The organism is Alteromonas sp. McT4-15 (genome assembly GCF_020515205.1).
Taxonomy (GTDB): domain Bacteria; phylum Pseudomonadota; class Gammaproteobacteria; order Enterobacterales; family Alteromonadaceae; genus Alteromonas.
In genome coordinates, this window is record NZ_JAJALG010000019.1 from 1 (window position 1) to 57,671 (window position 57,671).

General features: G+C 43.5%; 54 protein-coding genes (1 of these 54 running past the window's edge). 12 read left to right on the forward strand and 42 right to left on the reverse strand.

Annotation, left to right across the window (positions count from 1 at the left end; genetic code table 11):
* The 8 genes from LHL20_RS13435 to LHL20_RS13470 all read right to left on the reverse strand — a co-directional run.
* The coding region (locus LHL20_RS13435) for a HipA N-terminal domain-containing protein (protein ID WP_226433663.1) at positions 1–429 on the reverse strand (429 nt) is incomplete at its 3' end.
* Positions 419–709, reverse strand: coding sequence for a helix-turn-helix domain-containing protein (locus LHL20_RS13440; protein WP_226433664.1), 291 nt, complete (start codon positions 707–709; stop codon positions 419–421). The genes LHL20_RS13440 and LHL20_RS13435, both read right to left, overlap by 11 nt.
* Before the next feature lie 291 nt (positions 710–1,000).
* Complete coding sequence (locus LHL20_RS13445; RefSeq protein WP_226433665.1) at positions 1,001–4,129, reverse strand: DUF3427 domain-containing protein; 3,129 nt, start codon at positions 4,127–4,129, stop codon at positions 1,001–1,003.
* A gap of 279 nt (positions 4,130–4,408) precedes the next feature.
* On the reverse strand, positions 4,409–5,587 hold the full coding sequence (locus LHL20_RS13450; RefSeq protein WP_226433666.1) for a topoisomerase IV: 1,179 nt from the start codon (positions 5,585–5,587) through the stop codon (positions 4,409–4,411).
* Between the two features lie 10 nt (positions 5,588–5,597).
* The gene (locus tag LHL20_RS13455) at positions 5,598–6,011 is read right to left on the reverse strand and encodes a phosphate ABC transporter substrate-binding protein (RefSeq protein ID WP_226433667.1); all 414 of its coding nucleotides are present in this window, start codon (positions 6,009–6,011) and stop codon (positions 5,598–5,600) included.
* Positions 6,012–6,195: 184 nt separating this feature from the next.
* A complete protein-coding gene (locus LHL20_RS13460) occupies positions 6,196–7,743 on the reverse strand; it encodes a tryptophan halogenase family protein (RefSeq protein ID WP_226433668.1) in 1,548 nt (515 codons plus the stop codon).
* Positions 7,727–9,304: a tryptophan halogenase family protein gene (locus LHL20_RS13465; protein WP_226433669.1), complete on the reverse strand. Its 1,578-nt coding sequence runs from the start codon at positions 9,302–9,304 to the stop codon at positions 7,727–7,729. Before LHL20_RS13465 ends, LHL20_RS13460 begins: the two co-directional genes overlap by 17 nt.
* A 111-nt stretch (positions 9,305–9,415) precedes the next feature.
* Entirely contained in the window at positions 9,416–12,340 is a 2,925-nt protein-coding gene (locus tag LHL20_RS13470; RefSeq protein ID WP_226433706.1) for a TonB-dependent receptor, read from the reverse strand.
* A 501-nt stretch (positions 12,341–12,841) separates the two neighbouring features.
* Between LHL20_RS13470 and LHL20_RS13475 the strand changes: the two genes are divergently transcribed.
* The 4 genes from LHL20_RS13475 to LHL20_RS13490 all read left to right on the forward strand — a co-directional run bounded on the left by LHL20_RS13475 (position 12,842) and on the right by LHL20_RS13490 (position 17,384).
* Positions 12,842–14,182: a GH1 family beta-glucosidase gene (locus LHL20_RS13475; protein ID WP_226433670.1), complete on the forward strand. Its 1,341-nt coding sequence runs from the start codon at positions 12,842–12,844 to the stop codon at positions 14,180–14,182.
* Between the two features lie 20 nt (positions 14,183–14,202).
* Positions 14,203–15,777, forward strand: a complete 1,575-nt coding sequence (locus tag LHL20_RS13480) for an MFS transporter (RefSeq protein ID WP_226433671.1) — start codon at positions 14,203–14,205, stop codon at positions 15,775–15,777.
* 48 nt (positions 15,778–15,825) lie between these two features.
* Positions 15,826–16,824 (forward strand): LacI family DNA-binding transcriptional regulator, encoded by a 999-nt coding sequence (locus LHL20_RS13485; protein ID WP_226433672.1) that lies wholly within the window; start codon positions 15,826–15,828, stop codon positions 16,822–16,824.
* Between the two features lie 89 nt (positions 16,825–16,913).
* On the forward strand, positions 16,914–17,384 hold the full coding sequence (locus LHL20_RS13490) for a nuclear transport factor 2 family protein (RefSeq protein WP_226433673.1): 471 nt from the start codon (positions 16,914–16,916) through the stop codon (positions 17,382–17,384).
* Between the two features lie 44 nt (positions 17,385–17,428).
* Here LHL20_RS13490 and LHL20_RS13495 read toward each other — a convergent pair whose 3' ends face one another.
* The 3 genes from LHL20_RS13495 to LHL20_RS13505 all read right to left on the reverse strand — a co-directional run bounded on the left by LHL20_RS13495 (position 17,429) and on the right by LHL20_RS13505 (position 20,083).
* Positions 17,429–18,070, reverse strand: a complete 642-nt coding sequence (locus tag LHL20_RS13495; RefSeq protein WP_159625390.1) for an OmpA family protein — start codon at positions 18,068–18,070, stop codon at positions 17,429–17,431.
* A 399-nt stretch (positions 18,071–18,469) separates the two neighbouring features.
* Complete coding sequence (locus tag LHL20_RS13500) at positions 18,470–19,663, reverse strand: HD-GYP domain-containing protein (RefSeq protein WP_226433674.1); 1,194 nt, start codon at positions 19,661–19,663, stop codon at positions 18,470–18,472.
* 63 nt (positions 19,664–19,726) lie between these two features.
* Positions 19,727–20,083: an MGMT family protein gene (locus LHL20_RS13505; protein WP_226433675.1), complete on the reverse strand. Its 357-nt coding sequence runs from the start codon at positions 20,081–20,083 to the stop codon at positions 19,727–19,729.
* 23 nt (positions 20,084–20,106) lie between these two features.
* Between LHL20_RS13505 and LHL20_RS13510 the strand changes: the two genes are divergently transcribed.
* On the forward strand, positions 20,107–20,694 hold the full coding sequence (locus tag LHL20_RS13510; protein ID WP_226433676.1) for a tRNA-uridine aminocarboxypropyltransferase: 588 nt from the start codon (positions 20,107–20,109) through the stop codon (positions 20,692–20,694).
* Positions 20,695–20,730: 36 nt separating this feature from the next.
* Here LHL20_RS13510 and LHL20_RS13515 read toward each other — a convergent pair whose 3' ends face one another.
* The 25 genes from LHL20_RS13515 to rpmH form a co-directional block, all read right to left on the reverse strand.
* Positions 20,731–21,327 (reverse strand): glutathione S-transferase family protein, encoded by a 597-nt coding sequence (locus tag LHL20_RS13515; RefSeq protein WP_159625382.1) that lies wholly within the window; start codon positions 21,325–21,327, stop codon positions 20,731–20,733.
* Between the two features lie 82 nt (positions 21,328–21,409).
* Complete coding sequence (locus LHL20_RS13520; RefSeq protein ID WP_226433677.1) at positions 21,410–22,393, reverse strand: hypothetical protein; 984 nt, start codon at positions 22,391–22,393, stop codon at positions 21,410–21,412.
* 193 nt (positions 22,394–22,586) lie between these two features.
* Positions 22,587–23,000 (reverse strand): F0F1 ATP synthase subunit epsilon, encoded by a 414-nt coding sequence (locus tag LHL20_RS13525; RefSeq protein ID WP_202263008.1) that lies wholly within the window; start codon positions 22,998–23,000, stop codon positions 22,587–22,589.
* A gap of 60 nt (positions 23,001–23,060) precedes the next feature.
* On the reverse strand, positions 23,061–24,446 hold the full coding sequence (atpD, locus tag LHL20_RS13530) for a F0F1 ATP synthase subunit beta (RefSeq protein WP_159625374.1): 1,386 nt from the start codon (positions 24,444–24,446) through the stop codon (positions 23,061–23,063).
* A gap of 33 nt (positions 24,447–24,479) precedes the next feature.
* Positions 24,480–25,340 (reverse strand): F0F1 ATP synthase subunit gamma, encoded by an 861-nt coding sequence (gene atpG, locus LHL20_RS13535; RefSeq protein ID WP_159625373.1) that lies wholly within the window; start codon positions 25,338–25,340, stop codon positions 24,480–24,482.
* A gap of 58 nt (positions 25,341–25,398) precedes the next feature.
* Positions 25,399–26,940: a F0F1 ATP synthase subunit alpha gene (gene atpA / locus LHL20_RS13540; protein WP_159625371.1), complete on the reverse strand. Its 1,542-nt coding sequence runs from the start codon at positions 26,938–26,940 to the stop codon at positions 25,399–25,401.
* 13 nt (positions 26,941–26,953) lie between these two features.
* Positions 26,954–27,487: a F0F1 ATP synthase subunit delta gene (atpH, locus tag LHL20_RS13545; protein ID WP_159625369.1), complete on the reverse strand. Its 534-nt coding sequence runs from the start codon at positions 27,485–27,487 to the stop codon at positions 26,954–26,956.
* Between the two features lie 14 nt (positions 27,488–27,501).
* The gene (gene atpF / locus LHL20_RS13550; RefSeq protein WP_159625367.1) at positions 27,502–27,972 is read right to left on the reverse strand and encodes a F0F1 ATP synthase subunit B; all 471 of its coding nucleotides are present in this window, start codon (positions 27,970–27,972) and stop codon (positions 27,502–27,504) included.
* Positions 27,973–28,009: 37 nt separating this feature from the next.
* On the reverse strand, positions 28,010–28,240 hold the full coding sequence (gene atpE, locus LHL20_RS13555; RefSeq protein WP_075177146.1) for a F0F1 ATP synthase subunit C: 231 nt from the start codon (positions 28,238–28,240) through the stop codon (positions 28,010–28,012).
* Positions 28,241–28,339: 99 nt separating this feature from the next.
* Complete coding sequence (atpB, locus tag LHL20_RS13560; protein WP_159625365.1) at positions 28,340–29,173, reverse strand: F0F1 ATP synthase subunit A; 834 nt, start codon at positions 29,171–29,173, stop codon at positions 28,340–28,342.
* 89 nt (positions 29,174–29,262) lie between these two features.
* Positions 29,263–29,649, reverse strand: coding sequence for an ATP synthase subunit I (locus tag LHL20_RS13565; protein WP_226433678.1), 387 nt, complete (start codon positions 29,647–29,649; stop codon positions 29,263–29,265).
* A 206-nt stretch (positions 29,650–29,855) separates the two neighbouring features.
* A complete protein-coding gene (locus LHL20_RS13570) occupies positions 29,856–30,734 on the reverse strand; it encodes a ParB/RepB/Spo0J family partition protein (protein WP_159625361.1) in 879 nt (292 codons plus the stop codon).
* A gap of 45 nt (positions 30,735–30,779) precedes the next feature.
* Positions 30,780–31,574 carry a ParA family protein gene (locus tag LHL20_RS13575; protein WP_202263009.1) on the reverse strand — a complete coding sequence of 265 codons (795 nt, stop codon included), beginning with the start codon at positions 31,572–31,574 and terminating at the stop codon, positions 30,780–30,782.
* A gap of 11 nt (positions 31,575–31,585) precedes the next feature.
* A complete protein-coding gene (rsmG, locus tag LHL20_RS13580) occupies positions 31,586–32,230 on the reverse strand; it encodes a 16S rRNA (guanine(527)-N(7))-methyltransferase RsmG (protein ID WP_202263010.1) in 645 nt (214 codons plus the stop codon).
* Between the two features lie 211 nt (positions 32,231–32,441).
* Positions 32,442–34,343 (reverse strand): tRNA uridine-5-carboxymethylaminomethyl(34) synthesis enzyme MnmG, encoded by a 1,902-nt coding sequence (mnmG, locus tag LHL20_RS13585; RefSeq protein WP_226433679.1) that lies wholly within the window; start codon positions 34,341–34,343, stop codon positions 32,442–32,444.
* A gap of 643 nt (positions 34,344–34,986) precedes the next feature.
* Positions 34,987–36,558: an ATP-binding cassette domain-containing protein gene (locus LHL20_RS13590; RefSeq protein WP_226433680.1), complete on the reverse strand. Its 1,572-nt coding sequence runs from the start codon at positions 36,556–36,558 to the stop codon at positions 34,987–34,989.
* Positions 36,559–36,798: 240 nt separating this feature from the next.
* Positions 36,799–37,626, reverse strand: coding sequence for an ATP-binding protein (locus LHL20_RS13595; protein WP_202263013.1), 828 nt, complete (start codon positions 37,624–37,626; stop codon positions 36,799–36,801).
* A 6-nt stretch (positions 37,627–37,632) separates the two neighbouring features.
* Positions 37,633–38,301, reverse strand: coding sequence for a DnaT-like ssDNA-binding domain-containing protein (locus LHL20_RS13600; protein ID WP_226433681.1), 669 nt, complete (start codon positions 38,299–38,301; stop codon positions 37,633–37,635).
* Positions 38,298–38,735, reverse strand: a complete 438-nt coding sequence (locus LHL20_RS13605; RefSeq protein WP_226433682.1) for a flavodoxin domain-containing protein — start codon at positions 38,733–38,735, stop codon at positions 38,298–38,300. Before LHL20_RS13605 ends, LHL20_RS13600 begins: the two co-directional genes overlap by 4 nt.
* A gap of 26 nt (positions 38,736–38,761) precedes the next feature.
* Positions 38,762–40,150, reverse strand: coding sequence for a tRNA uridine-5-carboxymethylaminomethyl(34) synthesis GTPase MnmE (gene mnmE / locus LHL20_RS13610; RefSeq protein WP_226433683.1), 1,389 nt, complete (start codon positions 40,148–40,150; stop codon positions 38,762–38,764).
* A 2-nt stretch (positions 40,151–40,152) separates the two neighbouring features.
* Positions 40,153–40,635 carry a YajQ family cyclic di-GMP-binding protein gene (locus tag LHL20_RS13615; RefSeq protein WP_226433684.1) on the reverse strand — a complete coding sequence of 161 codons (483 nt, stop codon included), beginning with the start codon at positions 40,633–40,635 and terminating at the stop codon, positions 40,153–40,155.
* Positions 40,636–40,707: 72 nt separating this feature from the next.
* Positions 40,708–42,372, reverse strand: coding sequence for a membrane protein insertase YidC (gene yidC / locus LHL20_RS13620; RefSeq protein ID WP_226433685.1), 1,665 nt, complete (start codon positions 42,370–42,372; stop codon positions 40,708–40,710).
* 10 nt (positions 42,373–42,382) lie between these two features.
* Complete coding sequence (gene yidD / locus LHL20_RS13625; RefSeq protein WP_207308071.1) at positions 42,383–42,631, reverse strand: membrane protein insertion efficiency factor YidD; 249 nt, start codon at positions 42,629–42,631, stop codon at positions 42,383–42,385.
* The gene (rnpA, locus tag LHL20_RS13630; RefSeq protein ID WP_202263024.1) at positions 42,616–42,975 is read right to left on the reverse strand and encodes a ribonuclease P protein component; all 360 of its coding nucleotides are present in this window, start codon (positions 42,973–42,975) and stop codon (positions 42,616–42,618) included. Before rnpA ends, yidD begins: the two co-directional genes overlap by 16 nt.
* Before the next feature lie 15 nt (positions 42,976–42,990).
* Positions 42,991–43,125: a 50S ribosomal protein L34 gene (gene rpmH, locus LHL20_RS13635; RefSeq protein WP_014290886.1), complete on the reverse strand. Its 135-nt coding sequence runs from the start codon at positions 43,123–43,125 to the stop codon at positions 42,991–42,993.
* A 627-nt stretch (positions 43,126–43,752) separates the two neighbouring features.
* On the opposite strand from rpmH, the gene dnaA reads away from it, so the two are divergent.
* From dnaA to LHL20_RS13665, 6 genes are all read left to right on the forward strand, one after another.
* Positions 43,753–45,363: a chromosomal replication initiator protein DnaA gene (dnaA, locus tag LHL20_RS13640; protein ID WP_226433686.1), complete on the forward strand. Its 1,611-nt coding sequence runs from the start codon at positions 43,753–43,755 to the stop codon at positions 45,361–45,363.
* Between the two features lie 32 nt (positions 45,364–45,395).
* Positions 45,396–46,496 (forward strand): DNA polymerase III subunit beta, encoded by a 1,101-nt coding sequence (gene dnaN, locus LHL20_RS13645; protein WP_202263026.1) that lies wholly within the window; start codon positions 45,396–45,398, stop codon positions 46,494–46,496.
* A 127-nt stretch (positions 46,497–46,623) separates the two neighbouring features.
* Positions 46,624–47,712: a DNA replication/repair protein RecF gene (gene recF, locus LHL20_RS13650; RefSeq protein WP_202263027.1), complete on the forward strand. Its 1,089-nt coding sequence runs from the start codon at positions 46,624–46,626 to the stop codon at positions 47,710–47,712.
* Between the two features lie 8 nt (positions 47,713–47,720).
* Complete coding sequence (gene gyrB / locus LHL20_RS13655) at positions 47,721–50,141, forward strand: DNA topoisomerase (ATP-hydrolyzing) subunit B (RefSeq protein WP_202263028.1); 2,421 nt, start codon at positions 47,721–47,723, stop codon at positions 50,139–50,141.
* A gap of 192 nt (positions 50,142–50,333) precedes the next feature.
* The gene (locus LHL20_RS13660) at positions 50,334–51,020 is read left to right on the forward strand and encodes a hypothetical protein (RefSeq protein WP_226433687.1); all 687 of its coding nucleotides are present in this window, start codon (positions 50,334–50,336) and stop codon (positions 51,018–51,020) included.
* Between the two features lies 1 nt (position 51,021).
* Positions 51,022–52,152, forward strand: coding sequence for a hypothetical protein (locus LHL20_RS13665; RefSeq protein WP_226433688.1), 1,131 nt, complete (start codon positions 51,022–51,024; stop codon positions 52,150–52,152).
* A 53-nt stretch (positions 52,153–52,205) separates the two neighbouring features.
* Here LHL20_RS13665 and LHL20_RS13670 read toward each other — a convergent pair whose 3' ends face one another.
* From LHL20_RS13670 to glyQ, 3 genes are all read right to left on the reverse strand, one after another.
* Positions 52,206–52,649 carry a hypothetical protein gene (locus LHL20_RS13670; protein ID WP_226433689.1) on the reverse strand — a complete coding sequence of 148 codons (444 nt, stop codon included), beginning with the start codon at positions 52,647–52,649 and terminating at the stop codon, positions 52,206–52,208.
* An 86-nt stretch (positions 52,650–52,735) separates the two neighbouring features.
* On the reverse strand, positions 52,736–54,814 hold the full coding sequence (glyS, locus tag LHL20_RS13675; protein WP_226433690.1) for a glycine--tRNA ligase subunit beta: 2,079 nt from the start codon (positions 54,812–54,814) through the stop codon (positions 52,736–52,738).
* A gap of 2 nt (positions 54,815–54,816) precedes the next feature.
* Entirely contained in the window at positions 54,817–55,722 is a 906-nt protein-coding gene (glyQ, locus tag LHL20_RS13680) for a glycine--tRNA ligase subunit alpha (RefSeq protein ID WP_202263033.1), read from the reverse strand.
* 132 nt (positions 55,723–55,854) lie between these two features.
* Here glyQ and LHL20_RS13685 point away from each other — a divergent pair, with 132 nt between their 5' ends.
* Positions 55,855–56,442 carry a DNA-3-methyladenine glycosylase I gene (locus LHL20_RS13685; protein WP_226433691.1) on the forward strand — a complete coding sequence of 196 codons (588 nt, stop codon included), beginning with the start codon at positions 55,855–55,857 and terminating at the stop codon, positions 56,440–56,442.
* A 34-nt stretch (positions 56,443–56,476) separates the two neighbouring features.
* On the opposite strand, the gene LHL20_RS13690 is transcribed toward LHL20_RS13685, so the two are convergent.
* The 3 genes from LHL20_RS13690 to LHL20_RS13700 all read right to left on the reverse strand — a co-directional run.
* Positions 56,477–56,932 carry a DUF2489 domain-containing protein gene (locus LHL20_RS13690; protein WP_202263035.1) on the reverse strand — a complete coding sequence of 152 codons (456 nt, stop codon included), beginning with the start codon at positions 56,930–56,932 and terminating at the stop codon, positions 56,477–56,479.
* Positions 56,933–56,949: 17 nt separating this feature from the next.
* Positions 56,950–57,456 (reverse strand): Der GTPase-activating protein YihI, encoded by a 507-nt coding sequence (gene yihI, locus LHL20_RS13695; RefSeq protein ID WP_202263036.1) that lies wholly within the window; start codon positions 57,454–57,456, stop codon positions 56,950–56,952.
* Between the two features lie 90 nt (positions 57,457–57,546).
* Positions 57,547–57,671, reverse strand: the 3' end of a protein-coding gene (locus LHL20_RS13700; protein ID WP_226433707.1) for a class I SAM-dependent methyltransferase. It continues 454 nt past the right edge of the window; only the last 125 of its 579 coding nucleotides appear in the window; its start codon lies off the right edge, out of view; its stop codon occupies positions 57,547–57,549.

Genomic DNA, 57,671 nt, shown 5'->3' on the forward strand with positions numbered 1-57,671 from the left:
TGCTTCTAAGCCTAACGTCGCTAAATCAATATCCGCGTGCGTGGTGGCTGAAAACTCAGACACCGGAGAAAAAGACAATGCTCCCATGCCTTTATCACCCACAAAGGCCAGCCTATCCATCGCCGTTAATTGATTGGGTAGGATGCCCTTTTGCCTGAAAATACGATCTTGTAAAAACATACCCCAGCCATCGGGCAAACAATCACCAAATACGCCATGTACACCTTGATGCGGCGCTTTAGGTGCGGCTTGAACTTGTGTACTCGACTGGATAGTAAAAGGTGATAAATTGCCAAGCTGTTGCAAATAGCTGTCTGCATACTGGAAAAAAACGCCTTGCCGATTCTGCGCCAAGATACCTACAGCAACCTGCTCACCTGAACTTAACGTACGAGTTACAGTGAGTTTTTGAATGGGTTTAAAACTCATCTTTTAGCACCTCATCAATACTAGAGGGTATAGTGGCGCGCTCGTTGCTGGGTTGTGTGAGTTGATAGAGCCTATCCAATGAGTCGAGGGTCTGCCAAAGCAACAGCAATTGGCGAAATGAAATTTGCCCAGTCAACTCGAATTTCTTAATGGTGGCCGCAGGTACGCAGCTTCGCTCTGCCAACGCAGCGCGTGACAGCTTTGCTTGGTGGCGTAGCCCACGCAAATAAGCCGCATAGGCTTGGCTTACATCAGTGTCATCAAGTAAGGTAAGATTCATCTGCAACACTCAAATGGATACAACTATATCCATTATAGCCAAATAGAACATGAATTGGATATTATTGTAGCCATGTATGAACGAGAAATATAAATTACTCGATAATATAGGGCGTTCGTGGAGACATGTGTTAAAGAAAATATGAACTACAGTTTCAGAGGTAAAAAGCCTATGACGTTCTTTTCTCATTGTGATCCCACTCAATAAATCACATATAAAAATTAATTATTGGAATGTAATTAGCACAGCAGTGGGTACGAAGCTTGCTGATTGCGCAGTGCTATGTAACGACTAAGCCATTGCCAATTTAGCTGCCTGTTTCCACATAAATGCCGGCATGGAATTACGCAACTTCCAAGTAACGTTCATCGGTTGGCTGCCCGTATGTGATACATAGTCAATTTCACCGAAATTAACGAACCCCATAGTTCTGCCGAATTCGTCCTTAGATTGCTCCCGAACAAAGAGGAACAAACGTTTGCCTTTTTCTTTGTGGGTTACATATTCTAACCCTTTACCCCGATCGGGCCTTGCTGAGTTTTGGCTTTGCCAGTGAAAGAGATCTTCATTTATCGCATAATCGTGATACATAGTAGTTGGTGAAAACTGTTTATCATTTTTATTCAAGGTGACAAACAACAATTCGATATTTTGCTCTCTAATATTGAATACACCTTCTCTTGAATTTGGCTGCTTCTCAAATGTGGCTGCACCAAAACCGACTAGTATCTGCTCTCTTACATATCTAGCATGAAGTCTTATCGGGTGTTTGCCCATCATTGGCATTGTTTCTTGTTTATGATGTATACGGTCAATTAGCAAAGTGATTAAACTCGCTAGTTCCGATTTTAACCACCGATGCCCAAGTCGGTTTAAACTGTCGTTTATATCTTGGAAACCTAACTTTTCACCAGCTTGTTGCCAGAAATCATAATGCAACATAAGTTGGTGCCGATTTGAAGTTATCGAACCGTCAGTCGCGAAGCGTTTTAAGCTTTTCAGATACTCATGATCATCGCACGCTAACAACCTTGTCTTTATCATTCGAGCAAAGTTACGAACAAGGTCAGGATCAGCATCATTTAAAAAACCTGCCTCTAAACAAAGTTCAGTCCAGCTTAGTTTTTTATATAGGGCTTCTAAGTGAACTTGTGGGTAAACCTTGATGAAATTTGCCAAGTTCATTTCCAAGGTTGAGTCGCGAGAAAACGAATGTGCTAACCCTACTAATCGCTGTTTGCTCAACGTCGCATTTTGAATGTTGCGCAGCACTACCTCTTGAGTTTGTTTTGATAGTTCTATTCGACATCCTAACGGCGCGTGAGGAAAACCATTTTTTATTTCATCGCTAATCGCGCCATCGGTTTTTCCCACCAGCGCACGAAATTTAAGGGCAAAATCATAATCAGCATTGGCGTTCCCTACGAAATCCAACACAGTACAAACTTCTTTATCATCGGCTAAACGCAAGCCGCGTCCTAATTGCTGCAAAAAGATCGTCAAACTTTCTGTTGGTCGCAAAAACATCAGCGTATCTACTTCGGGTATATCCACACCCTCATTGAAAATATCTACAACGAATAAAATCTTTATTGCACCACTTCGAAGAGCTTGCTGCTTTTGACTCCGGTCTTGGCTATTGTCACTGATTAAATAGTCACATTTAATGCCTTTGAGCGTAAATTGATTCTGCATATATACGGCGTGTTCTTTACTCACGCAGAAAGCCAACGCGCGCATATTACTTATCGAAGTAATGAGCTCATTTAGGGTTTGGTATATTTTGTCTACTCGTTGCTGATTATGAGTATACAGGTTAGTAAGCTGTGCAATGTCGTAACGCCCCCGGCTCCAACTTATGTTGCGAAGGTCAGTGTCATCATCGACACCAAAATATTGAAACGGGCATAAATGGCGACGATTAATTGCTTCTGGCAAGCGTATTTCCGCTGCGATGACTCCGCAAAAATCATCAAGAATATTTGAGCCATCATGCCTTTCAGGTGTGGCAGTTAAACCAAGTAGAATCTGCGGGCCAAATCTGGCTAAAATGCTTCGATAAGAACTGGCAGCGACATGATGCACCTCATCTATAACGATATAGTCATAGTAGTCTGCGGATAAGTTTAGATCGGTGAGTTGGTTATTCAGTGTTTGCACTGACGCAAACAGTTGCTCATAACGCTCTGGTTTAAAATTGCCTACCCACAACTCACCAAAGCTAGCGCTTTTCAACACCCCTCTATAGGCCAACCTCGCTTGCTTTAATATCTCTTCTCGATGAGCAACAAATAAAAATTTGGCATTCGGCTTCTGTTTTAAAAAGCGGGCAAAATCAAATGCCGATATTAACGTTTTTCCAGTTCCCGTAGCCGCAACCACTAAGTTTTTGAACCGCTTATGTAAAGATCGCTCAACGTCAAGTTGTTCGAGGATCTCTTGTTGATGAGTAAATGGTTTGATCTCAAAATAATGCGCCGATGGCTCACTTATGCCGTCACCGATACGTGCTTGTTTTATTGCGGTGGATAGCTTCTCTTTCGCTTCTAATTCGCCGTCAAACAATTCAAATTCGGAAGAATTCCAATAGGTTTCGAACGTATTAATTGAGCGGTCAATAATATGCGGAATTTCTTGCGAGGTGATTTTTAGATTCCACTCTAAGCCATTGGTTAAAGCAGAGTGAGAGAGATTAGAGGAGCCAATATACCCTGTATTAAAACCAGTATTGCGTAAAAACAAATAGCTTTTTGCATGTAAACGCTCACGCTGAGTGTTATAACTAAGCTTAACTTCCGTATTTGGTAATGATGCCAAGAACTCAACAGCTTTAGCATCTGTTGCCCCCATGTATGATGTGGTTATCACCTTCAATTTACGACCACTTCGCGTAAACTCTTCAAGTTCTTTGCGAAATATTCGAATGCCAGCCCACTTGATGAATGACACTAACCAATAGATCGTGTCGGACGACAATATCTCACGTTTTAATTCGCTTTCTAACGACAGACCAGCGTTGCTGCCGCAAAACAACTCGCTTTGAGTAAGGCCTGTTAACGGAAAAATATCTTCAACGTACTTTTTAAGATCGGCGGCGACGGGATTTTCTATTTCATATAGAGCTGTGAGTATTTTGCCCTGACCTTCAAGCAAGTTTTCATCAAAAAACTCATCATCCCGCAGTTTATCTTTAAGCCATAGAATTAGTTGATTAGACAACTCAATTTGCCGCTGAAGTTGGTCATCTCCGGATGGTAGGCAATTAATAGCATATTCAATAATTCGGCTCAAAAAACGAGACAACCAGATTGCCGCCTCCGATTGCTCTAAAATACGCTCACCAATATAAAACTTATCGTGATTGAGACGTCCCGCAATTAAATTAGTGATAAGTAATTCGTATATGCCTGATTGGTTCATTTGGTACTATTTCTATTCCCTTAGTGGTTCAAACCATACACGTTAATGTAAAAGTATTAAACAATCGGCTAGACCTTGTATCCCTTCTCTCTAAATTGCTCAGAGACTAGCACCAATAATATTGCAGAGATATAAAATGCGAATTCATCTTGAGTTAGTTGTTACCTGGTTGGCTTAATGAGCTATCGGAGCACTCTGAACATTGTGCTTAGTTGAGATCCAGAATATTAGACAACAATTAAGGCGCCATCTCTATGAAACGGCACCCTAGCTTTCATCTTAAAACACGAAGTTAACCGCCACTCTTGCCAGTGTCGCGTCTAAGCTGCTATCCACGTCATCTGAACGTCTTGATACGTCAGCCTTAATTGCCATTCCCGCAGTAATGTCATAACGAAGCGATGCGGTAACAACGGAGTATTCCGACAATTGAGATTGCTGACTGCCAATGGCAAGTGCCGTCAACGCACCGGCCACATCGGCAGGTAAGCCAGAAGCTGCGATAGCGGCAATACTGTCACTATATTTAACGTCTCCAGAGGATTCGAAGTTTTCATAAGTGAGTGCAGGCGTCCATTTACCAATGCGCGCGCCCACGGTGACATAATATGCTTCGTCATCGTTGGCGAAGGTATTATCTACAGATATTTCTGTGTATTCAGCACCAATGAAATAATCGAAATTATCGTACATTAGGCTGAAGCCGATAAATTCACCGGTATCCTCTTCAATCCGCAGCGAGTCTGCCAAATCAACAAACCCTAGTGCCTCTAAACTATCAAAACCGTTACCCAGTGCCTGCGCTGTTTCATTCGCAGACTTGGTAAGGTCTATTGTATTAGTTGTTCGGCCAAAAACACTGCGTAGTGTTAGCGTCTCGCTACTCACTTGTGCTGACACCAAAACGGTATTGTCACCAACATTGTCCGCCCCAAGGGTTGTGCCTTTAAATTGCCCAAAAGCGACATCGAACATGTAGTCCCAGCCGCCTGTATAACCCGTCTTCGACAGCTTCACGCCGTCAAGGTTGTTAAATGGCACGTCATACACAACACCGGGTGCAGTAATCCAGTGATATGTATATCCAACGTCCAACGACGAAGAATAAGTAAACAGCGGTAATCGAGAGCGTCCCGCCACTAAGGTTAGCGATGGTGTAATTTTATAGCTTAGATAAGCCCATTCAAAATCAACGTCATAATCTTCGCTACCTCGCCCTAGTACCTGAGCGGTAGCAGACAATTTTTCAGAAATATCTGACGATACCTGCAAAGCAAACAAACTTTCGTTGCTAAAATCAGGATCATCGTCATAACCCAAAAAAGTATCATCCGATGAAGTGGCACCAACAACCACGTTTCCAAACCCATTAATTCTTACTTTGTCTGCGGCAATTGACGATAAAGATAATGATGAAGCAGTTAACAGTACTGCTAAGCGTAATAAATTAGATTTCATGGTGTCGCTCCTATTTTGTAAACACTACTTTTACGCCGTCTGAAACTTGCGCAGCATCAACGTATCCAATTGCGTTTTTGTTATTCGCGACTAAATCTAGAACGCTAGCATCATTGCCAACTTCTTTCGGAGGCGTTCCTTTGCCAGTAAAAATTTGTTTCGACCAATAACTTTTCACTTGTGCCGTGCTTCGTCCCAGCACACTGCTGTTAAAGTTATCCAGGGAGCTGCCCGAGCCAATATTTATCGGCAACGCTTCACTACCGTCGGGGAATTGATTGTTTTTTCCTAAATACAGACGTTCTACCACGCCCGGATCTATAGCGGAAGAGTTGGAAGGATGAACAATGACGGCAATTTCAGCCGCAGCAGATAAACTCATGGCGCTTGCAACCAACAACCAAGCAAGTGATTTTTTAGGCATTATGTGCTCTCTCAAAAAGATAGTGTGTATTGTCCTTGTGAGCTTTAATTCTTGTAAGAACAAACAGTGACAATCCCTGTCTCGCTTTTTGAGTGTTGTCGTAGTTTTTAAATTCGTCCAGTTTATACGCTGATTTTTTTGTTTTTTCGTTAACGAGAAGCAAAGTAACGTTGACGACGTAGCCTTATTTTAAATAGTGCTCAAGAAACTGCGCATGGGAAGGTAAAGACGCTACCTGCTGCATGACCTGCTGCTTTAACCCTGTCATAAATTGCTTTAATGCCGCCTCACTCATTTCATCTGCAACACGATGATATTGCTTGGGTAGCATGCCTTGCCCCATTAATACTTGAGTCCAAGAATCAACGCGGAATATGTCACCATCGTCAAGAAACACGCGGCCAGTTTGTTCAAACAAACGTAATTTATGCGTAAGCGACTGGGGAATATCCATGCGCTGGCATTGTTGCCAAAACGGACTATCGTGTCGGTTCGTTACCTTATAATGCATGACGATAAAATCGAGGATGGCGTCCATCTCGCTGGTAAATTTAGCGTTGTACTCATCAATTGCACTTTGCGTAACACCGTCAAATGGGAATAACCGCATCAATCTCACAAGTCCCGTCATAATTAGGTGAATACTTGTAGATTCTAACGGCTCGATAAAGCCACTTGCTAACCCCAAAGCCACACAGTTTTTGTTCCAACCTTTGCGCCGCTTGCCAGGGGTAAATCGAATAACACGAGGGCTGTTAATAGGGTCACCCGACACCTGCGCTTTTAGTGTTGCTATCGCTTTTTCATCACTCATAAAGCGACTGCAATACACAAGACCATTTCCCATTCTCTCTTGTAACGGTATCTGCCACTGCCAACCCGCTTCATGAGCGATGCTTTTGGTATAAGGCAATGGGGGCTGGGTAAGCGACGTTTGCATGGCTACTGCACTATCGCAGAGTAAGAAGTGACGCCAGTCATCATAGCCTGTGTGCAAGGTTTCTTCGATAAGTAACCCCTTAAAGCCTGTACAATCAATAAAGAAGTCACCTTTTATTTCACTATTGTCAGCAAGATTCAGTGACGTGATATTACCTGACGTTGGGCATTGCTGTACTCGATTGATATCACCTTCGATATGCGTCACGCCCGCATCAATGGCAAGTTGTTTCAAGAATCGTCCATAGGCCACCGCATCGAAGTGATAAGCGAAATTAAGCGGGGCAGTATCGGAAGAAGCAAACTTGCCTTGTTTCGCTGCTAACAATTCAGGGCAGTAGTCTCCGAACTCACCAGCAAAACCATAGTCTTTCGCTCGTAACCAAAAATGATGAAATTCACCCGCCCAGCACTCTCTGCCGGTAATGCCGAATGAGTGAATATAGCTATGAGATTTTTCGCGCCAGTTTTGAAATTCAATACCCAGTTTAAAGGTGGCTTGCGTCGCACGCATAAAAGCCTTTTCATCAATACCGAGAAGCTTGTGAAAGGTGCGGATAGGGGGAATAGTTGCCTCTCCCACACCTACAATGCCAATATCTTTTGATTCAACCAATGTTACTGATATCGATTTCCCTAATAACCGCGACAGGGCAGTAGCCGCCATCCATCCCGCGGTGCCACCACCTGCAATTACTACTTGTTTTACAGGTGACTGGATAGCTGAGGAGTCTGGCACAGAATCAAAATGCGCTTGCCCTTGTGTGGTGCTTTCACTATCTAATGGCGGCATGTGCGTGTTCCTCTGAATACTGCGCACTAAGCTGGGTTAGGAGCGCTCGGTTAGTGGGTAGACCTGCTAAATAAGCCTGTTGAGTTTGCTTTAGCTTATTTCGTAATGCTTGTGCTTTACGAGCGGTTTCTGCTGTCATTGCAGTAGCCGGCATTGCCGTGTTAAATCCCATGCCATACAAAACATATTGATAGCTTGCCGAGGGGAAGATTTCTTCATTTTCAATTAAATCTAAGCGAGAAGGGCTTTGGTAACGCCAAATCTCTAATAACTCTTCAAGCGAATCAGGAAAACTAAACGGCTCGCGTTGTGCCAACCAATAGGGCTCTGTGCGATCGCTAAGGACATAGTGCAGTTTTAGAAAATCAATAACGCGCTGCCAGCGGTACGTAAAACGCGAATTGTAACGCTTTGCGACAAGTTCCATATGTCTACGGTTTTGTGGAAACGCATCGCATAACATGCGCAAACCTAGCTCGACCATAGCGATGGCAGATGCCTCAAGTGGCTCAACGAATCCGGACGACATGCCCAAACTTAAACAGTTTTTAATCCAAAATTGCTGTCGATAGCCGGGTGAAAAACGCAGCGTTCTAACATCGCTTTTGTGAATATTCTTTGGGTAGCGCAGGCTTACCTGATTGAGCAAGGTATCGATAGCAGCCTCTTCGCTAGTTAATGTATCAGCATATACCAGCCCTATGCCGCGCCTGTGCTGAAGGCCAATATCCCATGTCCACCCATTAGATTGCGCTGTTGCGATTGTGGTGCTGCTAATAGCGTTATCGTTTTCTGCATAAGGTACTTGTACTGCCACCGCTCTGTTGTTGATAAGCATGTGCTCTACACTTTGCCACGGTACTTTGTAGTGCTTATCAATAAGCACTCCCTGCTGGCCAGAACAGTCAATAAACAGATCGCCGTTAATGCTATTCCCATCACCTGTCGTAACAAATTGAATAAACCCATTATCGCAAGTATTTACCTGTGCAATATGCGCTTGCTGATAGTGCACATTCAGCTTTTCAATACAGTGCTTTTTAAGCAACAACGCCAATGCTGAAGCATCAAAATGATAGCCATAATTCAGCACATGGGCATATTCGGGGGTACTTAACTGCTTGGGCGCTCGTCCGGCGTGGCATAGCGCAGCTTGCAAAGAAAAAGCATCTTGATATTCATCATCTTTTGCAAAGGTTTGCCAGCACGCGTGAATATCAAGTTCATTGTAACCATTTGGAACGGTAAAAGGGTGGTAGTAAATATGCGGTTTGTCAGTAGCGTTTCGCCAGTTTACAAAGGACGAACCTTGTTTGAACGATGCAGAGCACGTCGTTAAAAAATCACTTTCGCTGATACCAATATCGATAAGGGTGTCTCGCAATGATGGCCATGAGCCTTCACCTACACCTATTGTTGGTATATTAGGTGATTCAATTAACGTTACGTTAATTGAAGAATGAAGCTTTGACGCTAAAACGCCTGCAGCTAACCATCCAGCCGTTCCACCACCAACGATGACGACGTTTTTCACCTCTTGGGTTACATCATCTTGCGCCATAACAATTACATCGTAAATAAAACTAAAATTACACTATCAAAGTTTACCTAGGGTAAAAAGCCCCGCTAACACGCAACCCAATACATGCTAGCGGGTAACACACCCCACAGTTTAAAACTTGTAGCGTACTCCAAGGGCATATCGAGCACCTAGCTCGTCGATTTGCCATAGCATTGCGCTTGTTCTTCCATGCCTGCGAATGTTCTCTTCAGTGACATTAATACCTTCAAGCGATACAGTAAGGTCTTCATTCACGTCATAAGACACACTAAAGTCTATTTGTGAATAAGACTCGGTGTAACCCGGCTCGTTAATATACTGAGAGGTAGTATCCAAGAATTTATCTCGCCAGTTGTACGCAACACGTGCTTGCAGCGCGTCTTTTTCGTACATGAAGATTAAGTTAGCCGTATCGCTTAGCCCAACAAGAGCAAACTGAGTGATTGATGGGTTTGCATCATTATCAAAGCCGATATCCCCCGTTACCGTGGTGTAGTTTGCAAGTACACCGAATCCGCTGTCACCAAAGAAGTGCTGTGCCGCAAGTTCGAAACCGTAGATATTCGCCGCTTTGTTATTAACAGGCTTTGAATTGATAAAGGTAATCAGTGGATCATCACTATTCGGTAACACATCAAACTGTTGTTCGAATTGTTCATCGGTAAGCGAGTTGTAATCGATGCCGTTCTCAATAGCCGCAACCATGTTAAATAGCGACGTATCATTCACTGGGATCCCACGCGCCTCTAGCTCAGCGCGAGCTTGTTGTGCTCTAGGACCAGCAGTGACATCGCGAAGACCAAATACGCTCTCTTCTACTTGCTCGTTACCGATAAAGTTTTTAACCCGCTTATCATAGAAGCCTACTGACACATAGCTCGTTTCGTCGAAATAGTATTCTAGTGATAAGTCTACGTTATCAGATTCAAGTGGTATCAGTGACGGGTTACCCGAACTAGCCGTTGCAGTAATACTATCGCTTAGTAGCGTAGGTCCACTTTGTGGCGATACTGATGCAGCAGCGCTTAAGTTATTGTAGGTCGGTCGGGCAATAGTTTTGCTATACGAGAAGCGGGCAATAACGTTTTCCACCACTTCAATATCAAAGTCGAGTGCTGGCAACACGTGATCGTAACTGGCTTCTACAGCCACATCTTCCATATCGCTACCAAAACGCACGTTAAAGTCATTATTACCTTCCCACGCAATGCCGCTTGGTAAGCTAATGTTGGCAATAGAGGTCACGTCGGTATTCTCATATCGAACGCCAGTGAGTAGGTTATACTCCATGCCATTGAGCTCACCGGATAAATCGAGTTCGAAGTACACCGCAGTAATATCTTCTTCAATGGTCCGGTTTGTTGCAAATGGGTTGTTGGCTAAAAAGTCAAAGCCGTACTCTTGCGCGGCGAACGCGCCAATCTGAGCAACGCTACCTGTAAAGCCCTGAGAAAACATACCGTCAGTATTGAAGTCACTAAATTCACTGGCAAGGTCAAGTGGCGTTAGAGAGCCTGCAGGCAACTCGCCTGGGTTTTCAATACCCCAGTTACCCATAGTATGACGCGTAAGTGATTGTAATGACGTACTTTCCATAGAGCGAGATTCAATACCAAAATTGATGCTGCCCGTATCCATTGCATAGCTACCGTCAATTCGCGCTTGTGTTATTTCGGTATCTTGAGATGAGAAATTCATATCAAGAATAGAGGTACCTACATCATCTTGATCAAGAGCGCCGTTACCATTTAGGTTGTCGCGTGCTACATCATCAAAATCAACGAACATAATGGGGAATTCACCCGTAAAGTCTACACCTTGACCTCTTACTACGTTGGCACCTAGCCCCAAGTTAGTCCAAGTACCGTAAGGCGCGTCTGGACGACCCTCTGCCGTTGAGTTGTGCACATCAAAGACAAGTGTTAAATCATCATTAACAAAGTATTCGATGTTCAAACCGATAGACTTATTCTCATTCACTTGATTTAGTTCTTGAAGGGCTAAGCCTAAGTCGCGCGGAAGTAAATCGCGGCGCTCCTGCGAGATCATCACAGGTGTTTTTACTGTCTCATCATCAAAAGTCAGCTCTGCAAAGTAGCGATCATCCATCCAAATAGACTGTTCAGCTCGCGCCTCATATAAGTCTTGGCGTGAGTACGTATAATCTAGAGTTGCAGTCACTTTTTCTGATGGAGCGTACTGGAAAGTAAGTTGTGCGTTGGTTCTTTCACGCTCTCTATCAGCCATGTAATAACGAAGGTCTGAGGGAATAGCAAAAAGCTGCCCTAATGCCGGAGCGTTGTTTAGAACCACTGGGTCGCCACTTGCTGGATTAGCAGGGTCTGGTGATTGTGGCACAGTGCCATCGAATTCATTAACGCGCCATTGGTTTACGAAAGCACCTTGTGCAGCACTATCACGCTGTTGGAAAGAACCGGTGAAAGTGAAACCAAAATTTCGATCGTCATTTAAGTAGTTAATAAAGCCTGACATTTCAGGCGTTACATCATCGCCTACACGATTAGTAGTATCATGCAGTGCTTTGGCACCTACACTGGCAGTTAAACCTGATTCAGCTGCGCTAAAAGGACGCGCCGTTTTAATATTAACCGTCGCACCAATACCACCAGTTGCAATACTTGCTCGGCCAGTTTTATACACTTCTACTGCTCTGATGCTCTCTGACGCAAGATCTGAAAACTCAAACGCTCGAGAATTGGGAGTGCCACCACCGCCAGGCAATGCAGAACCTGGCATTGTCCTGCCATTTAATGTGACCATATTGAAATCTGGTCCAAAGCCACGTGCTGTTACTTGGCTACCTTCACCATTATTACGGTTAATTGAAATACCTGTAATACGTTGGAGTGATTCCGCTAAGTTGGTGTCTGGGAATTTACCAATATCTTCAGCAGATATGGCATCTACGACCCCTGCAGAGTCACGCTTAATTCCCATTGACTCTTGGACACTACCTCTAATTCCCGATACTTGGATAACTTCAATATTATCGTTGTCCGACGTTTCTTGTGCCATAAGCGGCGCTGTTAATCCTGTCCCAAGGATAAGGGACAAACTCGCTGCGACTTTGGTTTTATGCGGTGTTATTAGTTTCACAGTCAATCTCTCTTTCAGTGTGCTTTTGTTTGTTGCTGATCCCTAGCGCTCCGAGAAAGGGCTTTCTCAAAGAGAAACAACGAAGCCCGGACAAAAGAAAGCGCTTTCTCAAAGGTAATCCAACACCCTCGCCAGATCAACACATTTTTTACATTTAGTTCACAGAAGTCAGAATAAAAACAGGCAGAATCAAAACTAAATCAATTATATCAACAAATTAAGTTAATAATACTCATAAAACTAAAGTAGAAGAAATCCACAAATATTATTGGCTAATTAACAAATAAATTAAAAACATTTGAGAAAGCGCTTTCTCATTAAGTGTTTCATGTGCTATAAATTCGGCAGGTTACCGTTGAAGAGCAGTTCTCCTTCATTGGCTTAGATGGAAAAAGAAGAACAGAAACTAGGGTTTAACAAATGAACAGCATCACGCTTCCCGCTAACAGTCCGCTTTTAAGTAAAGATTTTATATTCGGATCAGCAACCTCGAGTTTCCAAATAGAGGGCGATATTGAAAATCGTTTGGAATGTATCTGGGACACATTTTGTGAGCGCCCCGGAGCAATAGCTGATAGTTCAAATGGTGCCATTGCCTGCGATCATATAAATCGCTGGGAAGAAGACCTCGACATACTAGTCGACTTGGGCGTGGACGCGTACCGGTTGTCAATCTCGTGGCCCAGAGTCATTGACGAGGAAGGCGAATTAATTGAAAAGGGTGTGAAGTTCTACTCGACACTTATTGATGCGTTAAACGCGAAGGGAATAAAACCCTTTGTCACACTATATCATTGGGATCTTCCTCAATATTTGGAGGATAAGGGCGGGTGGTTGTTCAGACAAACAGCGTATGCGTTTGAAAACTACGTCGATAAGATTACCACTGTACTGGGCACAAGGGTGTATTCATACGCCACTTTCAATGAACCTTTTTGTAGCGCCTATCTAGGGTATGAAATAGGCGTACATGCACCGGGAAGAGTAGGCCGCGCAAATGGACGCACAGCTGCACACCACATTTTGCTTGCACACGGCTTAGGAATGAAAGTACTGCGCCGCAATGTACCTAATTGCAAAGCCGGTATTGTACTAAATTTTACACCTTGTTATCCAAATACCGATAGCGATGCGGATAAGCACGCGACCCGTGTCGCCGATGAATACATTAATCAATGGTACATGCAGCCTGTAATGGAAGGAGCTTATCCTGATGTTCTTCACTTACTCCCTATACAAGATAGACCACCCATTGAAGAAGGCGACATGGCGCTTATTTGTCAGCCCATCGACTTTATTGGTATTAATTTCTACACGCGTTTGCATTATTCCGCCCCAAAAGACAAAGACACATTATTTTTTGAGCATAGTCACCGGGGGCCTTTAACGGACATTGGTTGGGAAATATATCCTCAAGCGCTTCATGATTTATTGACATCGCTTCACAAGAGATATGTGTTGCCGCCTGTTTTTATCACCGAAAATGGTGCTGCAATGAAGGATGTGATAGAACAAGGTGTTGTGAATGACACCGACCGAATTTCCTATTACCACCATCATCTAAACATGGTCGATAAAGCCATGAAAGAAGGTGTTGAAGTAAGTGGTTACTTTGCATGGAGCCTTTTAGATAACTTCGAATGGGCAGAAGGTTATGAAAAGCGATTCGGCCTAGTACATGTCGACTTTAACACGCAAAAGCGTACCTTGAAGCAAAGTGCGCTGGCCTACAAAAAGCTTATTGCAAGCCGAAACAAATAAATGGGCAGTGGAGACATCACATGGAATACAAACTGACTCTAAAAGAAAAATTAGGCTATGGCGCAGGCGATGCCGCTGCTAACTTAGTTTGGCGAGGTGCGCTCGCCTACCTAGCTGTATTTTACACAGATACTTTTGGTATTACTGCAGCGGCGGCTGCGATGTTATTTCTTGTGGTAAGACTGTCTGATGGTGTGACTGATATCATCATGGGCATGATAGCTGACAGAACCAATACGAAAATGGGAAAATTCAGGCCGTGGATCTTAGGTTCAACCCCATTTTTAGGGCTTTTCATGGTGCTCTGTTTTACAACGCCAGACTTTTCCTATGAAGGAAAGCTCATCTACGCCTATCTGACGTATATCGGGCTTACCTTGGCCTATACCGTAAACAATGTGCCTTACTCTGCATTAATGGGCGTTATGACAAGCGATGATAGTGAGCGCACGAGTTTGTCTGGCTATCGGTTTGCTGGTGCTTTTCTAGGTGGATTACTTGTAATGGGTTGCTTACCCATGTTGGTAGAGTGGCTAGGGCAAGGACAAAACGCACTAGGGTATCAATACACAATGTGGCTATTTGCTCTATTACTTATGCTTCTAATGACGGTTACCGTCGTAACCACCAAAGAGCGCGTAACATTGCAATCTTCGCAATCTTCTCTCACTGCCGACTCAAATAGGCACACCAACACGTTAGCACAAGAGCTCAAAGACTTAATAAAACAACTCCCGCTGATACTCATACCTCTTGGTGCCATTACCGCATTCTTCTATTTTAGAAATTTAATTACTGGTGGTATTTTCATATTAGCCATGCTGGTTAGCGTATTAGTCGTTAGGCAACTACTCAATAACAAGTCAACAAGACGTAGTCGAACACAACAAGACATTATTGATTTGTTATCAAATAAACCCTGGCTCATCCTTTTAGGTATGGGGTTTCTGACTATGATGTTTAACGGTATTAAGTATGGTGTTATTGCCTACTATTTTAAGTACTACATGAACAGCGAGCTCTTAACGGGATACTTCTTTATCGGCTTACTAGTCGTGTCTATTTTAGGTGCGCTGGCTACACCAAAGCTTGCCAGCCTTTTCGGTCGAAAACGCTTATTTATTCTCTCACTCGTTGTGAGTAGTTTGCTTACCTGTGCTATCTATTTTGTTCCTCAAGGAAGCGTTATTGGCATATTTACTTTGGGCTGTAGTGCAGAGTTCTTTGCTGCGATTTTACCCACACTTTTCTTTTCAATGCTTGGAGATTCAGCAGATTACAGCGAATACCGTACAGGTAGAAGGGCGACAGGTCTTGTTTATTCGGCAGGGTCGTTTGTACAAAAGACTGGTGGCGGTTTTGCAGGGGCACTTGTTTTGCTGGTTTTAGGAAGCTATGGCTACAATGGCTTAGATGCCTCAACAATCGAACAGACGCTACCAGGCATGCAAGCACTGATGAGCTGGATACCTGCTTGTTTTGGTTTTGCAGGTGCGCTTCTTATAGGGTTTTACCCGTTAGATGACAAGAAACAGCAGGAAGTTACCGTTGCGTTACGCACTCGACGTAGCGAACAAGCGCCAATAGCGGCATAATGCAGTTAAGCATTATCAAAATAATTAAAACATTGAGGTTTTATCGGCGTGGCTACCATTTATCAAGTTGCAGAAAGGGCAGGAGTATCACTATCCACGGTCTCGCGAGTATTAAACGGTAAGTCGACGGTAAACCCTGCTTTAAAGGCAAAGGTTGATAAGGCGGTTGCAGACCTCAATTATCGCCCTAATTCAGTTGCCCGCTCACTAGCGAATAATAGAACAGACAGTATTGGCGTACTTGTACCTGAGTTAAATGCGCCCTTTTTTGGCGACTTAATGCAAGCGGTGGAATCAACTTGTCGTGCAGCGGATAAGCACGTCATTATTACGGTAGGAAAAAATTGTCTGGCTACCGAACAAGATGCTGTGGAATTTCTAATAAGCCGAAACTGTGATGCACTTATCATGCACGCTGAAGCGCTATCCGATGAATACCTTCTTGAGCTTAACAGTAAAAAGCTCCCCATTGCGTTGGTTAACAGGCAAGTTGAGGGTATTGAAGAAGCGTGCACTGTTTTAGACAATGAGAAAGGGGGCTATTTGGCCACCCGCCATTTACTGGAACTTGGTCATAAGCATATTGCCTACATTTCAGGCCCGACAGATAAAGCGGATGCGATGCAGCGTCTTGAAGGTCATAAACGGGCGCTTAACGAAGCAGGTATTGCAGTAAATTCTCAGCTTATCTATAACGGCGATTACCAGGAAGACGGCGGAAAAATCGGATTGTTAGAGCTGTTGGCTCGTGATATGACTTTTTCGGCACTGGTGTGCGCAAATGACTGGATGGCGTCAGGGGCTATTAGCTGCGCCAGAGATCTTGGCATGAGTCTACCTCACGACTTGTCCATTGTAGGGTTTGACGATGTGGTATTTGCACATCACGTATTTCCTCGTTTGACCACAGTGAGTAACCCAGTTGCTGAAATGGCTGAGACCTCTGCCAAATTCATACTAAACAAAGTGTATGGCCAAAAGCATGAAATCAATCGGCTATTTTCACCATCACTCGTGCTAAGAGAATCCACGACTAAGTACGAGTAAAAACTGTTTCATGTGAAACATTATTGTAGACCGTTTGACCGACTATGTAGACGTTAGCCAGTAACAAACAAGCTCTTAATAGGAAAACGATGCGCACTATTATTTTATATCTTACCTGCATACTCTGGACGGCCAGTGCCTTTGCCAATGATGATGCTCGCAAAGTAGGTTCAGTAATAGACAACCTTCACCACATGGCAGCTACCGCAAATTTTGATGGATATTTCGATTTGTACAGTGACAATGCTGTGTTTATTGGTACAGACGCCTCTGAAGTATGGAGCGTGGATGAGTTTAAAGCTTACGCAAAGCCCCACTTTGACAAAGGCACGGGGTGGACTTATCACCCAAGAGATAGACACATTTACTTTTCGCCAGATAACAATGTGGCGTGGTTTGACGAACTTCTCGACAATGAAAGTTTAGGAGAGACCCGTGGCACTGGCGTGCTTATCAAGGTTGGCGATACGTGGAAGATAAGTCAGTATCACCTCACAATACCTGTACCTAACAGCATCGCAGATGATGTCGCTGACCTAATTAAACAAGCGAACAAATAATAATGCCACCCGCAGGTGGCACTAATTTTTTGCTATCAATGCTTTTACGTATTTGATTGAGTAAGCGGTTGAATTTCCATTTCAACACGACGGTTCATTGAACGGTTTGCAGCACTATTGTTAGGCACTTTAGGTGAGTATTCACCCATGCCGACCGTGGTGATCCGCGTTGGATTTACCGAATAGTTGATCAGTAGGTTTTTCACAGCCCCTGCACGACGTTCAGATAGCGATTGGTTATATTGCTCAGCACCAGTGTCATCCGTATGCCCTTTAATTAACAGCACAGTCTTCTCATAGTTATTGACCACTTTAGCCACATCCTGAAGTACAGGATTAAAATTAGGGCTTATATTAGAACTGTCAGTAGCGAAGGTAATATCACCTGGCATGATAAGGCGAAGGTTATCGCCTTCACGTACTACTTGAACACCTGTATCAGACAACTCATTGCGAAGCTCTTCTTCCTGTTTGTCCATGTAGTTACCGATCGCACCACCGGCAATGGCACCTACGGCAGCTCCCCATGCATAACGGCTTTTATCATGGTCACCAGTCGCTTTACCCAGTATTGCGCCAAGCACAGCACCAATTGCAGCACCTTTTTGTGTGTTGTTCGGGTTATTTGCGCAACCCGCTACTGTTAGTGAAGCAGCGATTAATCCTACAGCTAGTGTCTTTTTCATAACGTCCTCTTATCTCGTAAAACGAGCCACATGCGTTGAAGTTAAAGATATGTGGTATTTAATTTCAAACACAATTCAAAACTTTTTGTAATTTTCATTACGGTTATTGGTTAGTACAGCAAAATACATTCCAGAGATTACAACGACTACATTTGCCTGATTGAATAGTCGAGATATCTCCTTGTAAAAGAAGATACACGTTCGCCTTTAAGTGTGGACTAGGCAACATCGCTGTTGTTTGTGTTTACTCTACTATGAGAAACCTGAATACAGGGTTAACAAAAATACGTACAACTCCGTCATTGCCACTCAGTAATAAAAGCGTTGTGAGTGTAAAACCTACAAAGTCAAAGAGACAACGTGTATCTTTTTACCGACATCAAGGTAATATTGGGCTCATCACACATACACGGAACGTTCAAAGAACGCATTGATGTCGATATTGTAATCTGACGCGGTTATTGCCTTAACAATAGTCAAAGACTTATCGGTTTTTAGATCAACATCTTTTGGCGTTAAGTAGTGGCCTTGCTTAACTGAGTAAAATACCTTTACCTCAGGGGTAAGTGGCGAATCGTTTTGATGCATAACCATGGCGAGCCGCTCGTTTGAAAGCAGTACTAAACTGCCTACTGGATAGATACCTAAACACTTAATAAATTGCTGTACGAGATACATATCAAGACGAGTAGGGGCTTCACTCATCAAAATAGAAAAAGCTTTTTGGCTCGACATTCCTGATTTGTAAACTCTATCCGCGGTTAACGCGTCATACATATCAGCAATAGCCAGCATTCTTCCAGCCATGCTTATTTCATCGCCTTTCTTTCCTTGAGGGTAGCCAAGACCATCTAGCCGCTCATGATGCTCAGCAACGGCTTGAATAAGGTGTGGTTGGATATCTGTCTCAAGTAAATGGTCGACGCCATGCTGAACGTGCCCTTTCATGATGTCCATTTCTTCATCGGTTAGTCGACCGGGTTTATGCAATATCTCGTCTGGAATCATTATTTTGCCAAGATCATGAAGAAATCCCGCATAGGATAGTTCATTGACCTCGTTATCTGTCATCCCTAAGTGTTTGGCAAAGTTAGCCAATAAAATAGCTACGTTTAATGAGTGCTCTAGCAAATAATCGTCTTTTTCGCGTATTTTCGTTAAACACAACAATGCATCAGGATTGCGTTCAACCGATTCGACAAGTTTGCTAGAGAACGCCTTTGGAATGCTTCCATCAAAGGGCATTTCTTTTTGAAGATTCTTTTGAAGCGCATGTTGAATGGCCTTGCCCTGTTCGTGCAATTTAACAGCACGTGCCAACTCGGTATCAAAACTCACCGATTTGCTTGCGGTTTGCTTTACCGCGCTAGGTGACGCAACAGCACCTGTACTACTATCTGCATTACTATTTGGATTGAATGCTTTATCAGTATCGATAACTAAGGTTTTTACACCACGCTTTTTTAATGTATTGATAATCGCGTCGGACGTTACCCGCCCCTGATTCGTTATCGATAGCTTGCCTTTTTGCTCTACAATTTGATGAACAAACATACCTGGCTTAAGCTGATCTATTGTGATTTTCTGTAACATACTGCGGTTTACTTAGTTGTTATATCAATAAGAAAGGTACGCCAAGCGGCGCTTTTCGTCGCGTTAATACGTTAGTTCTGTAAGTATAGTGTGTAAATCAGGTCGCCATCCGAATTTCTGCATGCTTATACGATTGTTTTTAACAATGACGCCTTCGATTAACAATCGCTCTCGCTGCTCGTGGGCTTTATCTGAACCAGAAGGAAATGCTATTTTACCGTCAGCACGTACTACGCGATGCCAATTGTGCTCGCCTTTTAATTCTTGTAAGCACTTTCCTATAAGCCTTGGCCTGCCGGGTAAGCCACTTAAGTCAGCAAGCTGTCCGTAACTTACCACTACACCACGTGGAACAACCCGTAATGTTTTTTCAACGCGTTGGTATACGTCTGGATTGACCATAGGTATCATTACCTTCATGTGAACGACATTAAGAATAGGACATGCGCGAATTCTGCCCCCATTGTCACTATCCCAAAAAAACTTGCCTTTGTGAGCATATTCGCATTATTCAAACCGCTTTACAGGTGATTATTATTCAGCACCCAAAAGAAGCGACGCATGCCAAAAACACCGCAAAGCTGGTAGCCTTGAGTATACCATCCACTCGCATTATTCATGCTAACGATAGTCAAGCCATGCATGCATTAGCCACATCATGCGATGCCGCTTCTACGTTGTTGGTTTATCCCAGTGAAACCAGTCAATCTATAGAGGCACTATCAAAAGTTGATAGAAAAGACATAAGTACCATCGTATTGATCGATGGTAGTTGGAAACAAGCATTTGGCATAGTAAAGCAGAATCCTTGGTTACAAGCATTACGTGCGGTTCACTTTTCCAATGCTCCGTACTCAGACTATGTCATTAGGCACACATCGTTAGCTCATGCGCTTTCTACACTTGAAGCAACGGCCTATAGCTTGTCGTTGTTGGAACAAAAAGACCTTTCTGCGCTCCATGCACTCCAGCACGCAATGCAGAGTAAATGGCAAGCACCTAAAGCACATTTAAGAGAACCCCAGAAATAGTGCTATTGGCGTCACATACAGGCCTATAGAGTAACGCTATTGCATTGCAATAAAGCCTTGTTGCTCTTTTACCAAGCCAATCCAATTTCGAATAGCAGGGTATGCTGATAAGTCGAAGCCCCCTTCATGCGCTACATGGGTATAAGCAAATAGAGAAATGTCTGCAAGACTCAACGTATCACCAATGAGGAAAGGCGTTTGTTTAAGTTGCTTTTCCATGACTTCCAACGCTCGATAGCCGCCTGCTTGCTTTGACTCAAACTCGGCGCGTTTATCATCGGGCAGACCAAGATATAAATTAATGTACCGTGCTACCGCGATATAAGGCTCATGGCTGTACTGCTCAAAGAACTGCCATTGTAGTACTTGGGCATAGGTATAGGGCGTAGAAGGCAACAGCGGCGTATTGGAGGCTAAATAGTGCATGATTGCATTGGACTCTGATAACACGCGGCCGTCATCAAGCTCAAGAATAGGGATCTTTCCGTTGGGTGACTTTTCTAAGAACGCGGAAGTGCGTGTTTCACCTTTGAGAATATCTACGTCAACCCATTCACAGCTTTTACCTAACAGGGATAGCAATAATTCGAGTTTGTAGCAGTTGCCTGACCGCTTATCTCCATAAATTCTCACGTGAAAAGTCTCATTAATTAAATTTTGAATTTTATAGTAGAGAAGGTTTGGTCAAATTTAAAGCAGTATAAAGGGTGCGAGTTTAATAGTAGGTGAGATGAATTAACCACTCAGTCAACAATAACACCAGCCAGGAAACGGGGATCAACGTAATACACGCCGCTATTCTGGCTTTGTCTCGAGGAGAAAATGCTCTGAATCGATAACTCGATAGTGTCTCTTTCTCACTTTCCATTTGCTCAATGTTTTTTCCAAAACCACTGTCGTTATCAAGTGCACACTGCCTGATACCTTCTGCAATGTCATTTTCTAGTTCATTAAGCAGTTTATTTTGTTCACTTTCTAAAGAACGTCTAAGTTTAATAACGGGTAAAAAAAGGAATATTAGGACTGTAGCGGTAAACGACGATACAACTAACACATCAATGATGGGAATATCTTTTTTGAGCCAAAAAATGGGAAAAATAGCGAGGGCACCAACGGCAAAAATGCTATTTGTAGTCCCTAAACTGAGGATGGCTGACAGTGAATTAAGCCTATCGCTATTCGCCTCAATAGAAGGCATAACGTTGTTTTTCAGATAATTGATGTTGGACGACATTTGGAATAAAAACAACAACGCGATAAACCAAAAGGGCACAGCTGTTGCGGTTAGCATGAGTACGTGCAACTCTTGCTTTACGGAGATCAACCCTTCAAACACACAATACACCACAGTGATCATAATGGACAAAATCATTGCGTTGAAAATTTGGTGTTTAAAATGAGCGGTGAGTTTGTCGCGATGTGACGTAAAATGACTCAGCCTATTTGCTCTCACCAACAGCGATACTAACGTACTTGCAACGTTTTGCTGCATCAGTCGTAATGCAAACCAAAAGTAACCGGTAAGTGCAGACATCCCGATAGCTGAGTTAAAGTCGCGTTGCGCTCTGATATCACCAGCGGCGGGCCAGTCAAGTGCGCCGGTTAAAAAATGAATCATCAAGAGTACTAACGAAGTAAGCAGGGGAAAGAGTCCAGCGGATGACCCTCTATCTGTATTTGAATAAGAACTAAACTTCATTATTAATCTTTACGTAGTTTGCTGCTTGTATCTGAACCCTACAGCCAAATCTGTGCTAAAAACCCACTAACCATAAGTCATTAGCATGTCATATAGCAATAGAAATAAGCGTAACAAACTATGAATGCCTACTTTTCAAACGACCAACAAAAAACCCGCCAAAAGGCGGGTTTTTATAATAATAGCTGCTCGCTTATTTGCGTAACTTCTGAATAAGGCGAAGTTGTGCAATTGCCTCTGCCAGCTCATGAGCGGCTTCAGCGTAATTAAAGTCAGCGCCTGGGTTGGCGATGTGCTCTTCTGCACGTCGTTTGGCTTCTTGTGCCGCCTGCTCGTCAAGATCTTCAGCTCGAACCGCAGTGTCAGCTAGAACGGTGACGTTGCCAGGTTGTACTTCTAGTACACCACCAGCAACATAGATTACTTCTTCTTCACCGTGCTGTTTAACCAAACGCACCATACCAGGTTTAATAGCAGAGATAAGTGGCGCGTGTCCTGGGTGAATACCCAGCTCACCTTCGCTACCTGTCACTTGAATCGTTTCAACAAGACCAGAGAAAATTTGTTTCTCTGCGCTTACTACGTCCAAATGTACTGTCATTGCCATGTGAACCTCCTGATTAGGTACGTTAGCACTGTATGGGGCTAGCTATCGCTAGCCTCACCATTATGCTTTCTTGGCTTTCTCTAGCGCTTCGTCGATAGAACCAACCATGTAGAAGGCTTGCTCTGGAAGGTGATCATACTCACCGTCTAGAATGCCTTTAAAACCACTGATTGTGTCTTTAAGCGATACGTATTTACCAGGTGCACCGGTGAATACTTCTGCTACGAAGAACGGCTGAGATAGGAAACGCTGAATCTTACGAGCACGTGATACCACTTGCTTGTCTTCTTCAGATAGTTCGTCCATACCAAGGATCGCGATGATGTCTTTCAGCTCTTTATAACGCTGAAGAACAGTCTGTACGCCACGTGCTACGTCATAGTGCTCTTGACCGATTACTAGCGGGTCTAGCTGACGAGACGTTGAATCTAGTGGGTCTACCGCAGGGTAGATACCAAGAGACGCGATATCACGAGAAAGTACTACCGTTGCATCCAAGTGAGCAAAGGTTGTCGCTGGAGATGGGTCAGTCAAGTCATCCGCAGGTACGTATACCGCTTGGATTGAAGTGATTGAACCAGTCTTCGTTGACGTGATACGTTCCTGAAGTACACCCATCTCTTCTGCAAGAGTAGGCTGGTAACCTACCGCAGATGGCATACGACCTAGAAGTGCTGATACTTCAGTACCTGCTAGGGTATAACGATAGATGTTATCTACGAAGAATAGTACATCACGGCCTTCGTCACGGAACTTCTCAGCCATTGTTAGACCAGTTAGTGCAACACGTAGACGGTTACCTGGTGGCTCGTTCATCTGACCGTATACAAGCGATACTTTATCAAGTACGTTTGATTCGTTCATTTCGTGATAGAAGTCGTTACCCTCACGAGTACGCTCACCAACACCTGCGAATACAGAGAAACCGCTGTGCTCGATTGCGATGTTACGGATAAGCTCCATCATGTTTACGGTTTTACCTACACCCGCACCACCGAATAGACCAACTTTACCACCCTTAGCGAATGGACAAACCAAGTCGATTACTTTGATACCAGTTTCTAGTAGTTCTACCGAGCTAGACTGATCTTCGTAGCTAGGCGCTTCACGGTGAATAGACATACGCTCTTCTTCACCAATTGGGCCAGCTTCGTCGATTGGGTTACCCAATACGTCCATGATACGACCTAGTGTCTTCGTACCAACTGGAACCATGATTGGATTACCGGTATTTTCTACTGTAAGACCACGTTTTAGTCCGTCAGTAGTACCTAGTGCGATGCCACGAACAACACCGCCACCTAATTGCTGTTGCACTTCCAGGGTTAGACCTGACAAGTCACCTTCGGTAACTCGTAGTGCGTCATAAACTCTTGGAACCGCATCTTGTGGAAACTCAATGTCCACAACGGCGCCAATGATTTGGACGACCTTACCTTGACTCATAATTTGTCCTCGTTATCTCTTTTAAACCTTTGCCTACACCGCTGCGGCACCGCCAACAATCTCACTAATTTCTTGAGTGATTGCGGCTTGACGCGCTTTGTTATATACCAGTTGTAACTCATCAATAAGGTTACCGGCATTGTCGGTTGCTGCCTTCATGGCAACCATTCGCGCAGCTTGTTCTGACGCTGCGTTTTCTACAACACCCTGATACACCTGAGACTCAATGTAACGAACCATTAGTGCTTCCAAAATCTCTTTTGGATCTGGCTCGTAGATGTAGTCCCAACGATGTTGATATTCTTCGTCTTGTGACTTTGGCAAAGGCAATAACTGATTGATCACAGGTTTCTGTGTCATGGTGTTAACGAAGTCATTGAATACCAAGAATACTCGGTCTAATTTTCCTTCGTCGTACGCTTTAAGCATAACGCGCACAACACCTACTACATCGCTTACTGACGGCTTGTCACCCAAACCAGATTCAGCGGCCAACAATGTACCACCAAAACGGTTGAAGAAACTGCACGCCTTAGAACCTAATGCAGCAAAATCTACTTCTACACCCTGGTCGCGCCATTTCTTCACGTCCTGAGTTACAAGCTTAAATTCGTTGGTGTTTAAACCACCACATAAGCCTCGGTCAGTAGAAATCACAATATAACCAACACGCTTGACTTCACGCTCTTCCAAATAAGGGTGGCGATACTCAAGGTTACCGTTAGCAATGTGACCAATCACTTTTAGCATGTTTTGTGCGTATGGGCGGCCAGAGGCCATGCGTTCCTGCGCCTTTTTCATTTTAGACGCAGCAACCATTTCCATCGCACTGGTAATTTTTTGAGTATTCTTGATACTCCCAATCTTACCTTTAATCTCTTTACCGCTGGCCATGACTATCTCTCCGATTACTCAACGAAATGTGCTGGTGGATAAACACCAGCACCATTGATTACCAAGTTTGTGTCGCTTTAAAATTAGTTAAAGCGTCGTTCAACTTAGAGGCAATCTCGTCGTTGTAGTTACCTGATTCGTTGATAGTCTTCATCAGCTCAGCATGTTCGCTGTTCATGTAAGAGTGAAGAGCAGCTTCAAAATCTAGGATTTTGCCAAGCTCGATGTCCTTAAGGAACCCTTTCTCTACTGCGAACAGTGAAACACCCATGTCAGCGATAGAAAGTGGAGCGTACTGTTTCTGCTTCATTAGCTCAGTAACGCGCTCACCGTGTTCTAGCTGTTCACGAGTTGCATCATCAAGGTCAGAAGCGAACTGCGAGAATGCCGCTAGTTCACGATACTGAGCTAGGGCTAGACGGATACCGCCACCCAACTTCTTGATAATTTTAGTCTGTGCAGCACCACCAACACGAGATACCGAAATACCAGCGTTAACCGCTGGACGGATACCTGCGTTGAACAAGTCAGTTTCTAGGAAGATCTGACCGTCAGTAATCGAGATTACGTTAGTAGGTACGAATGCTGATACGTCACCTGCTTGCGTTTCGATAATTGGAAGCGCAGTAAGTGAACCAGTTTGACCTTTAACTTCACCGTTAGTGTAACGTTCTACGTATTGCTCGTTTACACGTGCAGCACGCTCTAGTAGACGTGAGTGAAGGTAGAATACGTCACCTGGGTAAGCTTCACGGCCTGGTGGACGCTTAAGTAGTAGTGAGATTTGACGATAAGCAACAGCTTGCTTAGACAAGTCATCATATACGATTAGCGCATCTTCACCGCGGTCGCGGAAGTATTCACCCATAGTACAACCAGAGTAAGGCGCTAGGTATTGAAGCGCTGCAGACTCAGAAGCAGAAGCAGCAACTACGATAGTGTGCTCAAGTGCACCGTGCTCTTCTAGCTTACGTACTACGTTAGCGATAGTAGACGCTTTCTGGCCAACCGCTACGTACACACACTTAATGCCTGTACCTTTTTGGTTGATGATAGCGTCAACAGCCATAGCTGTCTTACCACACTGACGGTCACCGATGATAAGCTCACGCTGACCACGACCAACTGGGATCATAGCGTCAACTGACTTATAACCAGTTTGGATTGGTTGGTCTACTGATTGACGCTCGATTACACCAGGTGCAATTTTTTCAACTGGCTCAAAGCCCGCTGCGTCGATCGCACCTTTACCGTCGATAGGCTCACCTAGCGTGTTAACAACACGACCAAGTAGGGCGTTACCAACTGGTACTTCTAGGATACGACCAGTAGATTGTACTTTTGTGCCTTCTTGTAGGTCTGCGTACGGACCCATTACAACCGCACCAACTGAGTCTCGCTCAAGGTTTAGTGCAATTGCGTAGCGGCTTCCAGGAAGCTCGATCATTTCACCTTGCATTACATCTGCAAGGCCATGAATGCGGATAATACCGTCAGTAACTGCGACGATAGTACCTTCATTGCGTGCTTCACTGGTTACATTGAACTGTTCAATTCTTTTCTTGATCAGTTCAGCAATTTCAGTGGAATTAAGTTGCATGCTCTTATCCCCGTTATGCTTGCAACGCGTCTGCTAGACGGTTCAATTTCGACTTTACGGAACCATCAATGACTGTATCGCCGGCTTTAATAACCATTCCAGCGATAAGGGCAGGGTCCACGTTACAATTAAGCTTCACTTTACGTGCCAAACGTTTTTCCAAAGATGCAATCAACTCACTTTGTTGTGCATCTGTCAGCGTTGATGCTGAGGTTACGTCCACTTCTACTTCTTTATCGTACTCTGCTTTAAAGGCATCGAACATAGTAGAAATTTCAGGCAACGCGGCTAAACGTTTATTCTCAGCCAATACCTTCACAAGGTTTTGACCGTGTTCGTCGAGTTGCTCACCACACACATTATTGAAAATGTCGGCTAGCGTATCAGCGGCAACAGCACCAGATAATAACTGGTGCATGTCATCGTTTGCTGCTACTGCGCCTGCGAAGGCGAGCATTTCTTGCCATTTTGCAACGGCATCTTTCTCGACAGCAAAATCGAAAGCAGCTTTAGCATAAGGACGAGCAACGGTTGTCAATTCAGACATGGCTCATCTCCCTATTAAAGCTCAGCGACAAGTTTTTCAACAATGTCGTTTTGTGCGCTTGCATCGATTTCACGTTGTAAGATTTGCTGTGCACCAGCGACTGCAAGAGCAGACACTTGCTTGCGCAAATCTTCTTTGGCACGATTGCGTTCAGCTTCAATCTCGGCATAACCAGAAGCGATGATTTTCTCGCGTTCCGCATGGCCTTTTTGCGTTTCTTCGTCAACCAATTGGTTGGCACGCTTTTTAGCCTGCTCGATAATTTCAGCTGCTTGCGCTTTCGCATCTTTAAGCTGCTCAGTAGCTTTCGCTTGAGCTAGCTCTAGGTCTTTCTCTGCACGTTCAGAAGCTTCAAGGCCATCGGCAATCTTCTTCTGACGTTCTTCAATCGCTGCGATTAGCGGCGGCCATACATATTTCATGCAGAACACCACGAACACAGCGAAGGCGATTAATTGACCAATAAAAGTGGCGTTAATATTCACTATCGCCTCTCCTCATAAAAGTTCGCTAGAGTATGAATTAAAGTAGGTACTGAGGTGGAGCGAACAATAGGAATAGTGCGATACCAACACCGATCATCGCGATAGCATCGATTAGACCTGCTACGATGAACATTTTAACTTGTAGTTGTGGTGCAAGTTCTGGTTGACGAGCAGCAGACTCTAGGAATTTACCACCTAGAAGACCGAAGCCGATAGCGGTACCAAGAGCACCCATACCAATTAGGATAGCAACTGCGATTGCAAGCATGTTTAAATCTCCGATTTAAAGTTTAGTTAAGGTTAATGTTTAAAATAAAACTCGGTTAAAAACGGTACCGACAAACGTATTCCCGGTACCCGTTAATTCTTAGTGGTCTTCTGCCGCTAGGCTTAAGTACACGATGGTTAGCATCATGAAAATAAACGCCTGAAGCGGAAGTACCAGAATATGGAATACAGCCCACATGAAGTGCAGTGGAAGCTGGAAGTAGCCAATCGTCGCAATAAGGATGAAGATTAGCTCACTCGCGTATAGGTTACCGAACAAACGTAGCGCTAGTGAAAGCGGACGCGCAAGCAATGTAACCGTTTCAAGAATGAAGTTCACCGGAATGAAAAGCGGGTGACCGAAAGGCTGCATAGTAAGCTCTTTAGTAAAGCCACCAATACCTTTCATCTTGATTGAGTAGTAGATAATTAGGATGAATACACCCGCTGCTAGAGCAAACGTAAGGTTAAGGTCAGTGGTTGGTACCGCCTTCATGTATACGTCGTGTGGGTCCATACCAAACGCTGAAGAACCAATTAGGCCCGCGATGGTAGGCAGCAAGTCAACCGGAACAAGGTCCATAAGATTCATTAGCAATACCCATACGAAGATAGTCAGTGCTAATGGCGCGATAAGTGCGCTCTTACCGTGAAAAGTGCTTTTCACGTTGTCATCAACAAACTCTACGATTAGCTCAACAAACGCCTGCATTTTTCCAGGTACGCCAGTTGTCGCTTTTTTCGCTACGCTTCTAAAGATGAAAAGGAAAAGTAAACCAAGACCAATAGACCATGCCAACGTGTCGACATGCCATGCCCAAAAACCAGCATCAGAACACGCTTTGTTAAACGCGATTCCGTTGTCAGTTGAGCACATAGTGGCATTGGTCAAGTGGTGCTTGATGTATTCTGAGGTAGTGTATTCAGATGCCATTGTTTAACCCAAGTTGTAAAGTGTAAAAATTTGGTGACTGGTTCTTTTGGTTCATTCGGACGTTATTGTTATCTGCGTATTCGCATTTTTTATTGTTTCGTACCGTAATGAAACATGGCTAGCGCATGGCTAGCAGTTGTAATCACAAACGCGGCGAATATCTCAAGCGGCGCGGCATTCAAGCCCTTAAAAGCAATTACAAATAAAATGATTGTCAGTGCCAGCTTCATTTTTGAGCCTTGGCTAAAACTTCGTGCAACAAGGTCGTTTTTACTCGCGCCTGCATAGCGAAATGCAAAGGCTGTAAACACGATAGTAGGCAAGATGCTAATCATGGCACCTGCCGCCGCTGACATTGCGGAATGACTACCCGCGGCAGCAAAAGCGATTACAGTAACGACTAGGGCGGTGATAACCTGAAAAAGTAGCCCTTTTTTGGCGAGGTCTAAACCTCGTTTTGCTAGCCTGTTCGTCACTTTTTCTCGCAGCTTGTTCACGTCTTACAAAAAGCGTCAGAAGTATACTGTTTTACCGACAATTTTCAACAGTACATCGCTTTTTGAAAGTTATTCTGAAAATTTTCTATTGCTATAACCGGAAAGGAGAGTGTCCGCTTGTGACAGCAGACAGTGCATCTATTGCGGGTAGGCAAAGGGTATATTATTTTTATTATTTAAATAAACTATTGAATTTTATTGATAATTCCATCTAATTGCTCTAAGTCACTGAAGCTAATCGTCAGCTTTCCTTTGCCTTTTGCATTATGGTCAATGCTCACAGGCGCCCCTAAATTTTCTGAAAGTCGGGTCATAAGGTTTTGAACATCTGGATCAACTTTCTTCTCAGGCTTTGGCTTAGCAGGCTCTAATAGCTTTTTAACTAACTTTTCAGTGTCGCGTACGGTTAATCCTTTGCCTGATACTACCTGAGCGGTTTCTGACTGCGTTTCACCCTCAAGAGCAAGCAGTGCACGGGCATGGCCCATTTCAATATCACCGTGCTCGACCAATAGCTTTACATCATCATTCAAATTATTTAAACGCAGCAAATTGGTTACTGTGGTACGTGATTTACCTACCGCTTCAGCCACTTCTTGATGAGTTAGCGCAAATTCGTTCATTAAACGGTCAAGTGCTTGTGCTTCTTCCATCGCGTTTAAGTCTTCACGCTGAATATTCTCAATAAGCGCAATCGCCACAGCAGCTTCATCCGGCACATTTTTGATAAGACAGGGAACCTCATCAAGCTGTGCTAGCTGCGATGCACGCCAGCGGCGTTCGCCTGCAATAATCTCATAACGATGTTCATCGACTTTACGCACGACAATAGGTTGAATAATACCTTGTGCGCGAATTGACGAGGCCAGTTCTTCTAACGCATCTGGCGACATGTCTTTACGAGGCTGATATTTGCCTGGCACTAAATATTCAATTGGCAGCTTATTCAACTCACCATTGGTTGAAAGTACCTCGGCGGCATCTTGTTCTCGTTGAGCAGATGATTGGCTGGTTGCTAGTAGCGCATCTAGACCGCGGCCAAGGCCTCTTTTACGTGCTGACATAGTGTCCTCTATGGCATGTGCTGATGATATTCAGCTTATTCTCGTTTAACTTGCTTTTGCCTGTGCAGGCGAAGATTTATCCCGACGGCGTAATATTTCGCCCGCCAATGCTAAATACGCTTTGGCACCCGTTGATGACTTATCGTAGTACATCGCGGGCGTTCCAAAGCTTGGTGCTTCAGCAAGACGCACGTTGCGTGGAATTACCGTACGATAAACTTGCTCACCAAAATGACGCTTGAGCTGCTCTGAAACGTCATTTGCGAGGCGATTACGCGGGTCGTACATAGTACGCAATACGCCTTCAATCTTCAATTCTGGATTTACGACCGACGCTAATTTTTGAATGGTATCCATTAACGCAGTAAGACCTTCAAGCGCATAGTACTCGCACTGCATTGGCACCATAACCGAGTCAGCGGCTGCAAGTGCATTTACCGTCAATTGATTAAGCGAGGGTGGGCAATCGATAAAAATAAAATCGTAGTAGTCCATCACTGGAGCCAGTGCGTTGCGAAGTCTCACCTCGCGCGCAAACATTTCCATCAATTTGATTTCAGCCGCAGTCACATCGCCATTTGCCGCGATAAGATCGTATTTACCGCTTGTCGCTTTTACGATCACTTCATCGATGGGCTTTTCTTCAATCAACAATTCAAACGCGGTGGCATCGACGTCGTACTTGTCTACGCCACTGCCCATCGTTGCGTTGCCTTGAGGGTCAAGATCGATAAGCAACACTTTTCGCTTGGTCGCTGCCATTGAAGCAGCCACATTAACTGCGGTGGTCGTTTTGCCTACACCACCTTTTTGATTCGCGATCGCGATTACCTTAGCCACGTTAGATCCTGTTATTTCTTTTTCAGCCAAACCAAATGTCTTTCGCCGACTAGATTAGGCACAGTGAGGTTTTCCGTTCGACTCACCTGAAAGTGATCACTTACTTCGTCTATTTCTTCTTGCGGAAACTGACCTTTTAGCGCCAAAAACTGACCATCTGAATCTACCAGATGTTCGCACCAGTGCAACATATCTTTTAATGAAGCGAAGGCACGACTAAGTACAATATCGTAAGGTTTTTCACCATTATGCTCTTCTACGCGACTTTGCACAGGGGTTACATTGGTAAGCTTAAGTGTATGGACACATTGTGTCATAAAGCGAACACGCTTCCCTAATGAGTCAAGCAGGGTGAACGATTTGTTTGGAAAAGCGATAGCCAATGGCATACCGGGCAGACCAGGTCCTGTGCCTACATCAATAATATTTTCACCAGCACTTGCAGATAAATGGGGCACAATGGCTAATGAATCAAGAATGTGCTTAACCATCATTTGCTTTGGGTCGCGCACTGACGTTAAGTTATACGCTTTATTCCACTTATCAATCATCACAACATAGTCAACCAATTGCTGTTGCTGCGTATCACTAAGTTCAAGTGAGAGTGCCGCGAGGCCTGATGTCAGTATGGTATGCAATTCTTGTGGTAAGCTCATGGATAATTCTGTTTTATCTAATTGAAAAAAAAGCGTTTTTCCAAAAACTCATACTTGTCTTAACTTACAAGTGGTGTAAGTGGAAAACGTGAATTTAACGTTGGAAGATCTTTGTGCCAGCGAACACACTTTGCCGAGATCGTCACAATGATACGCGAAGATCTCGGAAAAGCTAAGTGCTTGTGATCGCTAGGCGAGTTAAGTGCGTGTTTTACGCACTGATTTTATCTTGCTTGCGAAGCATGCCGTGTTTTTTGAGGTAAACCAACAACAGTGAAATGGCTGCTGGCGTAATGCCTGATATACGCGACGCTTTACCAATAGTTTCCGGACGGGCTTCAGATAATTTCGCCACCACTTCATTTGATAATCCAGAAATCTTACTGAAGTCCATATCTACCGGTAACAAGGTATTTTCGTGGCGCTGTGTTTTAGCAATTTCTTCCATTTGACGCGCAATATAACCCGCGTACTTAATTTGAATTTCAACCTGCTCAGCGGCAATCGGATCGTCAAGGCCTGGGCCGATACTTTCAATTTCCATCAACTGGCTATAAGTCATCTCTGGTCGACGGATCAATTCTTCAAGAGAGTGTTCGCGACTTACCGGGTTTTTAAGCATTGGGTTTAATTCTGGCGTTGCCACATGATCAGGGTGGATCCACTGACCGCGAAGACGCTGAAGTTCACTTTCAACCGCTTCCATCTTGTCGTTAAATTTAGCCCAGCGCGCATCGTCAACTAAACCAATCTCACGGCCCATCGCAGTTAAACGGCTATCTGCATTATCTTCGCGAAGTAGCAAACGATACTCAGCTCGACTGGTAAACATACGATACGGCTCTTTTGTCCCCATCGTAGCAAGATCATCAATCAATACACCCATGTACGCTTGGTCACGACGCAAAATGAGTGGATCTTTTTGCTGTACTTGAAGCGCCGCATTAGCACCAGCGACAAGCCCTTGTGCACCAGCTTCTTCGTAGCCAGTTGTTCCGTTGATTTGACCGGCAAAGAAAAGCCCTTCAATAAATTTTGTTTCAAGAGTTTGTTTAAGGTCTCTTGGATCAAAGAAGTCGTACTCGATAGCGTAGCCAGGACGTACGATATGGGCATTCTCAAAACCTTTGATTGAACGAACAAGGTTCATTTGAACGTCAAATGGCAAGCTGGTTGATATGCCATTAGGATAGACTTCAATGCTGTTTAAGCCCTCAGGCTCAACGAAAATTTGGTGCGATGATTTGTCAGCAAAACGCGTGATCTTATCTTCGATGCTAGGGCAGTAACGAGGACCAATACCTTCAATTACACCAGTAAACATGGGTGAGCGATCAAGACCACCACGAATAATGTCGTGTGTTTTTTCGTTAGTATGCGTGATGTAACATGGTATTTGCGTTGGGTGCATTTCACGGTTACCCATGAAAGAAAATACCGGTGTTGGATCATCGCCTGGTTGAGGCTGCATAACCGAGAAGTCGAGCGAACGGGCATCTAAGCGCGCCGGTGTACCTGTTTTTAATCGATCAACACGGAATGGTAGCGCGCGAAGTCTATCAGCAAGTGCGATTGAGGGCGGATCGCCTGCGCGACCACCTCGATAGTTCTCAAGACCAATGTGAATTGTGCCGCCAAGGAAAGTACCCACCGTCAGTACAACGGTTTTAGCTTTAAACTTCAGTCCCATTTGAGTCACTACACCGCATACGCGATCGTTTTCAACAATGAGATCATCCACGCTTTGTTGGAATAACGTCAGGTTTTCTTGGTTTTCAACAATATTGCGAATAGCATTTTTGTAAAGCGTACGGTCTGCTTGCGCACGTGTTGCGCGCACAGCAGGCCCTTTACTAGAATTAAGTGTTCTAAACTGTATACCGCCTTGATCGATAGCAAGCGCCATTGCGCCACCTAAGGCATCAATCTCTTTAACCAAATGGCCTTTTCCGATCCCACCAATAGCTGGATTACATGACATCTGGCCAATTGTTTCAATATTGTGTGTGAGCAGTAATGTATTTGCACCCATGCGCGCAGATGCTAGTGCAGCTTCTGTACCTGCATGCCCACCGCCAACAACGATGACATCAAATGCTTCAGCATAAAACATGGATAAACCTCACTAAAAACCTAAGGAAAAGACGTATAAACAACCTAACTCTTTAAACAGACACTGCTGAAAAAAGGGCGCGTATTTTATCTGAGTTATTGGATAAATAAAATGATTAAATTTTCTTCAAAAGTGTTTTTTGAAAAAGGCTGATCGAAATATAAGATCTTAAGATCTCTTTTAGATCTGTTTATTTTTACTTTTATTAGGATCATCAAGATCTGTGGGTAACCGATCAAAGCGCATTAAGATCATCTAGTTACGCGATCAATAAGTTTGGGAAACCCCGATCCATAACCCCCTCTCAAACTTGTGCATAAATAGCCTTTTTATCCACATGCCGATTTGTTTGAAAAGTTATTCTTTTTTCGATCAGAGCTTATACACAGCGGTTTGTGGGATCCTATCCACAGGGGTGATCAAGATGTGATCCAACTGGGGATAAAATGTTTGCTAAATATGTATTGCGATCAGAAGATCGCGTAACCACATGCCTTACAGGTCGATCTTATTGTGGAAGAGATCTTTTCATTTACCTGTGATTAGATCGCAAGATCACGTTTTGCACTGTGCGCTATTTATTTCGTAACTTCCCTGTTACGGCAATAATATTTCGCTTTTTTATTGTAATTGTAGACCTTCATCAAAGCATCAGCGTGTCAGTGATACCACAATCTTGTACAAAATATGTATCGTGGCTGACTAATAAAAATCCTCCTTTGTAGTTTGACAGTGCTTCAGATAGTCGTGTTTTTGCGTCTATGTCCAAATGATTGTCAGGTTCATCAAGTAATAAGAACGGATGGGTTGTTTGATGACTTACAATAAGCATAGCAACTTTCATCTTTTGACCACCGCTAAGGGTTTGTGCCTTTTGTAATACACTGTCGCCGCGTAAACCAATGCCTGCAAGTAGGGTCCTCGCATCGCTTACCGTTAGTTCATTACAATGGGTCAAAAGATTATCCAACACGGACATATGTGCTTCAACAACAGAAAAATGCTGGTCAAGATAATAGGTGGGTGTATTCACGCGCATCGTGCCACCTGCAATGTGATACCTACCTATTAGTATTTTCAAAAGGGTTGATTTACCGCATCCATTAGCGCCTGACACATGACACTTTTCATTCGCTTTTAAAGTCAGTGATAAAGGCTTTTGTGCCCCAAAGGGCAGTACGATGCGGTTTAAAGAGATCACCGTTTTTCCACTTGCTTGAGTGTCTTTCATATAAAACTGCTGTGGTGTTAGCTCGCATTGGCGAGTTTTGAGGGCGGTTTCTTTCTCCTGTAATCGCACTTGTCTGGCGTCGTGGTTCTTATTTCTTGTCGACGCGTTAGCTTGCGCACTGTCTCGCTTTTTATCTAGCAGTACTTTATGTTGGCTTTTGTCTTTGCGTAACTTGTTACCCTGGCTTGCCCGTTGCTGCGCTTTTTCGTGATTCTTTTGCGCTTGTGCCGCCATTTGTCGTTTTTGTTTGTCTACAGCGTTTAGCTGACGCTCTACGGCGGCCAATTCAGCGTTTTTTTGCTTTTGGTAGTGATCAAAATTACCGCCAAAACAGTGAAGGCCGCTTTCTGATAACTCCCATATTTGCTCTACATCTTCTAACAGTTCACGGTCGTGTGTGATCAACAAAACAGTACCCTTAAAAGCGCCTAAGCGTGTTTTAAGCCAATGTTTTGATGTGCTATCAAGGTGATTAGAAGGTTCATCTAAAATCAGTAACTCATGGTCTTCATTGAGAAGTTTTAGAAGTTTAAGCTTTGCTAGTTGTCCGCCACTTAAGTGAGAACAAGGCAAATCTAGTGCACAGGGCACACCTATTTCACGTAATGAAAGCTCAACCGTTTCACGAAGGTTCCAGTCATCGCCAATAACGTCAAACCAGTGCGAAGCACAGTCACCTGATGCCACTTGTTGTAACGCATCTAGTTTGTCATGTACGTTGAGATATCGCGCTATGGTGACGCTGTCATCAGACAACAAATGAGAAGTTTGTTGGTGATAAACCCCCAGATGTGGCGTACAAACCACACGTCCGCTTGTTGGGAATACTTGTTTGCAAAGGATCGCAGCCAAAAGTGATTTGCCTACACCATTATTGCCTACTAGGCCCACACGTTTGTGCGAAAGTTGGCACGATAGACTGTCAAACAACAGTCGGCCATTGTCTAACTGATAAGAAATTTGTTGTGCGTGTAGTAACGGCATAATTGCCTCCTGTTACACAGGGGCAAGCGCGTGTCAGGCAATTATATACATTCTCCAGTAGAGAAGGCTTGAGTAGATAAAACTTTTATAAAGCGTGAGAAGTCCGACAATGCGCCCACTAACCCTGTAGATCCAAAATAAAAAGAAATGGAAAACAGGTGTTAGTTGTTCATGTCGACATGACTCCGTAAGTTAGATGGCGATAAAATAGTCAGAAAGTGACTTTTCGTCAAGACTAAGTTAACGCACCTGATTGGGTTGATAACGAGGTTGTGCGTTTGAAGACTGCATATCTTCTTGTTCTATCGTAAGGCCTTCACGTCGACTTGGCCCTTGGAAGCGTACTTTGTAAGTGTCGTATTCTTTGATAGATTCAAAACAATAACGACCTAGGGCATTCTCGAGTTCTGCTAAGTTGTGGTTAGTGATAAGAATACAGTTTTTCTTATTGACCAAACGCTGTCTGAGTAGATTGCCAAACCAACTTTGCGCATTCTTTTTAAGCGCTGATTCGTTGACACACACTTCATCTAAGATCAGCAAGTCCACATCAAGAAGCTCTTGATTGATCTCTCTAAAGCGTTGGCTTGCGTTGTCTGTCGCAGCAAAATCAAATGAAAAGTTGCGCATTTCAAGCAGGGTAGAGAGTTGTCGATAGAGCACTGAAATTTCATATTGCTCAATAAGTTGGTGCGCAATAGCACCGGCTATGTGAGATTTGCCACGACCGTAATCGCCATAGAACAACATCATATGTGAGCCACTTTGTCGCCACGCGGGATCATCATGTGCGGCTATAAAGGACTGCGCTATTGATACTGCTTCTATTACATCATCACTGTCTTCGACTAAGTTCGCAAAGGTCCACTTTGGGTTGAGGTCAGAACGGCCATGTATAGCTTCTACACGCGCTTTTTTGCTGCGTTGTTGTAGCTGCGAAACCTCTTCATTGGCTTTGGCTTCGTATTGCTTTCTCAGCGTGCTGTAATCGATATACTCTTCATTGTTATCGACATTCTTGTTTAGCGCCTTGGCCAGGTTGGCAATTTTGTCAGCTATACGATCCATAATGATTTAACTCTTCTTTGATGCGGCATATTTTTCCACAAGCTTTCTAGCATTATCATCCGCTTCTATGCCGGCTGCAACTTTCACTTGCTGTGTACCTACTACTTTTGTTGGCGCATAGCCTGATGCAAGTCGCTTGCGTTTGATATTGTTGGCAAATTTTTGTGTCCATTGAAACTCGCTGAATACCGAGCTAGGGCGACCCAACCAATAAGCGACAAATTCACCCACTTCGTTATCATCGAATGTTTTATCGATAATACCCAGTAGTGACGCCATCTCTTCAAACAGTGCTTGGTTCGGTTTCCAAGTTGCTGACATTGCGCTGTGACGTGTATGTAGCTGATCAAAGTCAGACTGCGGCTCGCTAATTAGCGGAAGCAGTAGCGTTTTGCCATTAATGGTGTGCTCTAAATCCATCTCAACAGGAAGTGCCACTAAACCCACTTGTTCCAGTTGTTTTATTAACGAGTTTATTTGCCGACCCCGTTGATAGGGGGGGTCTTTATCATCACCGTTAAGTAAATTCAGCAAGTGCTTATAATCAATAGGAGATGAAGACGTGGTAGCGCTATTGGCGCCTTCTCGTAACCCAAGCAAATATAATACGCGACACTCGTTAGACAGTGGTGAGGTTAATGCGGCGAGCTCAGCTTGGGTAAGATTCGTTATCATAAATGATCAAGCTGACCTTCAAACCATTCCACGGCCGCATCTTCAGGAATTGGGTGTTCAAGCACATCGATATAAAGTGCATCGGCAAGTAAAGTACCACCGTTATCAGTAATGTGCTTTTCTATTTCTTTAGCGCCAAAGCAAAAAGTATCGTAACTGGTATCACCCAGGCCAATGACAAATGCATTTACTGTGTGTAAAGGTGCGCCTTTTAATTGCGCGGCAAATTCTTGAATATTGTCTGGGAGTTCACCTGCTCCATGAGTCGACGTGCATACAATCCATGTCGCATCCGTTTTTATATCATCAAGATTTGGCTCGGTGTGAATTGTGTGTGTATGACCGCTTGCATCAAGCTTTTCAGCTATGGCATCTGCTACGTACTCTGAAGCACCTAACATGGTGCCTACAATAATTTCAAAATGCTTACTCATGGTTTACTGACTTCTTGTTATATCTCTTATTTGCCAATACAAAACGACGAAAATATCTTACCAAGCAGGTCGTCTGAAGTGAATTCACCGGTTATCTCACACAGTGCTTGATGGGCTAGACGCAACTCTTCGGCAAGTAACTCTCCGGCCATCGCATCGTGCAACTGCTGTTCGCCTGTACTGACATATCTATAGGCCTGATCTAAGGCATCGATATGACGGCGACGAGCGATAAATTGCCCTTCAGTAGTGGTGTCAAACCCCATCGTTTTAGCCAGATGCGCCTTAAGCGTATCAACACCATCACCTTGTTTTGCCGACAGATTGATAACCGATATATCGCCTTGTTGTGTATTGACGGTACTTTGACCGATATCTAGCGTACTTAAATCGGCTTTGTTTCGCACTACGGTAACAGGAATACCTTGAGGGAGGCGAGCCATAAATTCTGGCCAAATGGCAAAGGGGTCGATGACAGTGGTTGCCGTTGAATCGACAACAAACAACACATGATCAGCGTCATTAATGGCTTGCCAAGCACGCTCAATACCAATTTGTTCTACTTTGTCGGGGCTTTCGCGAAGACCCGCAGTATCAATAATGTGAACGGGCATGCCATCAATATGAATATGTTCTTTCAGTACATCCCTTGTAGTGCCCGCTATATCAGTGACAATTGCACTGTCGCGACCAGCTAATGCATTTAACAGGCTTGATTTGCCAGCGTTGGGTCTACCTGCAATGACCACCTGCATACCTTCGCGTAACAAGGTACCTTGTTTAGCTTGTTCGCGCACGGTAGTGAGGCTTTGCATAATGGTGCTTAAGTCACCTGCTACTTTGCCGTCTGATAAGAAATCAATTTCTTCTTCTGGAAAATCGATCGCTGCTTCAACGTACATGCGAAGGTGAACAATTTGGTCAGATAATGTTTGAATTTGTGTTGAAAACTCACCCTGTAATGAGCGAAGGGCACTACGAGCGGCTTGCTTAGAACTGGCGTCTATCAAGTCAGCAATTGCTTCTGCCTGTGCAAGGTCTAGTTTGTCGTTTAAAAACGCCTGTTCACTAAATTCACCAGGATTGGCTAAACGAGCGTGACCCGTCGCCAGCACAGCATCTATTAGCATATCCATGACGACTTGACCGCCGTGGCCTTGAAGTTCAAGTACATCTTCACCAGTGAAGGAATTAGGCCCTTTAAAAAACAGAGCAATACCTTGGTCTATAACGTCATTGTTGGCGTCTACAAACGGCGTGTAGGTTGCAAGACGCGGTGTTAACACACTTGGTACCAATGCACTGGCGATGTCTTTAGCTTTTGGGCCTGATACGCGAACAATGCCCACACCACCTCGACCCGGCGCTGTCGCTTGGGCTGTGATGGTGTCGGTTGAAAGGGTGAGTGATTCCATAATTAGTCGCGGAAGTTCTTAAATTGAAATGGCTGGCCAAGGTCTGACGATTTTACAAGCGCAATCACTTGCTGCAGGTCATCACGCTTTTTGCCTGTAACACGCAACTCTTCGCCCTGAATGGCGGTTTGTACTTTAATTTTGGCGTCTTTAACCAACTTTACAATTTTCTTCGCCATTGGTTGCTCAATACCTTCTTTGAAGGTAATGGTTTGACGATAGGTTTTACCGTGTGCGTCGTAAGGCTTTACGTCCATCGATGAGGTATCAACGTTGCGCTTAGACATAGCAGTACGAAACATGCTTTCCATCTGTTGAAGCTGGAATTCAGCTTCTGCTTTCATCACTACGGTTTTATCTTTGTATTCAAAGCTGGCATCTATGCCGCGAAAGTCAAAGCGTGTTGAAAGCTCTCGGCTGGCGTTTTCTGTTGCGTTACGCACTTCTTCCATATTCAATTCAGAAACAATATCAAATGATGGCACAGGGAATATTCCTCTAACTTGTAAGACAAAACAGCCCGCTTAGGCGGGCTGTGTAATTGAGTGATCAGCGTACTACTTACTGCTGATGCCCCGCTTCTCCATAGAAGCATAAATCATTTTGGCTTGAACCAAGGTAATCACGTTGCTCACTAGCCAGTATAGTACTAGACCTGCAGGGAACCACAGGAAGAACACACTCATTGCAACTGGCATCCATTGCATGATTTTTTGCTGCATTGGATCAGTAATAGTGGTTGGCTGAAGTTTTTGCAATAGGTACATACTTGCGCCTGTAAGGATAGGCAGTACAAAGTATGGGTCTTTTACAGAAAGGTCAGTGATCCACAATACAAAATCGGCGTGACGTAGTTCAACACTTTCCATTAATACCCAGTAAAGTGCCAAGAATATTGGCATTTGAAGTAATAACGGAAGGCAACCGCCCATTGGGTTTACTTTCTCTTTGCGATACAGCTCCATCATTGCTTGTGACATTTTTTGTCTGTCATCGCCAAAACGGTCTTTTAGCTGCTGCATCTTAGGCGCCAAATTACGCATGCGCGCCATTGACTCATATTGCTTTTTAGTTAGCCAGTACATTGCACCTTTCACTACAATAGTGATAAGAATAATCGCAACGCCCCAGTTATTTACCAAGCTGTGCAAAAATTGTAGCAGTGCAAACAGATACTTTGAAATCCACCACAAGAATCCATAGTCCACTGTTAAATCAAGGCCACGAGCGATTTGCGCAAGGCTGTCTTGATCTTTAGGACCTAAATAAAGTGTTGAAGAAAGGGTTTGCGTATCACCGGCTGCGATGGTCGCAGAAGGTGCAAGTACACCTACGACAGCGTAGCGGTTGTTTTGATTGCGTGAATACAGGCTATTGGTTGCATCTTGAGGCGGTACCCAAGCTGAAACGAAATAGTGCTCAAGCATACCTACCCAGCCAGCTTTGGTCGTTACGCGAAGGTTCTCATCTTCGATATCATCGAATGTGAGTTTCTGATATCTGTCGTCTTCTGTTGAATACGCAGCGCCGCGATAGGTAGGCATAAACATGTTGCTATCATCTTCAAATGCCATGACTTGCTTAAGTTGCGCGTAAGGCTGTACCGTCGCGTTAGAAGCTGTGCCGTTTTCAACCGTATAGCTTACGTCAATTTCGTAGCTATCCTTTGTAAACGTAAAGGTCTTTGTTACAGAAAGACCTTCGCTGTTCTTCCACGTTAGCGGCACAACGAGCGTGTCGCCCGTCATTTCAAAAAATTCGCTAGACGTATTATACACAGGACGTCCAACTACTTTATCTGCATCAGGACCTTGCGCACCTGTTAAACCGCTTTGCGCCACATAAAGGCCGTTTCCTGAACGAAGCAAGCTGTACGGGATATCTGAACCTTGTTTTACAGGAAACTTAAGTAAATCTGCTGATACAACATCACCGCCTAGTAGATCGATACGCAAATCTAGCGTGTCTGTTTTAACTTCAATAATGCGGCTAGTGTTTTGTGAAGCGGTTGCTACTTGCGCAGAAGGTGCAGCAGCATCGCCACTTGGCACTTCTTCACTGTTCACATCTTCAAAAGAGGGAACACCTTGAGCTGTTTGTTGCGTTTGTTCTTGCGCGGCTGGCTCAACTAGCTGTGGCCCATAATCTTTTTGCCATTGTTGCCAAAGCAAAAAGCTAACTAGCGCGAGGCCAATTATCAGAAAACTACGTTGCGATTCCATACAGGTCTCTTTATTTTGAGTGTTTATTTTGTTGTTTTTCCGGCACTGGATCATATCCGCCGGCATGCAAAGGGTGGCATTTTAATATGCGTTTAATCGATAACCAACCGCCTTTTACCAATCCGTGCGTTTTTAATGCATCAATAGCATACCAAGAACAGGACGGATGGAAACGACAACGTTGCCCTAATACAGGCGAAATAAACCATTGATAGCACTTTATCAAGGCCAAAGGGACTGCAATTAAGAGTTGTTGCAACGCTTGTTTAATTTTTTCCATAGCTTTTCCAATGTTGCGAAAACTTCTTGGTTGCTAAGGTTGTCAGCACCGGATTTCCCGATAACGATAATATCAACGTTGGGAAGGTCATGCTGCTTAAGTCGAAAGCTTTCTCTTACTAAACGTTTTAAACGATTTCTGTCATGGGCTTTTCGGATGCGCTTTTTGGCAAGCGTAATACCCAAACGTGGTGACGTAAGTGAATTTTTTCGAGCTAGAATTGTAAAAGAGGGAGATACAGCTGGAGTTGCGTTATCAAACACATAGGTAAAGTGGGTGGGAGTTAGCAGACGCAACTCCCTAGAAAACTTATTCTCGCCCACTTTGGCGTCTTTCAATTAAGCTGAAAGACGAGCGCGGCCTTTTGCACGGCGAGCTGCTAGTACTTTACGACCATTTTTAGTCGCCATACGAGCACGAAAACCGTGAGAACGCTTGCGCTTAAGATTGCTCGGTTGAAATGTTCTTTTCATGACCAAAGTCTCACTTATATTTAGTTAAACATAGGCGTTTTTGGTAACACATTATGCTGTTGCCAGAACAATGTGGTGTTTTCACCAGAAAAGCCCATCGAAAAAGGACGCTGAATTCTAGAGATCTCGGGGGCTCCTGTCAATGCATATTCTCTCTTTTTGGACGAATAAGTGAACAATTTTCGCTGTTTTTTAATCGATAAAGCAGTTTTTTATACAATTAGGCTGTGAATAACGCGATTGTGACACTGATGTTATCCACAGTAGATTGTGTAAAAACACAATAATAGTGAAAAATGCAAGGGGATCTAACGCATTTTTAAGGGTATTTTAGACAGATGTTTTCTCATAATAGAGCGTTTTGATCTAAAGCAAAAGTTATTTAAATTCATTGTTTTATCATTTTGATCCTTAAGATCGATCAAGATCGCCATTTACATTATGTTGATAACGTAAGATAATCCACAGCGAATAAAACGATAATTTAATTTCTCGCTGTTACCCAACATTTCCAACGCTATTTTCTTAATGGCGCGTTTTGGTGCCTGCTATTTTCACGCTTTTATGCAAACGTGACATCTATGGGGTTGGCTTTTTCACGCGAGTTACGGGAGCTAGCAACGTACCATGTCCTTGTGGAACCAATGTCTTGAAAGGCTGCGCCAAGAATTACCTACGCAGCAATTTAGTATGTGGATACGACCGCTTGTTTGTGAAGAACAAGATGGATTTGTGGCGCTGTATGCGCCAAATCGCTTCGTACTCGATTGGGTAAGAGATAAGTACTTAAATAACATTACGGCACTTCTTCGTGAGTTTGCGGGTGACAATGCACCACAATTGCGTTTAGAGGTAATGAGTCGTCAAAGTGTTAACCGAGCATCGCCAGCGCCTCAAGTACAGCCATCATCACCGTCTGTAAATACTCATAATAGTGCGCCGCAGCAGATGTCGTCGACGTCCAGCCAACACTCTGCACCGCCATCATCATCACATTCTTATAGTGCAAGTCAGGCTTCAGTTCCTACTAACCCTGGTAGTAGTGGTTATACTGCAAATAGTGATCATGGTAGTTCGTATACCACTAATGATCGCGGTGCGCCGTCGGTGGATCATAGCGATCGCCATACTTACGATCGCAACAGCGTCAATGGCTCACAAACACAGCGCGTGACGTCACCACCAAAAGTCATCCCTATTCCTGAGGCGATGAAGCACAAAAGCAATATTAATCCTACTTATCAGTTTGATAACTTCGTTGAGGGTAAATCAAACCAACTTGCGCGTGCAGCTGCGACGCAGGTCGCAAATAATCCGGGTGGCTCATACAATCCATTATTTATATATGGCGGTACTGGTTTAGGTAAAACCCACTTGTTGCATGCAGTTGGTAATGGAATTGTTGCCAATAACGGCGACGCTAAAATTGTTTATATGCATTCAGAGCGATTTGTGCAGGACATGGTAAAAGCACTTCAAAACAATGCGATTGAAGACTTTAAACGCTTTTATCGTAGTGTTGATGCATTACTTATCGATGATATCCAATTCTTTGCCAACAAAGAGCGGTCACAAGAAGAGTTTTTCCATACGTTTAATGCGCTTCTTGAAGGTAACCAACAGATCATTCTTACTTCTGATAGATATCCTAAAGAGATTGACGGGGTTGAGGACAGATTGAAATCGCGCTTTGGTTGGGGCCTAACCATAGCTATTGAGCCGCCAGAACTAGAAACACGTGTTGCCATCTTAATGCGCAAAGCGGCTGAAAATAGAATTCATCTACCAAACGAAGTTGCCTTTTTCATCGCGAAGCGACTTCGTTCTAATGTACGTGAGCTAGAAGGCGCATTAAACCGTGTTATCGCTAACGCCAATTTCACAGGTCGACCTATAACAATCGACTTTGTGCGCGAAGCACTTCGTGATCTACTTGCGCTACAAGAAAAGTTGGTAACCGTTGATAATATTCAGAAAACTGTCGCAGATTATTATAAGATTAAGGTAGCTGATATTTTATCTAAGCGCAGAAGCCGCAGTGTTGCGCGTCCGCGTCAGGTTGCTATGGCACTGGCTAAAGAGCTAACGAACCACAGTCTTCCCGAACTAGGAAATGCGTTCGGTGGCAGAGACCACACTACTGTTTTGCACGCATGTAGAAAAATAGAGCAGCTAAGAGAAGAAAGTCATGATATAAAAGAGGACTATAAGAACCTCATTAGGACTTTGTCTTCCTAACAACACGACCTTAGAGGCGAGATAGCACAGCGATGAAATTTTCTATAAGCCGCGAACAATTTTTACAACCCCTACAGCTGGTGTCTGGTGCTGTAGAGCGTAGACATACGCTTCCTATTTTATCAAACGTCCTTATTAAAGTTAGTGAGGACGCACTATGGCTTACTGGTACAGATTTAGAGGTTGAGCTGATTTCGAGCGTTAAGCTTGAAGGTGAGTTTACCGAAGGTGAGATTACTGTTCCTGCCAAGAAGTTGTTCGATATTATTCGTGGTATCTCCGAAGGTACTGACATTCATTTTTCATTGGATGGCAGTAAAGCGCTGATTAAAGCTGGTCGAGGTCGCTATACATTATCTACCTTGTCAGCAAATGATTATCCTAATCTTGAAGATTGGGAAGGCGAAGTAGAGTTTGAACTAACGTGTAGCGATTTAAAGAAGCTTATTGATTCAACGAGCTTCTCTATGGCACAGCAAGACGTACGTTATTACCTTAACGGTATGTCACTTGAGACCGAAGAAAATATTATTCGTACGGTTGCTACCGATGGTCACCGTCTTGCGTTGTGTCGTTTAAATTATGAAACGTCGCTTCCGGCTCGTCAGGTGATCATTCCGCGAAAAGGGGTATTAGAAATTTCACGCCTTATCAGCGAAGACGACAAGTCGTTGAAGGTACAAATTGGCGCAAATCATTTACGCATATTTTCAAACGATTTTATCTTTACTTCTAAACTCGTTGATGGTCGTTTTCCTGATTATAGACGTGTACTACCGCAAAATGGTGATAAGGAAATTATTGCAAGTAAAGCGGTACTTAAAGATGCTTTTTCTCGAGCAGCAATTCTGTCGAATGAAAAATTCAGAGGTGTACGTTTAAATCTATCATCTGGTGAGTTAAAAATTACTGCTAATAACCCAGAGCAAGAAGAAGCAGAAGAAATCGTAGATGTACAGTATCAGGGTGACGATTTAGAAATTGGTTTTAATGTTGCTTATTTGATTGATGTACTGAATGCTCTAGGCACTGATGATGTCAAAGTAAGCCTTTCTGATTCGAATGCCAGCGCGTTAATTGAAGACAGTGCGGATGATTCTGCACTTTACGTTATCATGCCAATGCGCTTGTAGAGCAAAGCGCTGGTATTTAGATAACATTAATTGTTGAAAATTGCATTTTGAAATTTGTTTTTAGTTTTCAAAGAAGCGGTCTAGGTAAACTAGGTCGCTTCTTTTTTATCAGCAACGTGATGACATCATGAAACTGGATCGAATCCAGATTACTCAGTTTCGTAATCTTTCTTCTATCACTTTTTCTCCTTCGCCTACGCTTACCGTTATTCGAGGTGTTAACGGTAGTGGTAAATCCTCATTGATTGAGGCGCTTTATTATTTAGGTTTTGGACGTTCTTTTCGGACGAATAAACATGGCTCTGTGATTCAACATGAAAAGGATAGCTTTAGTGTCTTTGCATCTTGTTTAACGGATGAGGGTGATACGCTTAAGCTTGGCTTTCAGCGTAGCAGGGCAGACACATTTACGTGTAGTATCAATGGCGAGCACAGCACAAAGTTAGCCGATTTAGTGAGCCTTGTGCCTATTCAACTTTTTACACCACAAAGTACAGACCTTATTATTGGCTCTCCAGCAGAACGTCGGCGATTTTGCGATTGGGGATTGTTTCACGTGAAACATCATTTTCCTTCGCTAGCTAACCAGTATGGAAAATTCTTAAAGCATCGAAATGCATTACTAAAACAGCAAGCCAATTTAGCTGCACCCGAAAACCAATATTGGGAATCACAGTTTGCTGAGCTTGGTGAGTCAATGACAGCATTTAGGCAGGACTATGTGTCATCGTTAACGCCAATTTTTAAAGAATATGCAAAGGAATTTCTTCCAACCTTTGAAGTGGAATTGAGTTACTATAAAGGGTGGGAAAAAGATGTGTCTTTATCAGAAAGCCTAGTTAAAAAGCGTGAGTATGATGGTAAAATAGGGCATACCTCTTCTGGGCCACACAAGGCTGATTTACGGCTTAAAGTAAACGGTGTGAATGCCCAAGAGCTTTTATCGAGAGGGCAGCTTAGAATGGCTGTGGCAGCGCTACAAATGTCACAGACTAGGTTGTATAACTCAGCAACTCATCACAAGAGTATTTTCTTGCTCGATGATGTTGGTGCTGAATTGGACGCGGATAAAAGAGAACAATTTATTGACGGGTTGCTAGAAATGGATACGCAGGTTTTCGTTACTGCCATTGAATCCACGCAACTTGAATTTATACAAAAATATAACGAAAAGAAAATGTTTCACGTGGAACATGGGAACGTGAAAGAGGAGTAAAAGCTAGTATGTCAGCAGAGAACAACTACGACTCGTCCAGTATTAAAGTACTTAAAGGATTAGATGCCGTAAGAAAACGTCCTGGTATGTATATCGGTGACACAGATGATGGTACAGGGTTGCACCACATGGTTTTCGAGGTTGTCGATAACTCAATCGATGAAGCGCTTGCTGGACATTGTTCTGAGATCGTTGTGCAAATTCACAGTGATGGCTCAGTGTCTGTGTCTGACGATGGCCGTGGTATTCCAACAGAACTTCACCCTGAAGAGGGTGTTTCAGCTGCCGAAGTTATTATGACAGTACTTCACGCTGGCGGTAAGTTTGATGATAACTCTTATAAAGTATCAGGTGGTCTTCACGGTGTTGGTGTTTCAGTTGTAAACGCACTTTCAAGTCGTTTGAAGTTGCGTATTCGCCGTGGCGGAAAAGCGCACGAACAAGAATATCATCACGGTGTACCACAAGCACCGCTAGCCGTTACTGGCGATACAGATAAAACGGGCACCATGATTCGTTTTTGGCCTAGTTCTGATACCTTTACTGATACGCTATATCACTACGACATTCTGGCAAAACGCCTACGTGAATTATCGTTCCTAAACTCTGGTGTTTCCATACGTTTAAAAGATGAACGCGATGGGAAAGAAGACCACTTTATGTATGAAGGTGGTATTCAAGCATTTGTTGAATACTTAAATGAGAAAAAAACACCCGTTCATCAAAAAGTGTTTCACTTTGCCAGTGAGCAAGAAGACGGCATCGCAGTAGAAGTAGCAATGCAATGGAACGACAGCTTCCAAGAAAACGTATTCTGCTTCACTAATAACATTCCACAGCGCGATGGCGGTACCCACTTAGCCGGTTTCCGTGGCGCGTTAACACGCACATTGAACAACTACATGGAGAAGGAAGGGCTTAATAAGAAAGCGAAAACCAACGCCAGTGGTGACGATGCACGTGAAGGTCTAACTGCGGTGATTTCTGTAAAAGTGCCTGACCCTAAGTTTAGTTCTCAGACCAAAGATAAGTTGGTTTCATCAGAGGTACGTCCTGCTGTTGAATCGGCGATGAACGAAAAGTTAGCCGATTTCTTATTAGAAAACCCTGCAGAAAGTAAGATCATAGCAGGAAAGATTATTGATGCCGCACGTGCCCGTGAAGCAGCACGTAAAGCACGTGAAATGACACGCCGTAAAGGTGCATTAGACTTAGCAGGTTTGCCGGGTAAATTGGCTGACTGTCAGGAAAAGGACCCTGCACTAAGTGAACTATACATAGTGGAGGGTGACTCTGCGGGCGGTTCAGCAAAGCAGGGTCGTAATCGTAAGAACCAAGCGATTCTTCCACTTAAAGGTAAAATACTTAACGTCGAAAAAGCGCGCTTCGATAAGATGCTATCTTCGCAAGAAGTCGCCACACTGATCACAGCGTTAGGGTGTGGCATTGGTCGCGACGAGTATGATCCAGAGAAACTACGTTATCACAGTATAATCATCATGACCGATGCTGATGTTGACGGGTCTCACATTCGTACCTTGCTGCTGACGTTCTTCTATCGTCAAATGCCAGAAATCATTGAGCGCGGTTACGTTTATATTGCTCAGCCTCCACTTTATAAAGTGAAAAAGGGTAAGCAAGAACAGTATCTAAAAGACGATGATGCGTTAACTAACTATCTAACGTCTATTGCTATTGATGGTGCGTCTTTGCATACAAGTAGTGATGACCCAGGTATTAGCGGTGTTGGATTAGAAAACTTGGTTAAACAATACCAGTCAGTAGAGAAAATGATTGCACGCATGAAGCGCTTAATGCCTGCGTCTATTCTTTACAGAATGTTGTATACACCTACGCTTAACCTAGAAGATTTGAAAGACCAATCTGCCCTTGAAAATGTAGCTAAACACTTCGTTGAGCAACTAACAGAGCGCGAAAATGACGGTGCAACTTACCGTTACGAGATTCGTCATGATGCAGAATTAAGCGAGTACTTTATTACGATTATCATGCGTATGCACGGTATCGACTATGAGTACATCATTAATCACGAATTCATTGAGTCTTCAGAATATCAGCGCCTTAAAGAACTTAATCTTGCTATAAACGACATGATGGGGGCCGATGCTTACATCCAACGTGGCGAGCGTAAGCAACCGGTAGACTCGTTTAAAGCTGCACTTGAATGGCTTATGGGCGAAGCAAAACGCGGTCAGTATATTCAACGATACAAAGGACTAGGTGAGATGAACCCAGAGCAACTTTGGGAAACTACCATGGATCCGGAAAGTCGCCGTATGCTGCAAGTAACCATTGAAGACGCTATTGGTTGTGACCAGTTATTCACTACCTTGATGGGTGACCAAGTTGAACCACGTCGTGAATTCATTGAAGCCAACGCGCTTAAAGTTGAAAACCTAGACGTATAGTCTCAACCGACTTATACGACACACATTATTAAAGCGGCTTTCGAGCCGCTTTTTTTATGGCTAAGGGTTGAAAAATTAGACTAAAGGTTTGCTCTGTGTTTAGTGCTAAGCATATAGTAGAGGGTGTAATGCAATGGAGTACGTCAAGACAACTATGCGACTCTTCAGGATTAGTAAACAAAGGAATGAATAATGCGGTATGGCTTACTCTTAATAACAGCGCTTTTGGCCCTAGGCTGCACAGAAAAGTCCTCACTGACAGAGTCTGAACGCCGTTATAACCACGCGATTAATGAGCAAAACCAAATCATTATAAAGGCGAATGATTACTTAAACTCAAATATCAGTGGCAATGTTACTGCTGATATTACGCACTTAATCTACGCTAAAGAACAGCTATCAAACGCAAAACAGGTGCTTATAAAAGCGAAAATAGTCGGTATTAAATCACCTGAGGTTAACTTATTGTCCGACAGGCTGAGCGAGTACGACCTGGTAGCGGCAACTGAAGCAATGCGACTCATTGAACTTGCGATAGAGAAAACAATTCAATTCAGGCGTGCTGTTGATGACATGCCTCTTGTGCCACTAAGTGGTGCGTCCCTCGAAAGCGACCATATGATCAAATATATGGGCCAAGAATATAACGGAGAACTTAACGCGTGTTGTATATCTACCCTTAAGGATATAGAAGTGTTTCTACGGGGAAGTGATCAAGATACTTATTGGTCATTGAGAAAGCACATTTTAAATTTAGAGATGTCGTTATCGCGTTTCTTAGAAGACGATAAGTTTAAAGTAGATTATGAAAGGTCTATTGAAGAACTATCGACCAACATAGAAAAGCTCAAAGATTTATCAGTTGAAAGGAATCAATAGAATGACCTTACTATCGAAGTGTGGTGTAGCAGTGACCTTAACAATGATGATGTTTGAGGCAACCGCCTTGAATAATGTTGATAAGTATCAGATGCCTACTTCAGCCGTGTCAGTTAATGAGAGTAACGATACTCGCTCCAAAAATGAAGAGGGCAAAGCTTTTGTTTTCGACGTTGGCAAGTTATTAGGTAATGGTAAAAAAAATAGAGCTAATCCATTAATCAACAATAATGTTTCTCTAGATAACGGTGTATTTGGCCTAATGTATGGGACAACGATTTCAGAAATGACCGCGTTATTCGGTGTTCCAACTTCAGAGTACAAAATTGATGAAGAACACACACTTTATTCGTACGGGAGAAATTTGTGGGTTTTAACAAAGCATAATCGCGTGATCCGCATACAAAATGACAACAGATGGATTCCCAAGCGCTTGTCGAACTACATGGCATTTGACGAGCGACCTACGAACAACTGGGTAATAGGGAAGGATGTAAAAAAAGGGGATAGTAAGAAAACGCTTATTGAAAGGTTGAGTGGGAGCTTTGTGAACGATACTACTTATCGAATACAGAACAAAGAAACAGGCATTTACATAGATATTGAATTAGCACTTGCGAGTGTGTCTAAGGACGAAGACTGGACTGTATATAATTACGTATATGGCCACGTTGACGACGAGAGTGATATCACGCTTTCAAGCTTTCCAGATAATGTTATCTCTTACCAAGACCTATATACCATTATAATAGATAATCGTTTAGAAGAAGAAAGTACCAACATTGGTGAACTAAAATTATCGCCCATTTTCACAGCAGCAACACAACACGGAAACCTATTATTTGTTTATGACAACCATTTAGCCATCATTTCAAGTGACAATGAAATTGAGAAAGTACTGTTGTCTAACGCATTTTTTGATACCAAAGCCAAAGCAACGAAATGGCGATATGGAGAACTCTATTCGAGGCAAAGTAGTAACTTAATCAAAAAAATGTTTGAAGATAAAATCTTTGAATTGGCGGATAATTATTGGGAGCTAGATTTAAAAGGCTTTAAGTACGACTTAATATTCGATAAGTCCGCAACAGGTGAAATGGAATTAGCTGAGATAGAGTTTCAAGCGTTCTAGTAAAAACGTATGGTGGCCTACTATCAGACCACCAAATATAATCAATGAAACAACTATAGTTTGCTAACCAATAGCGCAATTTCGCCGGCACTGGCAGGACTAATAGTGAAACGGTATTTGCCCGTTGATGAAGGCGTAAACTGAAGGTTCTCTGAGCCTTGCTCACAGATTAAATAAACCGTGGCACCCAACATTACAGGTTGACCCTTATATTTGCCTCCACAGCTCTGTGAGGGCGTCCATTTTGCGTCTGAAAGACGAAAGTCGTAAGGTTGACCGTCGGCAATGAGTTCAACATCTACCACCCAACCTGTACTGGTACTCTTAAATTTGTAGCTTGGGTCTGCTTCCCACCAGTTGAAAACACCACGCAAAAACATGTTTTCGAACTGAATTCGTGGTGTATCCGGCATGATTTCTGGAATATTGAAACTGCCACTACTTGAACATGCAGAAAGCGCAATACAAAGAGTAAGAATACTAAATAACTTTTTCACAACTACTCCATGGGTAAAAAAAAACCCAACACTTCGTTGGGCTTTTAATCTAAGTGGTAGATGCAAGCACCACCAAAATGATTAGCCTAAGACTTTGCAAGGATAGATATATCTGCAGTCGTTAGGAAAAGTTGCCTTAAAAGTGACAACAAAGCAAGTCTGTTTTGTTTCACTGCGGCATCATCAGCCATTACCATAACATTATCAAAGAAGTTATCTATCACTTCACGTAGCGTAGCTAACGTAGTCAAAATACGCTGATAATCTTGTGACGCTAATGCTTCATTTACCTGCAATTGCGCAGTTACTAATGCAGAATTCAGTGCTTTCTCAGCATCTTCAGTTAATAGCGTTGAATCGATGTGAATTTCGCTAGTAACCTCTACATTTTGTTTAGCAAGAATATTGGCAACCCGTTTATTTGCTGCGGCAAGCGCTTCAGATTCCTCTAACGCTTTAAACGCCGCAACAGCGTTAACCCGAGCAAGATAATCCGCAGGCTTGGTAGGGCGACGCGCTGCTACCGCTTGGATAACATCTATCGCTACGTCTTGGTCTTGCAATAAAGCGGTGAATCGACCCAGAACGAAGTCAACAACTTGTGTCTGTGTGTCTTGATTGGTAAGCTTATTACCATAAACATTGACCGCTTTTGCTACAAGTACGTCTAAATCAAGCGGCAACGATAGCTCTGTAATAATTCGAAGCACACCAATTGCTGCACGGCGAAGCGCAAAAGGATCTTTATCACCTTTTGGTAGTTGGCCAATACCAAATATACCTACAAGGGTATCGAGCTTATCTGCAAGCGCAACCGATGCACTTACTCCCGAACTTGGCAATGAATCACCAGCAAATCGCGGCATATACTGCTCGTAAAGCGCTTCGGCTACTGGTGCATCTTCACCGTCGTTTAATGCATAGTACTTACCCATCACACCTTGAACGTCTGGAAACTCCATTACCATGTTTGACATAAGGTCAGTCTTGGCAAGTAAGCCTGCGCGTGCAGCTTGCGTTTCATTTGCATCAATTTGTGTAGCTATAAACCCAGCCAAGGCAGAAATGCGCTCAGATTTCTCTTTAAGTGTACCGAGTTGCTTTTGAAACAGCACAGTTGCCAAGCTATCTAAGCGGCTTTCTAAGGTAGTCTTCTTATCACTATTGAAGAAGAACTCAGCGTCAGCGAGGCGAGGGCGGATAACTTTTTCGTTACCTGAAATTACCTGCGTTGGATCTTGGCTTTCAATGTTACTTACGAATAAGAACGTATTTGACAGATTGCCGGATGAATCAAGCAGTGGCACATATTTTTGGTCATCTTTCATGGTGTAGATAAGCGCTTCTTTAGGTACTTCTAAAAACGCTTTATCAAAACCTGCTTGTAGCACTACAGGCCATTCTACCAATGACGCAATCTCTTCTAGCAACTCTTCGTTGTAATCTGGTGCAAGCGATAGCGTGTTAGCGGCATCCTCTAATTGCTGTCGTACTTTATCTTTACGTGCTTCAAAGTCCGCAAGTACATACTGTTTTTCCAATGCTGCTGCATAGTTGTCAGCATGGTCAAGTTCAAAGCGCGATTCACCATGGAAACGGTGCCCTTGCACTGTACGTCCGCTTGTAAGACCAAGTACAGATACATTCACCACTTCACTGCCATACAGCACACACAACGTGTGAACAGGGCGGATAAACTGCGTATTGTAATTGCCCCAACGCATTGGCTTTGGTATTGGTAGTTTACTTACTGCTTGGTTAATTAATCCTTCAAGCAATTGGGCTACTGATTGACCAGGTACATGCGATTTGTGAAGCAACCACTCGCCTTTATCAGTCACTAAGCGCTCAGCTTCTTCAACGCTAATGCCATTTCCACGAGCCCAGCCTTGTGCAGCTTTAGTGGGGTTACCATCTGCATCAAACGCCGCTGAAACTGCTGGTCCGCGCTTTTCTACAACTTTATCAGCCTGACCTTCAGCAAGCGCTGACACATAAACAGCTAAACGACGAGGCGCGGCAAACCAGCTAACAGAACCAAAACTTAGATCTGCTTGCGTTAGCGCTGCTTCAAACTGAGTGGCAAATGCTTCGCCTAGCGATTTCAGCGCTTTTGGTGGAAGCTCTTCAGTACCTAATTCTACTAAACAATTCTCTGTACGCACGCTTATGCCTCCTTGTTACATAGTGGGAAGCCTAACGCTTCACGTGCTTGGTAATAACTTTCTGCACATGCTTTGGCAAGTGTACGAACACGAAGGATATAACGTTGACGCTCTGTTACTGAAATTGCGTGGCGTGCATCCAATAAGTTAAATGCATGCGATGCTTTCATTACTTGCTCGTAAGCAGGTAGAGGCAGGTTATTTTCAATTAATTTCTGGCTTTCTGCTTCACATTCGTCGAAGGTTCTAAATAGCGCATCTACGTTAGCGTGCTCAAAGTTATACGTAGACTGTTCGACTTCGTTTTGATGGAACACATCTCGATAGGTGACTTTGCCCATTGGGCCGTCAGTCCATACCAGGTCGTAAATACTGTCAACGCCTTGTACATACATAGCCAAACGCTCGAGACCATAAGTGATTTCGCCAGTAACAGGCTTACACTCTATGCCGCCAACTTGCTGGAAGTAGGTGAACTGAGTGACTTCCATACCGTTTAGCCATACTTCCCAACCAAGACCCCATGCACCGAGCGTTGGAGATTCCCAGTTGTCTTCTACAAAGCGAATATCGTGAACTAACGGATCAAAACCTAACTCTTTCAATGAGCCCAAATACAACTCCTGAATATTGTCAGGCGAAGGCTTCAGCATTACTTGAAATTGATAGTAATGTTGTAAGCGGTTTGGGTTTTCACCGTAACGACCATCTGTTGGGCGTCGGCACGGTTGAACATAGGCGCTACTCATTGGCTCTGGACCTAGAGAACGGAGGAAGGTCATAGGGTGAAACGTACCTGCACCCACTTCCATATCCAGAGGCTGAATAATAACGCAGCCCTGACGCGCCCAGTAATCTTGAAGCGCAAGGATCAACCCTTGAAAGGTTTTAATATCGTATTTCTGCATACATCCGCTGCTTATTAGTTATCTGACTAAAATAAAGGTGGGATAGTATACAATTTGTAGGGCATAGTATGTAGGTGTAAAGGGTGAAAAAACGTCACGAAAGCCTTCAATACAGCAAGGAAATGCAAATTCATGGTGCCAGATCAATTAAATCGCTGTGGTTGGGTGGGTAACGACCCAATTTATCAAGCATATCACGACAATGAGTGGGGAATTCCCGAAACCGATAGCCAAGCGCTTTTTGCAAAACTGTGTTTAGATGGTCAACAAGCGGGATTATCGTGGATAACCATTTTAAAAAAACAACAAAACTATGAGAACGCGTTTCACCAGTTTAACCCTGTGAAAATAGCAACAATGACAGACAGTGATGTTGAACGTTTAATGCACGATAAGGGAATTGTCAGAAATAAGCTTAAGATAGAGTCGATTATTCGTAATGCTAAAGGGTATTTAGCGATAGAAAAGAGCCAACCTTTTAGTGAGTTTATATGGCAATTTACAGACGGAAAAACCGTTGTAAATCACTGGAAAGATTTTAGGGAAGCGCCAACATCAACTGAAGCTTCCAAGGCAATGTCTAAAGCATTAAAAAAACAAGGGTTCAATTTTGTGGGAGAAACGATTTGCTACGCCTTTATGCAGGCAGTTGGTATGGTGAATGATCATGAAGTTGGGTGTCATTGTTACGACAAAGCGTGTAGCGCTGCTATCAAATAAGTTGGACTGTGTGATAACAACGCGCGTATTACGCCTATTGTGTAAGCGTTTCGCAATAGGCCTGCAGCGCAGGCAATTCTGCTAACACTTTTGTCTCATATTCTGACTCAATTTGTTCCCGCGCGATATCCTGTTTTCTTCGCTCACTTTTCGACAACTTTTGGCGTGCTTCTAAGATGGCAAAGCCGCTGACCTCGGTAAACAGTGCGTATATGTGTGGGTATTGCGCCTTAAAGTCTGGCGGAGAAACTATTGGCAATGCGTTGAGCAGGTTTACAATGCGAATTACGCCTTCGGACAATTCACATTGCTGCTGTTCCATTGCTTTAGCAATTAACACCAAGCTCTCGGTAATTGTACCTATTCGCGACTGACGGGTGGCTTCTTGTCTGATCTTTTGCTGTTTAAGTAAAAACAGCAATTTACCGGCATAAAAACCAAGACCGAGAATAATGAGAATTGCGATGCCTGAAAGTACTGCCCAAAGCATAAGTTACCCTGAAATTATTACTGCTTAAAGTCGTCGATGTTAATAGCGTCTAAATCACTAAACGGATCTATATCGTCATCTTCATCGTCGTCTTCAACGATACCTAGCAAGTCGCACAGAATGCGGTGACGGGCCATCTTCTCATCAACATAAGCCTGCTGTTCTCGTGTAAGCGGCTTGTCATCATCTAACTTATCGAGTAAGTCTGACAAACGTTGATCTGCTTCTAATGCTGCAAGTTCTTGTGCTGGTGTGGCGTACTTTTTCTTTTGTGCTGGTGTAGGCGTTACCGATGTTTTTACCAATTGGATTGGTTTTTTACTGCCGATACGAGGATCTTTCTTCTCAGCACTTTTTTTACCAGAAACTTTCTGTTGCTCTACATTATGGCGGCTACCCGCTGGCTTGCCTTTATGCTTTTTGGGGCGGGGCGAGTCTGATTTGCGGTTTTCGCTTGGTTTGAAGTCTGGGTCTTTTCGAACGCCGATAAGACCGACTTTACGAGATTTCTTAGAACGTGCCATAATTTCCAATTAACAAAGAGAGTGAAAAAACAACGCTATTATAGCGCGAATTCGCTTGCGCGTATTGATCTTTGGGTGAAGTTTAAAAAATCAATTGAAACCAGAGCCTTTATAAAATAACGCAACATCATTGGTGGGGAATACGACGTTGAATCCATCTCGTTGGGCTAAATACTGAAAGGTTGATTCACTAAAGAAACACACATGCGTTGGAT

Excerpts from the sequence above, each read along its gene's own strand:
- mnmG (WP_226433679.1), bottom strand. The coding sequence starts at position 34,343 with ATGTTTTATGCTGAAGCATTTGATGTCATCGTTGTTGGCGGTGGGCAT.
- LHL20_RS13525 (WP_202263008.1), bottom strand. The coding sequence starts at position 23,000 with ATGGCAATGACAGTACATTTGGACGTAGTAAGCGCAGAGAAACAAATT.
- atpB (WP_159625365.1), bottom strand. The coding sequence starts at position 29,173 with ATGGCATCTGAATACACTACCTCAGAATACATCAAGCACCACTTGACC.
- dnaN (WP_202263026.1), top strand. The coding sequence starts at position 45,396 with ATGAAATTTTCTATAAGCCGCGAACAATTTTTACAACCCCTACAGCTG.
- LHL20_RS13450 (WP_226433666.1), bottom strand. The coding sequence starts at position 5,587 with ATGAAATCTAATTTATTACGCTTAGCAGTACTGTTAACTGCTTCATCA.
- LHL20_RS13590 (WP_226433680.1), bottom strand. The coding sequence starts at position 36,558 with ATGCCGTTACTACACGCACAACAAATTTCTTATCAGTTAGACAATGGC.
- LHL20_RS13665 (WP_226433688.1), top strand. The coding sequence starts at position 51,022 with ATGACCTTACTATCGAAGTGTGGTGTAGCAGTGACCTTAACAATGATG.
- LHL20_RS13500 (WP_226433674.1), bottom strand. The coding sequence starts at position 19,663 with ATGTTACAGAAAATCACAATAGATCAGCTTAAGCCAGGTATGTTTGTT.
- LHL20_RS13480 (WP_226433671.1), top strand. The coding sequence starts at position 14,203 with ATGGAATACAAACTGACTCTAAAAGAAAAATTAGGCTATGGCGCAGGC.
- glyQ (WP_202263033.1), bottom strand. The coding sequence starts at position 55,722 with ATGCAGAAATACGATATTAAAACCTTTCAAGGGTTGATCCTTGCGCTT.
- LHL20_RS13455 (WP_226433667.1), bottom strand. The coding sequence starts at position 6,011 with ATGCCTAAAAAATCACTTGCTTGGTTGTTGGTTGCAAGCGCCATGAGT.
- LHL20_RS13440 (WP_226433664.1), bottom strand. The coding sequence starts at position 709 with ATGAATCTTACCTTACTTGATGACACTGATGTAAGCCAAGCCTATGCG.
- gyrB (WP_202263028.1), top strand. The coding sequence starts at position 47,721 with ATGTCAGCAGAGAACAACTACGACTCGTCCAGTATTAAAGTACTTAAA.
- LHL20_RS13690 (WP_202263035.1), bottom strand. The coding sequence starts at position 56,932 with ATGCTTTGGGCAGTACTTTCAGGCATCGCAATTCTCATTATTCTCGGT.
- LHL20_RS13600 (WP_226433681.1), bottom strand. The coding sequence starts at position 38,301 with ATGATAACGAATCTTACCCAAGCTGAGCTCGCCGCATTAACCTCACCA.
- LHL20_RS13595 (WP_202263013.1), bottom strand. The coding sequence starts at position 37,626 with ATGGATCGTATAGCTGACAAAATTGCCAACCTGGCCAAGGCGCTAAAC.
- dnaA (WP_226433686.1), top strand. The coding sequence starts at position 43,753 with ATGTCCTTGTGGAACCAATGTCTTGAAAGGCTGCGCCAAGAATTACCT.
- LHL20_RS13570 (WP_159625361.1), bottom strand. The coding sequence starts at position 30,734 with ATGTCAGCACGTAAAAGAGGCCTTGGCCGCGGTCTAGATGCGCTACTA.
- atpG (WP_159625373.1), bottom strand. The coding sequence starts at position 25,340 with ATGGCCAGCGGTAAAGAGATTAAAGGTAAGATTGGGAGTATCAAGAAT.
- LHL20_RS13660 (WP_226433687.1), top strand. The coding sequence starts at position 50,334 with ATGCGGTATGGCTTACTCTTAATAACAGCGCTTTTGGCCCTAGGCTGC.
- LHL20_RS13445 (WP_226433665.1), bottom strand. The coding sequence starts at position 4,129 with ATGAACCAATCAGGCATATACGAATTACTTATCACTAATTTAATTGCG.
- rpmH (WP_014290886.1), bottom strand. The coding sequence starts at position 43,125 with ATGAAAAGAACATTTCAACCGAGCAATCTTAAGCGCAAGCGTTCTCAC.
- LHL20_RS13495 (WP_159625390.1), bottom strand. The coding sequence starts at position 18,070 with ATGAAAAAGACACTAGCTGTAGGATTAATCGCTGCTTCACTAACAGTA.
- atpH (WP_159625369.1), bottom strand. The coding sequence starts at position 27,487 with ATGTCTGAATTGACAACCGTTGCTCGTCCTTATGCTAAAGCTGCTTTC.
- mnmE (WP_226433683.1), bottom strand. The coding sequence starts at position 40,150 with ATGGAATCACTCACCCTTTCAACCGACACCATCACAGCCCAAGCGACA.
- LHL20_RS13685 (WP_226433691.1), top strand. The coding sequence starts at position 55,855 with ATGGTGCCAGATCAATTAAATCGCTGTGGTTGGGTGGGTAACGACCCA.
- recF (WP_202263027.1), top strand. The coding sequence starts at position 46,624 with ATGAAACTGGATCGAATCCAGATTACTCAGTTTCGTAATCTTTCTTCT.
- yihI (WP_202263036.1), bottom strand. The coding sequence starts at position 57,456 with ATGGCACGTTCTAAGAAATCTCGTAAAGTCGGTCTTATCGGCGTTCGA.
- LHL20_RS13470 (WP_226433706.1), bottom strand. The coding sequence starts at position 12,340 with ATGGCACAAGAAACGTCGGACAACGATAATATTGAAGTTATCCAAGTA.
- atpA (WP_159625371.1), bottom strand. The coding sequence starts at position 26,940 with ATGCAACTTAATTCCACTGAAATTGCTGAACTGATCAAGAAAAGAATT.
- rsmG (WP_202263010.1), bottom strand. The coding sequence starts at position 32,230 with ATGAGCTTACCACAAGAATTGCATACCATACTGACATCAGGCCTCGCG.
- yidC (WP_226433685.1), bottom strand. The coding sequence starts at position 42,372 with ATGGAATCGCAACGTAGTTTTCTGATAATTGGCCTCGCGCTAGTTAGC.
- LHL20_RS13490 (WP_226433673.1), top strand. The coding sequence starts at position 16,914 with ATGCGCACTATTATTTTATATCTTACCTGCATACTCTGGACGGCCAGT.
- LHL20_RS13505 (WP_226433675.1), bottom strand. The coding sequence starts at position 20,083 with ATGAAGGTAATGATACCTATGGTCAATCCAGACGTATACCAACGCGTT.
- LHL20_RS13605 (WP_226433682.1), bottom strand. The coding sequence starts at position 38,735 with ATGAGTAAGCATTTTGAAATTATTGTAGGCACCATGTTAGGTGCTTCA.
- atpE (WP_075177146.1), bottom strand. The coding sequence starts at position 28,240 with ATGCTTGCAATCGCAGTTGCTATCCTAATTGGTATGGGTGCTCTTGGT.
- LHL20_RS13465 (WP_226433669.1), bottom strand. The coding sequence starts at position 9,304 with ATGGCGCAAGATGATGTAACCCAAGAGGTGAAAAACGTCGTCATCGTT.
- LHL20_RS13520 (WP_226433677.1), bottom strand. The coding sequence starts at position 22,393 with ATGAAGTTTAGTTCTTATTCAAATACAGATAGAGGGTCATCCGCTGGA.
- atpD (WP_159625374.1), bottom strand. The coding sequence starts at position 24,446 with ATGAGTCAAGGTAAGGTCGTCCAAATCATTGGCGCCGTTGTGGACATT.
- LHL20_RS13510 (WP_226433676.1), top strand. The coding sequence starts at position 20,107 with ATGCGCGAATTCTGCCCCCATTGTCACTATCCCAAAAAAACTTGCCTT.
- LHL20_RS13460 (WP_226433668.1), bottom strand. The coding sequence starts at position 7,743 with ATGCCGCCATTAGATAGTGAAAGCACCACACAAGGGCAAGCGCATTTT.
- LHL20_RS13475 (WP_226433670.1), top strand. The coding sequence starts at position 12,842 with ATGAACAGCATCACGCTTCCCGCTAACAGTCCGCTTTTAAGTAAAGAT.